Below are 54,356 nucleotides of genomic sequence, written 5' to 3'. Positions count from 1 at the left end.
CCCGGCCGCGGCGGGGCCCGCCCCCGGCGGTGGCCGGCCCCCGCGGCGGCCGCCCCCCTGCGATCACGGCGGCGGCCCGACCACCCACCGGCACGGCGGCGGCCGGTCGCGTGCGGCCGGGGGCCGGTCAGGGCCCGGTCGGCCCCGCCTCGCCCGCGGCGTTCGCGCGGGCGCGGAGCCGGGCCGAGGTCCCCCGGTGCCGCTCCGCCGCCACCGGGTCGCCGCGCCGCTCCCACAGCTCGCCCAGGTCCCGGTGCAGGTGGGCCTCCTCGTGGTCGTCGGGGACCCGCGCCCTCACGGCCAGCGCCGCGTCCAGGTGCTCCCCCGCCGCCGCCAGGTCGCCCGCGAGCAGGTGACCGCGCCCGAGGTGCGCCAGGGCGCAGGACTCGCCGTGGCGGTCGCCGACCTCGCGGCTGATCGCCAGCGCCCGGTCGAAGCACGCCAGGGCCCGGCCGTGGTCGCCCCGGTCGAGGTGGGCGGCGCCGGTGTCCAGCAGGATCTCCCCCTCCAGCCAGCGGTCCCCGATCTCGCGGCTGATGGCCAGCGCCCGGTCGAAGTGCGTCAACGCCCGGTCCGGGTCGCCGAGCAGCAGGCACGCCTCGCCCAGGGTGTCCAGGGTGCCCGCCTCGACCCGGGGGTGGCCCAGCTCGCGGCAGCGGGCCAGCGCCTCCTCCAGCGGCGCGAAGGCCGGTTCCGGTCGGCCCATCCGCACGTGGGCGTTGCCCAGGTTCCGCAGCACCAGGGCCGTGCCCAGGCCGTCCCCGGCGGCCGCGCAGCGCTCCACGGCCAGGTGGTAGGCGGCCACCGCCTCGTCGAAGCGGCGCAGCTTGGTGTGGATGTTGGCCACGTTGTTGTGGATGTGCCCCTGGCCGGGCACGTCGCCGATGGCACGGGCCAGCTCCAGGGCCCGCTCGTTGGTCTCCAGCGCCTCGCGGAGCCTGCGGGTCATGGAGTAGGCCACGCCCAGGGCCCGCAGCATCTCCACCTCGGCGGCCGGGTCGCCCAGGCCGGCGGCCGCGGCGGCGCCCTCCCGGCACAGCTCGACCCGCTCCTGCCAGTGGCCGGTGGAGGCGTAGAAGCTGGTCAGCAGGTAGGTCAGCTGCCAGGCGGCGGTGAGGTGGCCCCAGGCCCTGGCCTGCCGCACCACCGGCACCAGGTTGCCGCGCTCGGCCTCCAGGAACGCCAGCGCGGCCTGCTGGTCGGCGGGGAACGGCAGCTCCGCCGGCGGGTGGGCCACGGACGGGGTCACCAGGCCGCGGGCCGGGTCGAGCAGCCGGTTGGCCGCGTCCACCACGGCCAGGTACCAGTCCACGAGGCGGTCGGCGGTGTCGCCGCCGGGTTCGCGGGCGCGCAACCGCCGCCGGGCGAACTCCCCGATCAGGTCGTGGAAGCGGTAGCGGTCCGCGCCGACCGCGCTCACCAGGTGCGAGGCCGCCAGCTCCGCCACCGCGCGCCGGCCCCCGTCCGGCGGCAACCCGCACAACGCCGCGCCCAGGTGGGGGCCGAACGTGGGGCCCGGGTGCAGGCCGAGCCGGTCGAACACCCGGGCCGTGCCCTCGGCCAGCGGCGCGCACGCACCCGCCAGCACGGTCCGCACGGTGCGGGAGTCGCCCTCCACGGCCAGCCCGTCGATCCGGTCGGCCCCGGTCAGCTCGGCGGCGAACTCGGCCAGGGGCCGCACCGGCTGGCCGACCAGCCGGGCCGCGGCGATGCGCAGGGCCAGCGGCATCCCGCCGCACAGCCGCGCCAGCCCGGCCGCCGCGCCCGCCTCCCGCTCCACCCGGTCGTCGCCCACGACGCTGCCCAGCAGCGCCACGGCCTCCTCGTGGCCCAGCGCGTCGACCACGACGACGCGGGTGGCGTGGCGGGCGGCCAGGGCGGACATCACCCGGCGGCTGGTGACCAGCAGCAGGTTGCCCTCGCCGCCGGGCACCAGCCGCGCCACGTCCTCGGCGCTGCCCGCGTTGTCCAGCAGCACCAGGCACCGCTTGCCGTGCAGCAGCGAGCGGTACAGCGCGGCCCGCTCGTCCGGGCCGCCGGGGATGCGGTCCTCGGGCACGTCCAGCCCGCGCAGCAGGTGCGCGAGGGCGTCGTGGGCGGACACGGCGCGCTCCGGGTCGTGGCCCCGCAGGTCCAGGAACAACTGCCCGTCGGGGAAGCGGCCGATCACCCGGTGGGCCCACTGCACGGCCAGCGACGTCTTGCCCATGCCGGCGGGACCGGTGACCACCAGCACCGGCAGGTCGTCGGTGGCGGGCGCCACCGCCGCGTCCAGGGCGGCCAGCTCCGCGGCGCGACCGGTGAAGTGGCCGACCCGGGCGGGCAGCTGCCGGGGCAGCACGGCGGGCGCGGGCGCCGCGGGCGGCGGGTCGAGGACCGGTTCGCGCCGCAGGATCGCGGTGTGCAGCTCGGCCAGCTCGCGGCCGGGGTCGACGCCGAACTCCTCGGCCAGGTCCTGCCGCAGCCGCCCGTAGACCTCCAGGGCGTCGGTGTGCCGGCCGCAGCGGTAGAGGGCCAGCATGTGCAGGCGTACCAGGCGTTCCCGGGTGGGGTGCTCGGCCAGCAGGCGGGGCAGCTCCAGCGCGGCCGCGCCGTGCCCGCCGGAGCGGATCTCGGCGTCCCACAGGTCCTCCACCGCCGAGAGCCGCAGCTCGTGCAGGCGTTCGACCTCCCGCTCGCCCCAGCCGACCAGCCCGGCCCCGGCCAGCGGCTCACCCCGCCACAGCCCCAGGGCGGAGCGCAGCGTGCGGGCGGCCCGGTCGGGCGCCCCGGTCAGGTCGCGCCGGGCGGCGGCCACGAGGTCGGCGAAGCGGTGTGCGTCGACCCGGTCGGCGAGCAGGTCCAGCACGTAGCCCGGATCGCTGGTGCGCAGCAGCGGTCCCGCGCCGCACGCCGCCAGCGCCTGCCGGATCCGGGCGACGTGGCTGTGCAGGGTCCGCAGCGCGGTGCGCGGCGGGTCCTCGCCCCACAGCACGTCCACCAGGCGGTTGCCGGGCAGCACCGCGCCCGCGTGCAGCGCGAGCACCCCCAGCACCGCCCGCTGCCGGGCGCCGGACAGCGCGGCGGGACCGGCCGGGCCGAGCGCGGTCACCGGGCCCAGCACCCGCACCTCGCACCGCTCGTCAGAGGCCGTCACGCGCTCCCCCTCCCCGGCCACCGGGCATCGAGGCCGGCACCCCGCCCGCGCAGACCCGCGGTCGTCCGGTGGGCGGGACCCGCCGGTCGGTCGGGAGGGGAATCCCCATGAGCACCCGCCTCCGTCCTCGCTCGACCCCGTTGTGGCGCTGCGCGCTGCCCGTGGTGACCGCGGTCGCGGTCGTCGCGTCCACGATGCCGGCCCGCGCGTTCACCGACACCACGATCCCCCGGCACGATCCCGGCTCGATCCCCCGGGACGTGGACCACCCCCGCGGCGGGGGCGCCCGGTCGCCGCAAGACCAGGCGCGGGCCCCGGCGCGGGACGCCGGCCAGGCGCTCGACCAGCCGGCGTCGCCGCCCGTCCGGGAGGTGGCGGCCCGGGAGGTGGCGGCCCGGGAGGTGGCGTCCGGCCGGCGCACCGGGTCGGGGGCGGTGCCGGGGGTGGGGGGATGATGCGGGGATGACCTTGCCCGGAGCGATCGAACTGCCCGACGGCGCCGCGGTGCGCGGTCGGGGCCTGCGCAACCCCGCCCCGGAGGGCACGCCCGACCACGGGCTCTACCTGGGGTCGAACCGGATGCGGCGGGCCCACTCGTTCCCGTGGTCGCACGAGTGGGTGGAGTGGCCGGACTTCCGGCTGCCGCGCGACCACGACCGGGCCGTGGAGCTGATCCGCGACCTGCACGCGCGGGCGCTCGCCGGTGAACGGGTGGAGGTGGCGTGCGGCGGCGGGATCGGGCGCACCGGCACCGCCGTGGCGTGCCTGGCCGTGCTGGCGGGGGTGCCGGCGGCGGAGGCGGTGGCGTGGACGCGGGCCCACTACCACCGGCGGGCGGTGGAGACGCCGTGGCAGAAGCGGTGGGTGGCGCGCTTCCCGGGGTAGCGGACGCCGGTGGGCCCGGGGCCTGGCGGTCCCCGCACCCGCCGGGCGCCGCTCACGTCGTCGACCACTTCAGGAACTCCCGGACGGCCTTGAGGTCGTCTTCCTCGAAACCACGCAGGTCGGCCGGGTCCCGGCCCTTGAGGACCTGGTCGATGTCGGCGGCCTTGACGCCCTTGTCGGTGCCCCCCGAAGGCTTGATCCAGGGCACCGGCGCCTCCTTGCCGGAGCCGGACTTCGCCGTCACCCACTGCCCCTTCAGCGTCGGCATCCTGCCGTTGATCACCAGGGGCAGGTAGCCGAGGTTCTTCCACTGGTCCATGCGCCCGGCCTGGGCGCTGCCCTTCTCCTCGATGTAGCGGACCTCGTGCCCGATCAGCGCGTAGGGCTCCAGGTTCCCGCTGCGGAAGCCGAGGTGCTTGAGGCGCCCGCCGGAGACCGTGTGCAGGAGGTCGAACACCGCGAACTGGGCCGATCGGGACGTGAGCCCCAGGTCGGTCCACCCCGGGTCCAGCCAGAACTCGCGGAGGTCGTGGACCCCGGCCGCCTCGATCTTCGACCTCCACTTGTCGCGCGCCCGCGCCGAGATCGGGAGGTCACCGGCGACGACGACCAGACCGCCCTGGTCGAGGGCGATTCCCAGCAGCTGCTCGAACGCCCGGAAACCCATGTCGTGCTGGGGGTGGGGGCCGCCCTTGCTGCCGCTGAAGCGGCACCAGAGCACGACGTAGTCGCCCCGGGCGACCGGCACCCCGCGGCTCCTGACGAACTCCTCCACCTTCCGCTGATCGCCGTCGAGCCCCCAGGCCGCCCGCACCCCGTCCCTGGTCTCCTCGCCCCGCCAGCCGGCGGCCACCTGCGTCGTCGCCTCGGTCACCGGTAGCTGGAACTGCGTGCCGCGCAGGAATGGGGGCACGGGCGGTTCGGCCTTCTCGTAGGGGATCTCCTCGCGCTTCGCGTCCATCCCCTTGCCCTTCCGGCCGCCGGTGAAGGCGGTGTGCAGCTTGCCCATGTTCCCGCCCGTCGAGTCCAGGACGTGGACGCGGTGCTCCTCGATGCCCGAGTCGCGGTAGAAGGTCGCGATCGCCCGGCTCCGGTCGCGCGCCGTGCCGTCGGAGATCAGCAGGACCTGCGCGAACGGGTTCAGCACCAGGGCCGCGCACACCGCGAACATGTCGCCGGTGAAGTTGCCCGCCTGGACGAGGAGGACCGGGCGCACCCCGGGGCCCTTCTTCAGCGCCTCCACCTTCGGGCCCTTCTCCCGGGGAAGCCCCAGCGCGGTCGCCAGCTGCCCCAACTGGACGCGGAGGTCGTTCCGCACCCGCTTGCCCTCCTTCGGGTTGGCCGAGTGGACGTCGGCGACCACGTGGTTGATCAGCTGGTCGGCGCCGAAGACCGCGAGCAACCCCGCGAACACCACCGCGAACTGGTCGGACAGCCGCTTCGCGGTCGTCGGCGCTCTGGTGGTGGTGGTGTTCGAGCCGGGTTTCTGCGCGTTCCGGTGCGCCTGGTACTGGTCCCCGCGCCGCGCCTCCAGCTCGCCGAAGAACCGGTCGATCGGCATACCCGTCCGCTTGAGCCCCCACAGCAGGTCGAACAGGTCGGATTTCTGCTTGGTGTCGGGAGGGCGCTGCGCGAACGACAGCGCCTTGTCGAAGATGACGTCCTCACCGGAGATCGCCCCACCCGAGGGCTGGTAGGTCGTCATGCCCTTGACGACGCGCCTGATCGTCACCTTGCAGTCCTCGACCACGGCGTCCACGGCCATCGTGTCGCGATCGGCTTTGGTGAAGGGCTCCTGCACGGTGAATTTTCTCAGCGCGTCGTTGAGGAGTCCGAGGTGCTTCTTCCCCTCGGGCGTGTTGAAGTTGTCGGGGATGCTGTACGTGCGGAAATCGAGGTCGTTGAGCCGTCGGGGACTGTCGAAGACGGCATTGGTCGCGGCGCCGCCGAAGAGGAAGATGTCGATGCCGATCGACGCCATGACGTCGACGAGTCGCTTGAAGAGATCGAGTTTGCGCTCGTTGTTCAGGGGAATCGGTTCGGAGGCCGAGGCCGCGGTGGCCGCGGCGCCGAGAACCTCCAGCGACCACGCCACGGTGTACCGGTCCCGGGGGCTCGAACCGGAAACGTTCCAGAGGATCTTGTGACCTCCGGCTTTCACCGACTTGTCGAGCTCCGCGGCGACCTGATCGGAAAACGGCCCGTTCAGCCACGGGTCACCGCTCAAGCAGTGGTGGAGGATCACCCGCAGGGACACGGCGGTGTCACCGGGCGGCAACGCGTAACTCAACTTCCCCGGTTGGCCGGGAAGGCTCGCGGGAACAGCCGAGGGGCCACCGGTGGCGACGGCACCGCCCTTCGGCGCCTTGACCGGCCGCACGACGTCGCCCGGCTTGCCGTCCTCCTGAACCTCGATCTTGAAGGTGGCGCGCTGGACCACCACCGCACCGGCGGCCGCGTTGCCGGCGGCCCGCTGCAACCGCAGCACGGTGTCCGGCGTGAGCGGCCCCGGGCCCCGCCGACCGGTCCCCGCCGATCGCGCGACACCGCCTCGGATCACGGGTCCGCGCGGTCCGGACCCCCGCTGCCCCGCCGCGGCGGAGCGCTCGCCACCGGCGCCGGGGTGCGACCGGCCGGCGAGGTGGTCCTGTGCCATGCGCCCGAGAGGACCACGCCGGCACCCGGCCCGGGAACGGCCGGGCGGGCGGCCTTCGGGGCGGAGTTCCACCGCGCCCCGAAGGGAGGTCAGGCTTCGGCCACCGCCACCCCCTTGGCCACCCTCTCCTCCTCCGGTTCCCCCGCCACTCCCTCGGCCACCCCCTCCGGTTCCGCAGCCACCCCCTCGGCTTCGGCAGCCGGCTCCTCCGCCGCCGCAACCGACTCGTCCGGCTCCTCCGCCACCGGCTCCTCCGCCACCGCGGCCACCACCGCCACCCGGGTCGCCGCCTCCGGCCCCTCCTCCAGCAGCACCCGGAACCCGGCCTCGTCCAGCACCGGCACCTTCAGCTGGACCGCCTTGTCGGCCTTCGACCCCGGCGACTCCCCCACCACCACGAACGCCGTCTTCTTCGACACCGCCCCCACCGCCTTCCCGCCCCGCGCCAGGACCGCCTCCTTGGCCTCGTCCCGCGAGAAGCCCTCCAGCGAACCCGTCACCACGATCGACAGCCCCTCCAGGTTCCGCGGCACGGAGGTGTCGCGCTCCTCCACCAGCCGCACCCCCGCGGCACGCCACTTCTCCACCACCTCCTGCCGCCACGGGGTGTCGACCCACTCGCGCACGGCGGCGGCGATCGTGGGGCCCACGCCCTCGGCCGCGGCCAGCTCCTCCTCCGACGCGGCGACGACGCGGTCCACCGAGCCGAACTCCCGCGCCAGCGCGCGGGCCGCGGTGGGGCCGACGTGGCGGATGGAGAGAGCGACCAGGATCCTCCACAGTGGACGCTCCCTGGCCGTGGCGAGGTTGTCCAGGAGCTTGGTCGCGTTGGCGCTCAGGGCGCCGTCCTTGGTGCGGAACAGGGCGACGGCCGCCAGGGCGTCCGCGTCGAGCGCGAACAGGTCGCCCTCGTCGCCGTACTCGCCCGACTCGACCAGGGCGGCGGCCGCCTCGTAGCCCAGCACCTCGATGTCCAGCGCCGACCGCGACGCCAGGTAGGCGAGGCGTTCCCGCAGCTGGGCGGGGCACCGGGCCGCGTTCGGGCAGCGGATGTCGACGTCGCCCTCCTTCATGGGGCGCAGCGCGTGGCCGCACTCCGGGCACGTCGTGGGCATCTCGAACTCGCGGGCGTCGGCGGGCCGCACGTCGACCACCGGGCCGAGCACCTCGGGGATCACGTCGCCGGCCTTGCGGATCACGATCCGGTCGCCGATCAGCACGCCCTTGCGCTTGACCTCGCTCGCGTTGTGCAGGGTGGCCCGCGCGACCGTGGACCCCGCCACCTTCACCGGTTCCATCACCGCGAACGGCGTCACCCGACCGGTGCGGCCGACCTGCACCTTGATGTCGAGCAGGGTGGTGGTCGCCTCCTCCGGCGGGTACTTGAACGCGATCGCCCAGCGCGGCGCGCGCGAGGTGCTGCCCAGCCGCCGCTGCGCCGCCACCTCGTCGACCTTGACCACCACGCCGTCGATCTCGTGCACGGCGTCGTGCCGGTGCTCGCCCCAGTACGCAACGTGCTCGGCGACCTCCTCGAACGTGCTCAGCACGACCGTGTGCGGTGACGTCGGCAGGCCCCACGCCCGCAGCGCCTCGTACGCCCCGGACTGCCTGGTCAGCTCGAAGCCCTCGCGCTTGCCGAGCCCGTGGCAGATCATGCGCAGCTTGCGCGACGCGGTGATCCTGGGGTCCTTCTGCCGCAGCGACCCGGCGGCGGTGTTGCGCGGGTTCGCGAACGGCGGTCTGCCCGCCTCGACCAGCCGGGCGTTGAGCTCCAGGAAGTCCTCCACGGCGAAGAACACCTCGCCGCGCACCTCGACCAGGTCGGGCACCGGGTGCTCGTCGGTGCCGGTCAGGGTCTCGGGCACGTCGCCCAGCGTGCGGACGTTGAGCGTCACGTCCTCGCCGGTGCGCCCGTCACCGCGGGTGAGCGCCCGGACGAGCCTGCCCTCCCGGTAGAGCAGGTTGATCGCCAGGCCGTCGATCTTCAGCTCGCACAGCAGGTGGGCGCCGGCCCCGACCTCCCGGTGGACCCGCTCGAACCAGGAGCGCAGCTCCTCGTCCGAGAACGCGTTGTCCAGGCTGAGCATCCGCTCCAGGTGGTCGACCGCGGTGAACTCGGTGGAGAAGGTGCCGCCGACGCGCTGGGTGGGCGAATCGGGGGTGGCGAGGCCGGGGTGGGCGGCCTCCAGCGCCTCCAGCTCGCGCAGCAGCGCGTCGAACTCGCCGTCGCCGACCGTCGGCGAGTCCAGGACGTAGTAGCGGAACTGGTGACCGCGCACGACCTCCGCGAGCGCCGCGTGCCGCTCGCGCGCGGCGGCGGGCACGTCCTCGACGCCCTCGGCGGGGGCCTCGGCCGGGTTCGGGAAGTCGTTGCTGGTCACGGGAAAAGACTAGCCAGGGGGTCCGACAATTTCAGGAGGGGCGCTCGACTTGCCCCCGGACGAGGTCGCGGACGAGGTCGCGGAACTCCAGCAGGCCGATCGCGCCCTCCGGTTCGGTCACCGCGGTCTCCACCCGGCCGAGTCGTTCACCGGCCAGGCGCTCACCGAGGGTGACGTCCAGCGGGAGGAACGTCAGCCGTTCGCGGGTCGCGTCGTCGAGATCGGGAAGATCCGGGTGCCAGACCGCGACGTCGACGAGCCCGTCGGACAGCCGCGCCACCACCCGCACGTCCGCCAGCCGCAGCCGCCGCGCGCCGAGGTTGATCGTGACCAGGGTCGGGTCCGGCACGGGCGGCACCGAGTCGTGGTACTCCCAGATCACGTCCTCGGCGGGCGCGGCGGCGACCCAGGCGTCGGTCCACGGCCGCAGCCGCGGGTCCTCCTGGCCGGTGACCACCAGCGCGTAGATGGCCCGGTGCCCGCGTTCGAGGGAGAAGCGCAGGTCGGGGTGCAGGTCGGCGACCAGCTCGGCGAGCCGCTCCTCGACCCGCTCGGGCGCGCGGTCGCCCAGCGCCGCGCTCACCGAGGGCAGCAGGTCGTGCCACGCGGCCCAGAACGCGGCCGCCGCCTCGTCCGGGTTGGGCAGGTGGACGGGGACGGGTCCGGGCTCCCGGCGTCGGCGGAACCAGCTCATGACCCCATTGAACTACGCGCCCCGGCGGGTGGTGTGGGCGCGCAGCAGGTCGGCGTTGAGGCGGGCGATGGTGGTCAGCGGGACGCCCTTGGGGCAGGCGGGCGCGCACTCGCCGGTGTTGGTGCAGCCGCCGAACCCCGCCGCGTCGTGCTCGGCCACCATGTCCCGCGCCCGCGACCACCGCTCCGGCTGCCCCTGCGGCAGCACGCCCAGGTGGGTGACCTTGGCGGCGGTGAACAGCATCGCCGACCCGTTCGGGCAAGCCGCCACGCACGCGCCGCAGCCGATGCAGGCCGCCGCCTCGAACGCGGTGTCGGCGTCGGGCTTGGGCACCGGCACCGCGTGGGCGTCCGGGGCGCTGCCGGCGGGCACGCCGACGTACCCGCCCGCGGCCACGACGCGGTCGAGCGCCGACCGGTCCACCACCAGGTCGCGCACCACCGGGAACGGCCCGGCCCGCCACGGCTCCACGGTGACCACGTCGCCGTCGCGGAAGTGGCGCAGGTGCAGCTGGCAGGCGGTGGTGGCGCGGCGCGGGCCGTGCGCCTCGCCGTTGATCACCACCCCGCACGCGCCGCAGATGGCACATCAGCTCGGCCAGCTCCAGGAAGTCGGCCACCCGGCCCGCCTTCTCCAGCTCCTGGTTGAGGTCGTCGCCCTCGGGCACCCGCACCCGCCGCCAGAACTCCTCGCGCAGCTCCGGGATGCGCTCCAGCGCTTGGCGCAGGCCGGCTGCGTCGCGTTCCATGCCGCACTCGTCCCACATCAGGCGCCCCAGTTCGCGGTGGAACGACTCCACCGTGCGGTCGCCCTTCACGGCCAGCAGCGCCTTGAGCCGGCCGCGCACCTCGGACGCCGTGTCGGCCACGGCCGGGTGGTCGGCCGTCACCGGGTCGAACGGCGCGTCGGCCAGGTAGTCGCCGACGACGCCCGGCAGCACGAAGTAGCCGTCCGCGAGGCCCTGCATCAACGCGCTGGCGCCCAGCCGGTTCGCGCCGTGGTCGGAGAAGTTCGCCTCGCCGACGACGTACAGGCCGGGGATGGTGGAGCGCAGGTCGTAGTCCACCCACAGGCCGCCCATCGTGTAGTGCGCGGCCGGGTAGATGCGCATCGGCGTGCGGTAGGGGTCGTCGCCGGTGATGCGCTCGTACATCTCGAACAGGTTGCCGTAGCGCTGCCGCACCACGTCGCGGCCGAGGCGGTGCAGCGCGTCGGCGAAGTCCAGGTACACGCCGCGCTGCCCGTCGGAGGCGTTCTTCGCGGCGCGGGAGGCGATGTCGCGGGGCACCAGGTTGCCGGAGCTCGGGTACAGGCGCTCCAGGAAGTAGTCGCGCTCGGCTTCGGGGACGTCGCCGGGCGGGCGGCGGTCGTGCCGGTCGCGCGGCACCCACACGCGGCCGTCGTTGCGCGGCGACTCGCTCATCAGGGTGAGCTTGGACTGGTGGTCGCCGCTGACCGGGATGCACGTCGGGTGGATCTGGGTGAAGCACGGGTTGGCGAACAGCGCGCCGCGGCGGTGGGCCCGCCAGATCGCGGTGGCGTTGCAGCCCTTGGCGTTGGTGGACAGGTGGAACACGTTGCCGTAGCCGCCGGTGGCGAGCACGACGGCGTCCGCGAGGTGCGTGGTCACCTCGCCGGTCACCAGGTCGCGCGCCACGATGCCGCGGGCCCGGCCCTCGACCACGACCAGGTCCAGCATCTCGGTGCGCGCGTGCACCGCCACGCGCCCGGCGGCCACCTGGCGCTCCAGGGCCTGGTAGGCGCCCAGCAGGAGCTGCTGCCCGGTCTGGCCGCGGGCGTAGAAGGTGCGGGAGACCTGGGCGCCGCCGAACGAGCGGGTGTCGAGCAGGCCGCCGTACTCGCGGGCGAACGGCACGCCCTGCGCCACGCACTGGTCGATGATCTCCGCGCTGATCTGCGCGAGCCGGTGGACGTTCGACTCGCGGGAGCGGAAGTCGCCGCCCTTGACGGTGTCGTGGAACAGCCGCCAGACGCTGTCGCCGTCGTTGCGGTAGTTCTTGGCGGCGTTGATGCCGCCCTGCGCGGCGATGCTGTGCGCGCGGCGCGGGCTGTCCTGGTGGCAGAACGAGTCGACGCGGTAGCCCAGTTCGGCGAGCGTCGCCGCGGCCGAGCCGCCGGCCAGGCCCGTGCCGACCACGATCACCGTGCGGTCGCGCCGGTTCGCGGGGTTGACCAGGCGCGCGGAGAAGCGGCGGCGGTCCCAGCGGTGCTCGATCGGGCCGGCGGGCACGCGGTGGTCGTGGAGGGGCGCGCCCTCGGTGTACCGGCTCCCGGTGTCGGTGTTCTCGGCGTGGGTGTTCTCGGCGTGGGTGTTCTCGGCGTGGGCTTTCTCGGTGTGGGCTTTCTCGGTGTGGGCTTTCTCGGTGTGGGACATCTCAGCTCACCAACCCGGTGAAGACGGCGAAGGGGACGGACAGGAACCCGGCCGCGACGACCCCGGCCACGGCGAGGCCGATCGCGCGCGAGGTGGTGACGCCCAGGCTGCGGGTCGCGCTCCACACGCCGTGGCGGACGTGGAGGGCGAGGGCGACGACCGCGGCGGTGTAGGCCGGCACCACGTACCAGTGCCGGAAGTCCGCCGTCACGTTCGCGTGGATCTCGCCGGGCACGCCGTGCGGGTTGAGCCACCCGGCGGTCAGGTCGAGCAGGTGGTAGACCACGAACAGGGCGATGACCACGCCGCCCCAGCGCATCGTGCGGGCCGCGTAACCGCCCCGGACGGGTCGCCGGTGGGCGTAGCGGCCGCGGGCCCGGCGGGCCCGCGCGGTGAGTTGGCAGGCGGCGGTGAAGTGCAGCGCGACGGCCGCGAGCAGGGCGATCCTGGTCGGCCACACGGCCCCGACCTCGCGCAGCCACCGGCCGTAGCCGTCGATCGCCGCCGGGCCGGAGAAGAACGTGAGGTTGCCGATCATGTGCGCGAAGACGTAGAGCAGCAGCACCGCGCCGGTGACCGCCATGACGGCTTTCTTGCCGACGGTGGTGCGGTAGAGCCGGATCGTGTCCACGCGTCAGACGCCAGGAACGCCGGCGACGAGTCGTCCAATACATCGTGGGCTGGCCGGCGATAGCCTGCCGCTATGACGCTCCAGCAGCTGGCGTACTTCCTGGCCGTGGCCAGGACGCGGCACTTCACCAGGGCCGCGGCGGAGGAGCGTGTGGCGCAGCCCTCACTGTCCAAGCAGGTCCACGCGCTGGAGAAGGAGCTGGGCGCGGCGCTGTTCACCCGGGCGCGCGGCAACATCTCGCTGACGCCCGCGGGCGAGGCGCTGCTGCCGGTGGCGAGCCGCATCCTGTCCGATGTGGACACCGCGCGGCTGGAGGTGGCCGAGCTGGTGGGGCTGCGGCGCGGGCGCGTGCGGGTGGGCGCCACTCCGAGCCTGTGCGGCAGCCTGTTCGCGGACGTGATCAAGCGCTACCACGACGCCTACCCCGGCGTGCGCGTGTCGGTGACCGAGGGCGGGTCGCGGGACCTGGTGGCCGCGCTGGAGGCCGGTGGGCTGGACCTGGCGCTGGTGATCGTGTCGCCGGCGGACGCGGACCGGGCGCTGACCGTGGTGCCGGTGCTGCGGGAGGAGCTGGTGGTGGCCTCGGCGGCGCCGCTGGGCGTGTCCCGGATGCGGTGGACGGACCTGCGCGAGCAGCCGCTGGTGATGTTCCGGCCCGGGTACGACCTGCGGGAGACCACGCTGGCCGCGTGCCGGCGGGCCGGGTTCGAGCCGGTGTTCGCGGTGGAGGGCGGGGAGATGGACGCGGTGCTGCGGTTCGTGGAGGTCGGGCTGGGCGTGGCGATCGTGCCGTCGACGGTGCTGGCCGCGCGGTCGCTGCACGCCACGCCGCTGACGCCGGGGGCGGGGCGGACCATCGCGCTGGCCCACCGCGCCGACGTGGCGCCGACGTCGGCCGGGCGGGCGTTCCGGGAGGTGCTGCCGGGGTTCCTGCGCGGCGCCGAACTGCCGGCCGGCGTGCGCGCGGTGGTGTCGTGAGCGGCGGTGTCGCGGGCGGCGGTGTCGCGGGCGGCGGTGTCGCGGGCTGCGCTGTCGCGGGCGGCGTCTGGCGAGCTGCGCTGTCGCGGCCCGAGACCTCCCGGTCTACGGGGTCGTAAGCTGCCCGACGTGCTGATCAGACGCGAAACGCCCGCCGACGTCGAGGCGATCCGGGCCGTGACCGGGGCCGCGTTCGCGGCGAACCCCGGCGGGGAGGTGCGGTTGGTCGACGAGCTGCGCGCCGACACCGGCTGGATCCCCGCGCTGTCCCTGGTCGCCGAGGCGGACGGCGAGGTCGTGGGGCACGTGGTGTGCACGCGGGGTTCGGTGGACGGCGCGCCGGCGCTCGGGCTGGGACCGTTGAGCGTGCTGCCCGCGCGGCAGCGCACCGGCGTGGGCAAGGCCCTGGTGCACACGGCGCTGGGCGTGGCGGACGGCCTGGGCGAGCCGCTCGTCGTCCTGCTGGGCGACCCGGCCTACTACTCGCGCTTCGGCTTCCGCCTGGCCTCGACCCTGGGCATCACACCCCCGATCCCGGAGTGGGCCCCGCACTTCCAGGCCCGCCCCCTGTCCTCCCACCACCCGGCCCTGCGCGGCACCTTCCACTACGCCCACCCCTTCACCACACTCTGACCCCGCGCGAGTCGTACGTCCAGACCCGCCGTGTCGTACGTCCAGGACCCCCGAATTCAGCGTTCAGAACGCCTGAACACTGAACTCGGGGGTCGCGAACGTACGACTCGCGAGGTCTGGACGTACGACTCGCGCGGGGGGTTACCAGGTTTCGGGGGGTTCGGCGAAGGCTTTGGCCAGGTCGCGGGTCAAGGTCAGGGCGCGGCGGGGCCACGAGGCGGTGGCGCCGGCCAGGCCGCAGGTCGGGGTGGGGACGGCGTGGGTGGCGAGGACGTCGCGGGGGAAGCCCAGGCGGTCCACCAGGTCCAGGGCCGGTTGGGCGGTGGACCTCAGGGTGGGTGGGGTGCGGGGGTCGGTGGAGGGGGTCAGGCCCAGGAAGAGGTGGGTCTTCTCCTCCCACGCCTCGCCGATCTCGTCCCAGCTCGTCCCGTCCAGCGCGGTCAGGTCGAACGAGACGGCACGCGCGCCCGACCGGCGCATCAGGGTGATGGGCGGGCGCGGCGCGCAGCAGTGCACGACCACGTCCGCCTCGATCGCCTCGACGACGGCCTGGAGGGTGGCCAGGGCGTCGGGCTCGGGCACGGCGGCGACCGTGCCGAGCTTGGACGGCGTGGGCAGCAGGCCGCGCAGCACGGCGGGCAGCGCCGGTTCGTCCAGCTGCACCACGACCCGCGCGCCGGTGCGCTTGGCGACCTCGGCGACGTGCCGGTTCAGGCCCTCGACCAGCGACGCGGTGAACTCGCGCAGCGCGCCCCGGTCGGTGAGCACGCGGTGGCCGCGCAGCAGCTCGACGCTCGCGGTGAGCGTCCACGGCCCGGCGGCCTGGACCTTCACCACCGCCGGCGGCGCGGGATCGGCCGCCTCCTCGAACGCGTCGAGGTCGCGGCGCATCAGGTCCACCGCCCGCCGGTGGTCCCGGCCGGGGTGGGCGGCCGTCCGGTAACCGGACGGGACCACCTCGACCGGCAGGTCCACCAGGAGACCGGCGGTGCGGCCGATCATGTCCGCGCCGACGCCCCGGGCGGGCAGCTCGGGCAGGTGCGGCAGGTCGGGCAGCTCGCCGAGCACCACGCGAGCGGCTTCGAGGGGGTCGGTTCCGGGCAGCGAACCGATGCCGGTCGCGGTGCCGGCGGGCCAGGGCAGTGGATCCACCCGCCCAGTCTTCCACCCGCCGGTTCGGGCGGGTGTGCGACGAAGAGGTCTAGACCCATTGACGCGGTGGTCTAGGCCACCTACCGTCACCTTGTCGGTGCCGACGGTGGCGAGGGCACCGCCGAGACCGTGGTGTGGGGGCGTGCCGCGCCCCACGCTCCCGCACCACTCCCACCCCGTCCCTACACCGCCTCCAGGGGCTTCACCGGCTGACGGCCTCAGCCGAGCAGGATCAGCACGCCGATGGTGATCAGCACGACCGGCAGCACGACGTGGCCCCGGCGGCTCAGGGCTCGGGCCACCGGTGGGCGCGTGGCGAACCACCGGCCGGCCGCGCACCAGACCGCGACCAGCACCAGGAAGACGACCACGTACGGCACGACACCCGTGGTGGCGAAGACCGGCACGTAGACGCCGATGTTGTCGCCGCCGTTGGCGAAGGTCACCGCCGCCACGCCCAAGGCGCCGGTCGCGGTCGGCTCGTCGTCGTCACCGCCGCCGCGCCACGCCCGCCACGCCGCCCGCAGGCCCAGCGCCAGCGGCAGCAGGCCCAGCCACGGCAGCGCCGACGGCGGCAGCAGGGTCGCGCCCAGGGCGGCGGCCACCGCCACCGCCAGGATCGCGGCGAACCCCGCGTACTGGCCGAGCACCACCCGCCACGGCGGCACGCCGCGGGCGAAGAACAGGGCGAGCAGCACGAGGTCGTCGACGTTGGTCACGGCGAACAGGCCGGCGGCGCGGAGGACGTCCAACACCGGGTGAACCCTAGGCTGCCGACCGCGGACCCCCGCGGACCCGCTCGCCAACGACCCCGCCCCACCGCGCTCGGCACCCGCGCCGTGCGCCGGGGCGACGAGGTGGTGGCCGACGCGGTCGGGGGGTGGGGGACCGCACCGGACCCGATCGGGGCGGATTTCGCCCGCCGACACGGCGGTCACCGGAGCGCCCGTGGTTGCCCCGGCTGGGACGATGTCCGTCATGCCTGTCGAGCTGACGCTGCACAAGGCCGCCGAGGAGGTCGAACGCGGCGACCTGGCCAGCGTGCTCCGCGCCCGGCAGCGCCTGGTCGGCCTGGTCACGAGCTTCCCGGACCGGCTGGACCTGCGGGACCGCCTCGCGCAGGTCTACCGGCTGCTCGGGAACGCCGCCCAGGCGGGCCGGTGGAGCTACCTGTCCGAGGACCGCGACGAGACCGAGGTGGCCGCGTTCGAACGCGCCTACCGCACCCCGGTGGCGCGATTAGCGGCCCTGAACTGGACCGGCGGCGAGCGGGCCGCCGCGACGCCGGTCGCGCGCGACCGGCTGGTGGCGCTCCAGAGCGCGGCGAACGTCCAACTGCGCGCGGAGCTGCTGGTCACCGACGACCGCGACTCCTCCTGGGGCACCAACGTGCTGGTGCTGCTCGGGCTGGTGGTCGCGCTGCTGTGCTTCGTGGTCGGCGCGGTGACGCTGGTCATGGGGGCCTACAGGTGGTTGGCCGGGTGAGCGCATCCTGGGGGGCATGAACCCCGACGTAGCCGCCGCCGCGGACCGCATCCGCCCCTACGCCCGCCGCACGCCGCTGTGGCGCGCCGAGGTCGACGGCCGGCCCCTCGTGCTCAAGCTGGAGCACCTCCAGCTCACCGGCTCGTTCAAGCTGCGCGGCGCGCTGAACGCGCTGCTCACCGCGGACTCGCCCGATCGCGTGGTCACGGCGTCCGGGGGCAACCACGGCCTGGGCGTGGCCGAGGCCGCGCGGCAGCTGGGCCTGCCCGCGACGGTGTTCGTGCCGGTCGGCGCGCCGGAGGGCAAGGTGCGGCGGATCGAGGCCGCGGGCGCCAAGCTGATCCGGCACGGCGAGACCTACGCGGAGGCCGTGCTGGCGGCTCGGCAGGCGCCCGGGTACTACGTCGAAGCCTACGACTCCCCCGCCGTCATCGCCGGTCAGGGCACGGTCGCCGCCGAGGTCGTGGCCGACGCGCCGGACGTGGACGTGATCGCGGTGGCCGTCGGCGGCGGCGGGTTGGCGGCGGGCACGGCGCTCGGGGCGGCCGGGCGGCTGACCGTCGCGGTCGAGCCGGAGCGCTGCCGCGCGCTGAACCACGCGTTCGAGGCGGGTCGGCCGGTCGACACCGAGGTGGTCTCGGTGGCGGCGTCGGCGCTGGGCGCCACGCGCGTGGGCGGGGTCCCGTTCGAGGTGCTCCGGGCGCACGACGTGCGGTCGGTGCTCGTGTCCGACGCCGAGCTGCTGGCCGCCCGCGACCGCCTCTGGGAGGAGTTCCGGCTGGCCGTGGAGCCGGCGGCGGCCGTGCCGTTCGCGGCGTGGCTGGCCGGGCGCGTGCCCGGCGGGACGGCCTGCGTCGTGCTCTGCGGCGCGAACACGGACTGGACGCCGTGAGGCCGTACCGGGCCCCACGGCGCCCCGACCCCTAGCGACCCCGGTGCGGGGCCGGGCAGTACCCGACCGACAGGTCCTCGCCCAGGCGGCGGCGCGCCACCCGGTCGTCCGACCCCCGCACCTGCGCCGGCACGTCGACCTCGACCACCGGCACCAGCTGTTCCACCCGCTCCACCAGCGCCTCCACCCGGACCAGCAGGTCGGCCCACTCGGCCCGGTGCCGACGCTCGCGGACGACCCACTGCAACGTCCGCGCCTCGGCCCGTAGCCGCTCGTGCTGCTCGGCCGTCAGGCGTTGCGCCGACGGGTGGTCGACCTTGCTCCCCAGCACACCCACGCGGATTTCGACGTCCGCCAGCGAGCGGCGGCGTCGTTCGTTGTCATGTGGCACACCCGCAGTGTGTCAGGCCGCACCGACAAAATCCGTCAACCGGTCGAGCTGATCGTGGCGCTCGCCAGGACCAGGTCGCCCGCCTCGGCGTCCGGCCGGTACACCGCGACGGCCTGACCGGGTGCGACGCCGCTGAGCGGCTCGCGCAGGCGAACCCGCAGCTCATCGCCCACGAGTTCGGCCACGGCGGGCGCCAGGCCGCCGTGCGCGCGCACCTGCGCCACGCACTCCACCGGGCCCTCGAACTCGACCCGGGTCACCGGCCGGCGCGCCACGATCTCGGTCACCTTCAGCCGTTCGGCCGAACCGACCCGGACCGTTCCGGTGATCGGTTCCAGCGACAGCACGTAGCGGGGCCGCCCGTCGGGTGCGGGCGCGTCGATGCCCAGGCCCTTGCGCTGGCCCACGGTGAACTCGTGCACGCCCGCGTGCCGCCCGAGCACCGCGCCGGTGGTGTCGTCGACCAGCAGGCCCGGCTGCTCGCCCAGCCGCCCGGCCAGGAAGCCCCGGGTGTCGCCGTCGGGGATGAAGCAGATGTCGTGGCTGTCGGGCTTGCGCGCGACCTGGAGCCCGCGCCGCTCGGCCTCGGCCCGCACCTCGGTCTTGGTCGAGCCGCCCAGCGGGAACATCGCGTGGGACAGCTGCTCGCGGGTCAGCGACGCCAGCACGTAGGACTGGTCCTTGCCGTCGTCGGCCGACCGGCGCAGCTCCACCCGGCCCCCGGCGGTGGACAGGCGGGCGTAGTGCCCCGTGCACACCGCGTCGAAGCCCAGCGCGACCGCCTTGTCCAGCAGCGCCTCGAACTTGATCTTCTCATTGCACCGCAGGCACGGGTTGGGCGTGCGGCCCGCCGCGTACTCGGCGACGAAGTCCTCCACCACGTCCTCGGTGAACCGCTCCGCGAAGTCCCACACGTAGAACGGGATGCCGAGCGCGTCCGCGGCGCGCCGCGCGTCCCGGGCGTCCTCCAGCGTGCAGCAGCCCCGCGCGCCGGTGCGCAGCGTGCCGGGCTTGGCCGACAGCGCCAGGTGCACGCCGGTCACGTCGTGCCCGGCCTCCACCGCCCGCGCCGCCGCCACGGCGGAGTCCACCCCGCCGCTCATCGCCGCCAGCACCCGCATGCCGTCACACCTCCGCAGTCGTCCGCCGCCCGGTCCCACCGGTGGCCAGCCGCCGCAGGCCGGCGATGCCCGCCGTGCGGGCGCGCTCGACCACCGGGCCGATCACCCCGACCAGCTCGTCCACCTCGGCGCGCGTCGAGGTGTGCCCGAGGGAGAACCGCAGCGAGCCGCGTGCCCGCACCGGGTCCACGCCCATGGCCAGCAGCACGTGGCTGGCCTGCGCCACGCCCGCCGTGCACGCCGAGCCGGTCGAGCACTCGACGCCCTTGGCGTCCAGCAGCATCAGCAGGCTGTCGCCCTCGCAGCCGGGGAAGGTCAGGTGCGCGTTGCCGGGCAGCCGGTGCACCGGGTCGCCGTTCACCGCCACGTCCGGCACCACCCGCCGCACCCGCTCCACCAGCTCGTCGCGCAGCGCGGCCAGCTCGGCCGCCGCGCGCGGCTGGCCGTCGACCGCGTGGCGCACGGCCGCCGCCAGGCCCGTGATGGCCGGCACGTCCAGCGTGCCCGAGCGCACCTCGCGCTCCTGGCCGCCGCCGTGCAGCAGGGGCGTGGTGGCCACGTCGCGGCCGAGCAGCAGCGCGCCGACGCCGTAGGGCCCGCCGATCTTGTGGCCGGTGAGGGTGAGCGCCGAGGCGCCCGAGGCGGCGAAGTCCACCGGCACCGCGCCCACGGCCTGCACCGCGTCGGTGTGGAACGGCACCGAGCGCGCCGCGGCCAGCTCGGCCAGCTCGCGCACCGGGTTGATCGTGCCGACCTCGTTGTTCGCCCACATCGCGGTGACCAGGGCGACGTCGTCGTCCAGCGCGTCGGCCAGCGCCTCGGGCCGGACGCGGCCGAGCCCGTCCGGCTCCAGCCAGGTGACCTCGGCGCCCTCGTGGTCGGCCAGCCACTGCACCGCGTCCAGCACGGCGTGGTGCTCGACCGACGAGGCCACCACCCGCGTGCGGCCGGTGGCGCGGCGGGACCAGTAGACGCCCTTGACGGCGAGGTTGTCGCTCTCCGTGCCGCCGCTGGTGAAGATGACCTCGGAGGGGCGCGCGCCGAGCGCGTCGGCGATGTCCTCGCGGGCCTCCTCGACCGCCCGCCGCGCCCGCCGCCCCGAGGTGTGCAGCGACGAGGCGTTGCCCGTGGTGGACAACGCCCTCGTCATCGCCTCGATCACCTGCGGCAGCGCGGGGGTCGTGGCGGCGTGGTCGAAGTAGGCCATCAGCGTTCCAGGGTAGCCGGGCGCAGCCGTCCGGCCAGCACCGCACCGAGCACCGCCAGCCCCGCCATCAGCAGGTCGAACGGCAGCACGGCGGCCGTCGGCGCGTCGGCGGAGGCCACCGCGGCGACCAGCACCCCGCCCAGGCCGACCAGCAGCGCCGAGCCGAGCATGTCGCTGATCTGCAGGGCCGAGGAGTTGAAGCCCCGGTCGACGTCGGAGGACGCCGCCAGGGTGAGCACGCTCAGGCTGGACATCGCCATCCCCATCCCGGCGCCCGCGACCGCCCACAGCACCGGCGTCGCCCACGCCGGGCCCCAGGAGGGTGCGATGAGCGTCACGCCCGAGATACCCGCGGCGCTGAGCACGAACCCCCAGCGGACGAGCTCCTCCCGCGGTCGGTCCGGCCGGCGGGACTGCCACCAGGCGGCCGAGGACCAGCCGAGCGCGCTCAGGGTGAGCGGGATGCCGGCGGCGATCGCCGAGTACCCGTGCACGGCGGTCAGGGTCAGCGGGATGAACGCCTCGACGGCGAAGAACGACCCGGCGAGCAGGCCGCGGGCCAGGATCGTCATGGGCAGGCCGGGGCGGGCGGTGAGGGTGCCCCGGGGCAGCAGCACGCGCAGGGCGGGCACCAGCGCGACCAGGCCGGCCAGCCCGACCAGCAGGTTCAGCCCGCGCGGGTGCTGCGCGGCCCAGCTGAGCGCGGCGACCCCGCCGCCCGCGCCCAGGGCCGCCAGCGGCAGGCCGGGGCGGGTGTTCCGGTCGGGGGTGTGCGGCGGCAGGCCCCGCAGCACGGGCACCACCAGGAACACGCCGACCAGCACGAACGGCGCCAGGCCGAGGAACACCCAGCGCCAGCTCAGCACCTCGGTCAGCCACCCGGACAGCGCCGGGCCGACCAGCGAGGGCACCACCCAGGCCGAGGCGAGCAGCCCGAACACGGCGGGCCGGTCGCGTTCCGGGTGGACCAGGGCGATCAGCACGTAGACGGCGACCACCTGCGCCCCGCCGCCCAGGCCCTGGAGCACGCGGCCGATCAGCAGCTGGGTCATGTCCTGGGCGGCGCCGGCGACGAGCAGGCCGACCAGGAACAGGGCGGGGCCGATCAGCAGGGAGGGACGCGGGCCGCGCAGGTCGCTCAGCCGGCCGGACAGCACGGTGGCCACCACGCTGGCGGCGAGGAAGGCCAGGAACGGCCAGGCGTACAGGTCCTTGCCGCCGAGGTCGGCGACCATGCGCGGCATCGCCGTGGAGACGCCCATGTTCTCGAACGCGAGGAGGGTGACGAGCAGCACCATCCCGACCGTCGGACCCCTCCGCTCGGCCCCCCAGAGGTCGCTCTTCCCGGTCGGCGTCCCCGTCGTCGTCACGGGTCAATGGTTCAACCTCCACCTCGGTTGAGGTCAAGGCAATATGACGCAAAGCGCCCCGGCCAGGCCGGCGGTTCCGGGAATTCCCGACAAAACCCCGGCTCGACCGCATCGGGTGACACACGTCGGGGTGGTCCCTCCGCACGCGTGGCGTGTCCCCCCGCTCCAGGGGGCAACTCCTCCGTCACCATCCGCAACACGCCTGGATGATCCGGCGCCTCGCCGTCGTCCCGGTGGATCACCAGAAGTGAAGATCGATCCGCTGCACCGGAGTTCGGAGGACAACTCATGAAGACCCACACCAGGACCACCCGGTTGACGGCCGGGCTCGCCACCGCGGCGGCCCTCGGCCTGGCGCTGGCGGCCGCGCCGACGGCGGTCGCCCAGCCGCTCAGCGCCGAGCCCCTCAGCGCCGAGCCGGCGATCACCGTGAACCCCTCCACCGACCTGCCCTCGGTCGCCCGCGTGACGGTCGACATCTCCGGCTTCGAGCCCGAGGAGGCCGTGTTCGCGCAGCAGTGCGCCCAGGTGGCGCCGGAGTCCTTCGCCTGCGCCCACAAGTCCATGCAGTCGGTGACCCTGGACGAGAACGGCGCCGGCACGGCCACGGTGACCGTGCGCCGCGTGTTCGAGGGGTACGACGACAGCAGCGACCTGGTCGGTGACATCGACTGCGTGACCGTCGAGCTGGGCTGCTTCGTGGCCGTCGCCAACGTCGAGGGCGGCACCGGCGAGATGATCTACTTCGACGACCGCCGCTAGGAGGCGCTCCGGACCGCCGCCGAGCGCCGCGGCCCGGGGAGCGCGGGTCGGCCCGGACCGGTGGCCCGTGCCGGTGGGAGGCGGTGGGACACCGCCTCCCGACCAGCCGGTGGGTCACGCGATCCGGGCCACGACCGGGATCGGCACTTCCAGAAGTCGTACCAGTCCCGGCCGGGCAGGTAGCCGGTGCACCAGACCCCGCTGCCGTTGACCCGCACGTCGACCCGCCGGTACCCGGTGGCCGGGTCGACGTGGACGTTGTAGGTCCGGTCGGCGCGCCCGTTGACCGGCCGGCGCGGGTGCTCCACAGGTTCCGATCATGGTGTTCCCCTCTCGCTCCGGGTGTTGCCGAGCGCAACGGTGCGGGCCCCGTCGTGTGGAGCGCTTGCAGGTTTTCCGCACGGCGCGCCTCAGGCCACCGCGCCCGTTTTCCCGGGAGGCTCCCCGTGGAGGGGGCGGTGGTCGTGGCTGTGGTGGTGCGCCTGCTGGGCGAGGTGGGCGTGGAGGTCGGGGGGCGGCCGGTGGGCCTGGGCACGCCCAGGCAGCGGTGCGTGCTGGTGGCGCTCGCGGTGGACGCCGGGCGGGTGGTGCCGGTGGAACGGCTGGTGGAGCGGGTTTGGGGCGCCGACGCCGCACCCCGGGCGCGGGCGACGCTGCACAGCTACCTCTCGCGGCTGCGCGGCGCGCTGGCCGGCACGGACGTGGCCGTGGTGCGCCGCTCGGGTGGGTACGCCCTGACCGTCGACGCCGGGGCGGTGGTGGACCTGCTCCGGTTCCGCGACCTGCGCGCCGCCGCCGAAGACGAACCCGACGAGCGGGCGGCCCGGCTGCTGACCGAGGCCCTGGAGCTGTGGCGCGGGCAGCCCCTGACCGGCGTGGCCGGCGAGTGGGCCGAGGCCGAGCGCGACCGGCTCGCCCAGGAGCGGCTGTCCACCCAGCACGACCTGGTCGACACCCGGCTGCGCCTGGGGCACGGCGCGCACCTCGTGGTCGAGCTCGCCGAGCGCGCCGCCGCCCACCCCCTGGACGAACGCGTCGCCGGCCAGCACCTGCTGGCCCTGCACCAGGCCGGGCGCACCGCCGACGCGCTGGAGCACTACCGCCGGGTCCACGCGCGACTGGCCGACGAGCTGGGCACCGACCCGGGCGCCGCGCTGCGGGACCTGCACCACCGGCTCCTGACCGGGAACCCCGGCGCGGGAGCACCGCGGCCCGAAGCCCGCCCGGCCACCGCCGGCATCGCCCAGCTGCCGGCCGCGCCGCGGAGCTTCGTGGGCCGGGACGAGGCGCTGCGCGCCCTGGGCGGGGCGCCCGAGGAGGCCGGCGGCGCGGTGGCGCACGTCCTGACCGGCACCGCGGGCGTGGACAAGACCGCGCTGGCCCTGCACTGGGCCCACCTCAACCGGGCCCGCTTCCCCGGCGGGCAGTTGTTCGTGAACCTGCGCGGGCACGGCGCCGGGACGCCGCTGACCGCGCGGCAGGCGCTGGAGGAGCTGTTGCAGGCGCTGGAGGTCGACCCGGCCCGGCGACCCGCCGGCGTGGACGGCGCGGCCGCGGTCTACCGCTCGGCGCTGGCCGACCGGCGGGTGCTGGTGCTGCTCGACGACGCCGTGGACGCCGGTCAGGTCCGCCCCCTGCTGCCCGGCACACCGGACTGCGCGGTGGTGGTGACCAGCCGGAACAGGCTCGACGGCCTGGTGGCCCGCGAGGGCGCCCGGCAGCAGCGGCTCGACGTGCTCGGCGCCGGGGACGCGGCCGGGGTGCTGGACCGGCTGGTCGGCGGGGCGCGCGTCGCCGCCGAGCCGGGGGCGGCCGGCGAGCTGGTGCGGCTGTGCGGCGGCCTGCCGCTCGCCCTGCGCATCGCCGCCGCGCACCTGGCCGCCCAGCCGAACCGCTCGATCGAGGACTACGTCACCGAGCTGCGCGGCGGCGACCGGCTCGCCGCGCTGGAGCTGCCCGACGACCCGACCGCCGCCGTCGGCGCCGCCATCGGGCTGTCCTACGCGGCCAGGGCCCCGTCGACGCGGCGGGTGTTCCGGCTGCTCGGGCTGGTGCCGGGACCGGACACGACCGCGCCGGCGGTCGCCGCGCTCGCGGACGTCGCGCCCGCCGACGCCGAGCGCGAACTGCGGGACCTGGTGGCGGCCAACCTGGTCGAGGAGCCCGTGCCCCACCGCTACGCCCTGCACGAGCTGCTCCGGCTCTACGCCGCCGACCGCGCGGCCCAGGACGGGGACGCGCCCGTGGACCGCCTGCTGACCTGGTACGCGACCGCCGTCGACAGCGCCGCGGGCAGCCTCGACCCCGGTCGGGTCCACCTGCCGGGGAGCACCCGGTGGACCGGTCACGAGCCGCCGTCCTTCGCCGGCGCCACCGCGGCCCTGGGCTGGCTGACCGCGGAGGCGTTCAACACCACGGCGGTCGTGGAGCTCGCCGCCGCCACCGGCCGCCACCGGCTGGCCTGGCAGGTGGCCGACGGGTTGAAGGGCTACTTCCTGCGGGGCAACAGCGCGCACTGGTCGACCGTCGTGGACCGCGCCCTGCGCGCCGCGCACGCCGACGGCCACCCGCACGCGGTGTCCGCCATGCACAACAGCGCCGGCGCGCTCGACCTGATGCGGGGCGAGTACACCGCCGCGGCCGGGCACTTCGGGGCCGCGCTGGCCGGGGCGACCGCCGCGGGGTGGCCGCTGGGCGAGTGCACCGCGCTGTCCAACCTCGGCGTCCTGCACCACTACACCGGCACGCTGGCCACGGCGTTCCGGCACCTGCGCCGGGCCGACGAGATCGCCGTCGCCCACGCCACCTGCCTGGTCCAGGCCGGCACCGTCCTGGTCAACCTGGGGGCCACCGCGCTCAAGCTCGGCCGCCCGGCCGAGGCCGTGGAGCACTTCACCAGGGCGCGGGCCGCGCAGGAGGCGTCCGGCCACGACCGGGGCCGCGGGGCCGCGCTGCTCGGGCTGGCCGAGACCCACCTGCACCTCGGGCGGCTCAAGGACGTGGACGCCCTGCTCGACGTGGTGGCCCCGCTCGTCCGGCGGGTCCAGGTCGGCTACGAGACCGCGTGGTACCTGGAGGTGCGGGCCAGGCTCATCGCCCTGCGGGGCGACCTCGACCACGCCGCGGAGCTGCTCGACCAGGCGGTGGAGGCGGGCAAGGGGCACCACGCCGTCGCGGTCGACACCCGGAACACCCTGGCGGGCGTGCAGTGCCTCAGGTCGCGGTTCGACGAGGCCGAGTCCTGGCACCGGCGCGCGCTCACCGCCGCCGACTCCTCGCACTACCGGCAGGGGCGGATCGACGCGCTGCTGGGCCTGGCCGCGGTGCACCACCACCGCGGCGACCCGACCCGGGCCGTCGAGGACGCCGGCGCGGCGCTCGACCTGGCCGTCCGCACCGGCCACCGGCACCAGCAGGGGCGCGCCCACGCCACCCTCGCGGCGGCCCACCTGCGCCGGGGCGACCACCGGGCCGGCGCCCACCACGCCGAGCGGGCCCGGTCCGCCCACGGCGGGACGGGGCACCTCCTGGGTGAGGCGCAGGCCCTGCTGCTGCTGGCCGAAACGGCCGGGCACGACGGGGAGGCGGGCCGCGCGCGTCGGCACCTGCGGCGGGCCGAGCAGCTCCTGGCCGCGATCGGGCTGCCCCGGGCCGGTCTCGCGGGGGCTTGGGAGGTGCGGCCACGCGCTTGAGCGGCGGGCGGGGGTGCTCACCGGGCCGGGGTCCGAGGCCGGGCAGGCGGTCGTGGCCACCGCGCGGGCCGAAAACCGCACGTGGCCGCCGCCTGCCAGACCGTCGCGTTCGCGGCCCACCCGACCGCGCGGCGGGCGGCCGGTCGGGCTGCGCGACCTGCGCGTGGACGTGGTGGCGACCGTCGGCGAACACGTGGACCCGGCCGAGTTCGGCGACCAGCCCGAGCGGGTGCGGGAGGAGGTGCCGGGCCTGACCGAGCCCGCGCGGGCGGTGCCGGTGCCGGAGCGGTTGACCTCGGCGCCGGGCGCCCGGCGCCGATCCGCGTCGCCACCCCGCCCGGCGGGTCCTGACTGTGGAACTCGGGGGTCGTGAGCGTTCGACACGGTCGACGTGGGTGTACGACTCGCGCGGGGGTCAGGCGGGGGTCGGGTGGGGGGTGGGGAGGGGGGTCGAGGGCAGGGTGATGTGTTCGGAGGCGCGCTGGGTCAGGGCGGCCAGGGCGTGGCGGGTCGCGGCGCGGCCCGGGGCGATCTCGTCCAGGACGTGCACCTCGACGGTCAGGGCGCGGGCGCGCAGGACGCGGCGCAGCGAGTCGACCAGGGTGTCCGTGCCGATGAACGCCGGGCGGGTGGTCGTGGCGCCGTCCTGGAGGTAGCGCAGCACCACCGGTCGGACGGGCACGCCCGCGTCCAGCGCCGCCTGGAACAGCGCCGGCCGGTAGCGGCCCGACGCCACGCCGCACCACGTGGTGCCCTCGGCGTGGATGCCCACGGCCGCGCCCTCGCGCAGCGCGGCGGCCAGTTCGGCGACCGTGCCGGGCAGCAGGGACAGCCGCTCGCGGTCCAGGTAGACGGTGCGGGCGGCGGTGACCAGGGGGCCGAGCACGGGCCAGTCCCGGATGTCGCGCTTGGCCACCAGCCGGATCGGCTGCACCGCGTCGATGGCCAGCTCGTCCAGCCACGACACGTGGTTGGACACCACCAGCACCCCGCGCCCCGGCGTCGCCTGGAACACCGGTCCGACCAGCCGCAGCCGCACCCCGAACGCGCCCAGCAGCACGCGGAACCAGCGGCGCAGCAACGCCTCCCGGGCCCCGCCCCGCGCCACCAGCGCCGCGGGCGCGACCACCGCACCGCACAGCAGCACGGCCAGCGCCGCGACCGCACGCCACACCGCCCGCAGCGGGCCCACCGACGGCGACGACCGGTCCACGCACCCCTCACCGCACGGTGAGACGGGCATCCACGGGTGCGCGCTCACGCCGTCTCCCCCAGGAAGAACCTCAGGTACCGCCGGTCCATCCGGCGCATCTCCATCAGCACCGGCAGGTCGGCCACGCCGAAGTCGCGGTCCAGCGCCGGCCGCCCGCACACCCACGCGCCCAGGCGCAGGTAGCCCTTCAGCAGCGGCGGCAGCACCGTCCGGGCGGGCCGGGCGACGGCGTCCACGTCCCACGGCTCCAGCGGCTCCACCCGGTACTCGTCGGGCGCGTGGTGCCTGGCGCGCACCACGTCCCAGACGCCCGCCGCGAACGAGCCGCCGTCGTGCAGCGGCACCGAGGCGCAGCCGATCAGCCACGAGTGGCCCGTCAGCAGCATGTAGCGGGTGAGCCCGGCCCACACCAGCGAGACGACGGCCCCGTTGCGGTGGTCGGGGTGCACGCACGACCGGCCGGTCTCCACCAGCGAGGGCCGCAGCGCGTCCAGCCGGGACAGGTCGAACTCGGTCTCGGTGTAGAGCTGCCCGGCCTCGGCCGCGCCCTCGGGCGGCAGCATCCGGTAGGTGCCGACGATCTCGCCGGTGCGGTCGTCGCGCACCACGAGGTGGTCGCAGAACTCGTCGAAGCGGTCCACGTCGCGGCCGGGCACGGACGTGCGCAGGGTGGCGCCCATCTCCTCGGCGAACACCCGGTGCCGCAGCCGCTGGGCGGCCACGACCTCGTCGCCCTCGCGCGCGACCAGCAGGGAGTAGCGCGGCGCGTCGGTAGCGGCGTCACCGGTGCTGACAAGCAGTTGCGGCTGCGTCATGAGCCCAGGTTGAACCGCGCCGCGCAACCGGGAGCAGGCCGTTTCGATGACGCCTCGGTGAGTCCTCGGTTACGGCCGGGTGCGGGGCCGGGGTGGGGGCGGGCACGGGGCCGGGCGGGGACAGGGGCCGGGCGGGACGCGCGGAGGGCCGCCCCGCGTGGCGGGACGGCCCTCCGGTGCGGCGGGGTGCTCAGCCCTTGCGCTTGGCCACCTCGTCGGTGAGCTGCGGCGCGACGGAGAACAGGTCGCCCACGACGCCGAAGTCGGCGATCTCGAAGATCGGCGCCTCCGCGTCCTTGTTGACCGCGATGATGGTCTTCGAGGTCTGCATCCCGGCCCGGTGCTGGATCGCACCGGAGATGCCCAGCGCGATGTAGAGCTGCGGGGACACCGTCTTGCCGGTCTGGCCGACCTGGAACTGGTGCGGGTAGTAGCCGGAGTCGACCGCGGCCCGGGAGGCGCCGACTGCGGCGCCGAGGCTGTCGGCCAGCTTCTCGACGACGTCGAACTTCTCCGCGCTGCCCACGCCGCGACCACCGGACACGACGACCGACGCCTCGGTCAGCTCCGGCCGGTCGCCGCCGACCACCGGCTCGCGACCGGTGACGCGGGTGGCCTTGGCCTGGTCGGTGGCGGGCAGCTCGACGACCTGCTCCACCGCCTCGGCCGGCGCCTGCTCGGCCTCCACGCCGCCGGGGCGCACCGCGATGACCGGGACGCCGTTGCTGACCTTGGACTTCACCACGTAGGCGCCGCCGAAGACGGACTGCGTGGCGACGCCCTCACCGTCGAGGTCGACGGCGTCGTAGAGCAGGCCGGAGCCCAGGCGCACGGCCAGCCGGCCCGCGACCTCCTTGCCCTCCAGCGTCGCCGAGACCAGCACGGCGGCCGGGGAGGCGGTGGCCGCGACCGCGGCGAGCGCGTCGACCTTGGGCGTCACCAGGTAGTTCGCGGCGTCCTCGGACTCCACCGCGTACACCTTGGTCGCGCCGTAGTTGCCCAGGGACTCCCTCACCTTTCCCGCCGTGCCGGGCGATCCGACCACCACCGCGGCCGGGTCGCCGAGACGGCGCGCGGCGGATAGGAGCTCATAGGTGACCTTCTTGACCTCGCCGTCGACGTGGTCGACGAGGACCAGGACTTCAGACATGTGATTCCCCGCCTTCAGATGAGCTTCTGGCCGACCAGGTACTCGGCGATCTTCGAACCGCCGTCCCCGGAGTCCTCGACGCGCTGGCCGGCGCTGCGCGGCGGCTTCGGGGCCGCCTCCAGCACCTGCGTCCACGACGCGCCCAGGCCGACCTCGCCGGCGTCCAGGCCCAGGTCGGCGACGGTGAGCGTGCTCACCGGCTTCTTCTTGGCCGCCATGATGCCCTTGAACGACGGGTAGCGCGGCTCGTTGATCTTCTCGTTCACGCTGACCACGGCGGGCAGGCTCGCCTCCAGGTGCGCCAGGCCCTCGTCGGTCTCGCGCTCGGCCCGGACGGTGCCGCCCTCGACGGTCAGCTTGCGGACCTGGGTCACCTGCGGGAGGCCCAGCAGCTCGGCCAGGATGGCGGGCACGGCGCCCGCGCGGCCGTCGGTGGCCTCGTTGCCCGCGATGACGAGGTCGAAGCCCTCGACCGTGGCGATGGCCTTGGCCAGCACCTTGGCGGTGGTGATCGCGTCGGAGCCGTGCAGCGCCCCGTCGGAGACGTGGATCGCCTTGTCGGCGCCCATCGACAGGGCCTTGCGGATGGCGTCGGTCGCGCGGTCGGGACCCATCGAGAGGACGGTCACCTCACCGCCGTGCGCTTCCCGGAGCAGGAGCGCCTCCTCGACGGCGCGCTCGTTGATCTCGTCCAGCACGGCGTCCGCCGAGTCGCGGTCGAGGGTGTGGTCGGTGTCGGTGAGCTTGCGCTCGGACCAGGTGTCGGGCACCTGCTTGACCAGGACGACGATGTTCATGGGTCCTCTTCGACCTCCTGCGGACGGGCGGCGACGTGCCGGGGCGACGGTGGTTGCCTGCTGCGGTCGCCGTCTTCTCGGTGACCCGTGACCCTGCCATGTCATCGCCGCGTTGGCATGGTGGTGTCTGCCACCCGGATGTTACCCGTCAGTAGCAGGGGTGCGCACCACAGTGGGCACCGCGCGCGCGTGATGATGCTCACTGGAGGGTTTCACCACCTCCCGAGGTGCCGCGCGGGCTACCCGGAGGCGCCGACGCGGCTCGGCTCGGCCCTTGGCGCGCACATCTGGCCGGGGCGCGGACGGGGTGACCGTTTCGCCGCTTCAGTCGGGTTCGGAACTCCGCAAAGCGTTTGGGCGTTGAGCTGACAGGGAAGCTTGACCAGGAGAGACAGGGCCGGGCTAGGAGGTGCGAGATGGCTTCGCTGTTCAGCAAGATCGCGGCATTCGCCCGCAGCCCTCAGGGGCGGCGGTTGGTCGACCGTGCCAAGCACACGGCGCAGGACCCCCGCAGTCGCGCGAAGGCGCAGGAGATGATGCGGAAGTTCCGCAAGCGCTGACCGGAGCGGGACCGGGACGGCACGGCTCCGCGAGACCGGGACGACAGGGCTCCCCGCGCCGCACGTGATGGTGCGGCGCGGGACCGGGACGGCAGGACTCCGCGCGCCGCGCCTGGTGGCGCGGCGCGCGCCGTTGGGAATCCGGGCTACGTGCTCGACTTCCGGCGGGCCGCCTCGGCGGTGCGCGGGTGGTGCTGCCGGAACCCGGTCGCGTCAGCCCCGGCGCGCGGGTCGTCCCGGGTGGGCGGTGGTCGCGTCGACGACGATTCGGTGGTGGGTGCCGGCGACCCCGGCCCGGTGACGGGCTCGGGGTGCGCCGGCACCTCCACGACCACCGGGTCCCCCGGCGTGGCCTGGACCGCCTCCGCCCCGGGGAGTTCCGCGCCGACCTGTTCGGTCCGCGCGGCGTCGTGCGACGACGACTCGGGCAGGTCGGGCACCACGCGCATCCGCCGGACCCGGACGGGCTCCACCGGCCCCCCGGGCGCCGGGCGGGGCACCAGCACCAGCGCCGGTCGGGTCGACCCGGACCCCGGCGCCGCTCCCGGTCCGGGAGCGGGCGCGGGCGCGGGCAGCGCCACCGGGAAGCCCATCACCGGGTTGCGGTGGATCGGCTTGCTCACGTAGTCCTCGGCCGGCCACCGGACCTCGGCCGGCACCGGCTCCCCGACCGGCGGCGGCACGGGCTCGTCCTCGGGTCCGGGCAGGGGTTCGTGCCTCAGCACGACCGCCGTCAGCACGCACCCCGCCGCGAACGACAGGGCGCACATCCCGAACACGAACGCGACCGCGCCGGACATCAGCACACCCCCTACCCGATGAACACCTCGACCTGTGACCCCCGCCCGGGGAAGTCCGCACCGGCTCCGCCCGCCGCGGTCTCACCGCGGCCGGCCCGGGTGCTCCCGACAGGGCCGTCACGCTCCCGAACCCACGCTCGCGCGACCGTCGACCGGCTCGCCGTCATGGGCCTCGCCGCCCCTGACCCGACCGTCCCGGACCTCGCCGGCCCGGACCTCGCCGGCCCCGGCCGCCTGACCGTCCCCCGCCTGGCCGTCGAGCGCTCGGGCGGCGTCGGCCCGCTCCACGGTCGCCTGCTGCGGGATCAGGTCCGGCACGCGGCCCACGGCCGCCTCCAGGGCCTCGCGGGAGGCGGCGAACTGGTCGGCCACCACCCGGCGCAGCTCCCGCAACTCGTCGGTCCGTCGCTGGATCTCGTCGATGCGCCGGCACGCCTCCCGGGCGGCCAGCTTGATCAGGAACGCCGCCCGCGCCTTGGCCAGCTCCTCCTGCTCGGCGAAGTGCTGCTCGGCCTCGTGCCGGCGGCGGTTCACGGTCAGCTCGAAGAAGTTCTGCGCCTTGGCGCGCTTGGCGTCCGACTCCGCCTCCAGCCCCTCGCACCGCTCGGCGGTCTCGCGCAGCAGCCGGTCCGCGTCCTCCCCCGCCCGCGCCAAGGCGGCCGCGCACTCGGCGTCGGTCTCCTCGACGCGCGCCCTGAGGTGCGCCTCGACCTCGCCGCGGTGGCGCTCCAGGGAGATCTCGCGCTGGTCCATCTCGGCGGCCCGCCGGTTGGCGATCTCGCGCTGCTCACGGGTGTAGGCGTCGGCCTCGGCGCACCGCGCGGCGATCCGCGCCTCCACCTCGCGCACCCGCTCGGCCAACTCGACCTCGGTGCGCTGCCGCAGCGACTCGACCTCGTGCTCCGCGTTGAGCCGCAGCTCGTTGGCCTCGTCCTCGGCCATCAGCAGCATCCGGTGCATCCGCTCGGTGGCGCCGACCGTGGTGCCCGGGGACCGCTCCAGCCGCTCGACCCGCGTCCGCGCGTCCTCCAGGTCGTGCCTGGTCATCTCCAGCAGCTTGCGCAGGTCCCCCGCCTGGGCCAGCGCCTCGTCGCGGTCGACGCACGCGTACCGGAACTGCTCCTCCAGGTGCTCCAGGTGCTCGATCACCTGCTTGCGGTGGAAACCGCGGTAAACGACGTCGAAACCCGCGTGCAGCGGAACGATCTCCGGTTCTTTCGCACCCATGGCGTCCCCACTCGTTCGCGAAGATTGGCCGAGGGTACCGATCACCCGGCACCCCATCCAGCACATGACCAGCCCGGACTACCCGGGTGCGGGGCCGCCGACGCGTGCCGGATCAGGACAAACACCATCGTGGGAGATCAACACGGAGAGCCCCGGAGTCACTCGATGGTGTCGTTTTCCCGGAAAGCACCCGCCTCGGCGGAAATCCTCCGCCTATCAACTCATCGTAATAACGCAGAAAAAGTTCGCCCGAATTAGTGACAGCCCAGTGGGCGGGCGCTGCCTACCCGCCAGTAACGGACAACTAGTCTGGTCGGGTGACCGTCGAGCCGCTGCCCCTCACCGGTGAGCGCACCGTGCCCGGGATCGTCGAGGAGAACTACTGGTTCAGGCGCCACGAGGCGGCGTACCTGGACCTGGTGCGGCACTGCGTCGGCGCGGTGGTGCTGGAGGCGGGTTGCGGCGAGGGCTACGGCGCCGCGCTGATCGCCGGGCGGGCCGCGCGGGTCGTCGCGCTCGACTACGACGAGACGACCGCCGCGCACGTCGGCCGCGCCTACCCGGGGCTGACCGCGGTGCGCGGCAACCTGGCGGCCCTGCCGGTGCGGGACGCGGGCGTGGACGTGGTGGCGAACCTCCAGGTCATCGAGCACCTGTGGGACCAGGAGGGCTTCCTGGCCGAGTGCGCGCGGGTGCTGCGGCCCGGCGGGCGGCTGCTGGTCACCACGCCGAACCGGATCACCTTCTCCCCCGGTCGCGACACCCCGCTCAACCCGTTCCACACCCGCGAGCTGGCGCCGGCGGAGCTGCGCGACCTGCTGGTCGGCGCGGGCCTGGAGGTCGAGCTGCTGGCCGGGCTGCGGCACGGGCCCGCGCTGCGCGCGCTGGACCGGGCGTTCGGCGGTTCGATCATCGACGCGCAGGTCGCGGTGGTGCTGGGCGGCGGTGAGTGGCCCGCCGACCTGCTGGCGGCCGTGGCCTCGGTGCGCGCCGAGGACTTCGAGCTCACCACCGACGACCTGGACGCCTCGCTCGACCTGGTGGCCGTGGCGGTGCGGCCGTGACCGCGGTGGACCGGGGCACCGGCGCCGAGGGCACGTTCTGCCTGGTCCTGCACAGCCACCTGCCGTGGCTCGCGCACCACGGCGCCTGGCCGGTCGGCGAGGAGTGGCTGTACCAGGCGTGGGCGCACTCGTACCTGCCGGTGGTGGACCTGCTGGAGCGGTTCGCCGCCGAGGGCCGCGAGGACGTGCTGACGCTGGGCGTCACGCCGGTCCTGGCCGCGCAGCTGGACGACCCGTACTGCCTGCGCGGCCTGCACGACTGGCTGGGCGACTGGCAGCTGCGCGCGCACGGCGCCGCCGACCGGCTGCCCGACCTGGCCGCCCGCGAGCACCGCGGCTCGGCGTGGGCGCTGGAGCGGTTCGAAACGCGGTGGCGGCACGGGTTCTCGCCCGTGCTGCGGTCCCTGGTGGACTCGCGGGCGGTCGAGCTGCTCGGCGGTCCGGCCGCGCACCCGTTCCAGCCGCTGCTGGACCCGGGGCTGCGGGCGTTCTCGCTGCGCACCGGGCTGGCCGACACCGCGTGGCGGATCGGCTCGGCGCCCCGGGGCATCTGGGCCCCGGAGTGCGCGTACGCGCCGGGCCTGGAGCGCGACTACGCGCGGGCGGGCGTGCGGCGGTTCCTGGTGGACGGGCCGGCGCTGCACGGCGACACGGCCGCGGGCCGGCCGGTGGGTGACACGGACGTGGTGTGCTTCGGGCGCGACCTGGAGGTGTCCTACCGGGTGTGGTCGCCGAAGGTCGGCTACCCGGGCGACCCGGCGTACCGGGACTTCCACACCTACGACCACGCGAGCGGGCTCAAGCCGTCCCGGGTGACCGGCAAGAACGTGGCCCCGGCGGACAAGCGGCCGTACGACCCGGACCAGGCGGCCGAGGCGGTGCGGCGGCACGCGGCCGACTTCGTGGACACGGTCGTGGCGCGGCTCCGGTCGCTGAGGGAGCGGCACGGCAGGCCGTCGCTGGTCGTCGCCGCGTACGACACCGAGCTGTACGGGCACTGGTGGCACGAGGGGCCGGCGTGGCTGGAGGCCGTGCTGCGGGCGCTGCCGGGCGCCGGGGTGCGGGTGACGACGCTGCGCGGCGCGGTCGAGGCGGGTCACGTGGGCGCGCCGGTGGAGCTGCCGGAGTCGTCGTGGGGCTCGGGCAAGGACTGGCGCGTGTGGAACGGGCCGCAGGTGGGCGACGTCGTGCGGGGCAACGAGCAGGTCCAGCGGGAGCTGCTGGCGCTGGACCTGTCCGGGCCGGTGCGCTCGCCGGTGGCCGACCAGGCGGTGCGGGAGGCGTTGCTGGCGCTGTCCAGCGACTGGGCGTTCATGGTCACCAAGGACTCGGCCGCGGACTACGCCCGGTACCGGGCCAAGGCGCACGCGGACCGGTTCGCCGAGCTGGCCGCGCTGCTGCGGTCCGGACGGGGCGCGAGGGCCGCGGAGCGGGCCGCCGAGCTGCGGCGGGTGGACGGGCCGTTCGGGCACCTGGACGCCAGGGGGCTGGCCGGTGGTTGGGAGGATGGGCCATGCGCGTGCTGATGGTGTCGTGGGAGTACCCACCGGTCGTCGTGGGCGGGTTGGGCAGGCACGTGCACGCGCTGGCCACGTCCCTGGCCGGGCAGGGGCACGAGGTGGTCGTGCTGTGCCGGCAGCCCACCGGCACCGACGCGGTGACGCACCCGACGTCCGACGAGCCGGTGGAGGGCGTGCGGCTGGTGCGCGTGGCCGAGGACCCGGCGCACCTGGTGTTCGAGCGGGACCTGGTGGCGTGGACGCTGGCCATGGGGCACGCGATGACGCGCGCGGGCCTGGCCCTGCTGCGCGACTGGCGGCCGGACGTGGTGCACGCGCACGACTGGCTGGTGACGCACCCGGCGATCGCCCTGGCCGAGGCGGCGGGCGTGCCGCTGGTGGCGACCGTCCACGCGACCGAGGCCGGGCGGCACGGCGGGTGGCTGTCGCAGTCGCTGAACCAGCAGGTGCACTCGGTGGAGTGGTGGCTGGCGAACCGGGCCGACGCGCTGATCACGTGCTCGGCCGCGATGCGCGCGGAGGTGGCGCACCTGTTCGAGGTGGACCCGGGCACGATCACCGTGCTGCACAACGGGATCGAGCCGAGGCGGTGGCGGGTGCGGGCGGGCGACGTGGCGGCGGCGCGGGCCCGGCACAGCCCCTCGGGCGCGCCGCTGCTGCTGTTCTTCGGGCGGCTGGAGTGGGAGAAGGGCGTGCAGGACCTGATCGCCGCGCTGCCGCGGGTCCGGCGGTCGCGGCCGGGGACGCGGCTGGTGGTGGCGGGGACCGGGACGCACCGGGACTGGCTGGTGGAGCAGGCGCGCAAGCACCGGGTGCGGCGGGCGGTGTCGTTCGCGGGGCACCTGTCGGACCGGTCGCTGGCGGCGCTGCTGGCGGCGGCGGACGCGGTGGTGCTGCCGTCGCGGTACGAGCCGTTCGGGATCGTGGCGCTGGAGGCGGCGGCGGCCGGCGCGCCCCTGGTCGCCTCGACCGCGGGCGGGCTGGGCGAGGTCGTGCGGGACGGGGTGACGGGGCTGTCCTTCGCGCCGGGCGACGTGGACGGGTTGGCGCGGGCGGTCCGCTCGGTGCTCGACGACGGGCCGGCGGCGGCGCGGCGGGCGCGGGCGGCGAAGGCTCGCCTGGGGACGGACTTCGACTGGGGGACGATCGCCCAGGGCACGGCGGGGGTCTACCGGGCGGCGCGGGTGCGGGCGCGCGAGCCGCTGGGGCGGCCGAAGATCGCCACGGGCAACGCTTTCCTGTAGGCGCGGGGCGCCGGTCCACCCTCCCCACCCCCTGAGCGCCGGTTCCGTTGGACGGGAATCCTCCGATCAGCGGCCGATCGGTCACCTCGCGGGCGCTGGACCTGCTCGGCGCGTTCGACGTGGGGCACCCGACGCTGACGCTGAGCGAGCTGGCCGCCCGGCGCGACATGCCGATGGCCACGGCGCACCGGCTGGTCGGCGAGCTGGAGGCGTGGCGGGCGCTGGAGCGCAACGCGGACAACCGCTACCAGGCGGCGCGGCTGGAGTTCCGCGCGCAGCCGCCGCGCATCGAGGTCGCCGAACCCGGCATCAACGTCGTGGTGTCCGACGACCACCGGCTGCCCGGCGTCGTGGCCCGGTCGGTGTACGCGTCGGACGGCTTCAGCGGGCTGCGCGCCCACGAGGGCGTGGTGGGCCGGGTGCACGCCGTGGACAACGAGGGGGACGACCCGTCGGGCGCCAGGCTGGACGAGGCGCTGACCGGGTTCGTCGAGGAGGTCGTGCGGCCCTACCGGGCGTTGAGCGGGTGAGCGGGCGGCTCGTCGCGTCACCCCCGCGAGCCGCCGCGGGCGCGCTCCAGCGCCTCCCGGGCCTTGCGGTCCATGTCGGCGACGGCGGCGCGGCGCGCGGCGTCGGCCTCGTAGTCCTCGCGGCGGTCCCTGACCACGCGGGCCGGGATGCCGACGGCGATCGCGAAGTCCGGCACGTCGCCGCGGACCACGGCGTGCGCGCCGACCACGCAGCCGCGCCCGATGCGCGTGCCGCGGGTGACGGTGACCTTCGTGCCCAGCCAGCAGTCCGGGCCGATGCGCACCGGGGACTTCACGATGCCCTGGTCCTTGATCGGCATCGTGATGTCGGCGGTGACGTGGTCGAAGTCGCAGACGTAGACCCAGTCGGCGACCAGGGTGGCCGCGCCGATCTCCACGTCGAGGTAGCAGTTGACCGTGTTGTCCTTGCCGAACACGGCCTTGTCGCCGATGCGCAGCGACCCCTCGTGGCAGCGGATGGCGTTGCCGTCGCCGATGTGCACCCAGCGGCCGATCTCCAGCCGCCCGTAGCCGGGGCGGCAGTGCAGCTCGACCTTCCGGCCCAGGAACACCATCCCGCGCAGCACCACGTGCGGGTTGGCGAGGCGGAACCGCAGCAGCCGCCAGTACCGCACCAGGTACCAGGGGGTGTAGGCGCGGTGCCGGACGACCCAGCGCAGCGACGCCAGCGTGAGGAAGCGGGCCTGCGCCGGGTCGCGGCGCGAGCCGCGCCACCTGCGCCACACCGGTGCTCCCCACATGCTCGTCACGCGGGCACTCTAACTTCCCGCCCGCCCGACCAGGCGGCCGGCGCCCGCCCCGGCGGACCCGCGCCGCAGGTGGGGCGCCGGTGGCCCGCGACCCGACCACCGGGCCAGGATGGCGGGCGTGACGACCCCTCTCATCATCGACACCGACCCGGGCGTGGACGACGCGTTCGCCCTCGCGCTCGCCGCCGCCAGCCCGGAGGTCGAGCTGCTCGGCGTGACCACGGTCTTCGGCAACGTCCCGCTCGCCGACACCACGGCCAACGCCCTGCGGCTGCGCGCCCTGCTGGGCCGCGAGGACGTGCCGGTCGCGGCCGGCGCGGACCGGCCGCTGGTCCACCCCCAGCCGCACCTGTCCAGCGCCCACGGCTCCGACGGGCTGTCCGGGGCGCGCGGCACCCTGCCGGAGCCGACCCGGGCCGCCGACCCGCGCGACGCCGTCACGCTGATGCGCGAGCTGCTGGAGGCGGCCGACCGGCCCGTCACGATCGTCCCGATCGGACCGCTGACCAACATCGCGCTGCTGCTGGCCGCGCACCCGCGGCTCAAGGCGAAGATCGGCAGGCTCGTCGTCATGGGCGGCGGGGTCGACGTCGGCAACACCACCCCCAGCGCCGAGTTCAACCTGTGGAGCGACCCGGAGGCCGCGCGCCGGGTGCTGGTCGAGGAGGACGTGCCCACCACGCTCGTCCCGGTCGACCTGACCCACCGGTGCGCGGTGGGCGCCGGGTGGCTGGCCGACCTGGCGCGGACCTCCGCGACCGGCGCGGCGCTGGTCGGGCTCACCGGGGAGTACCTGGCCACCTACCGGCGAATCCTGGGCCTGGACGGCATCGTCGTGCACGACGCCGTCGCGGTGGCCGAGGCGATCCGGCCGGGCATCCTCGCCACCACCGCGTTCGCGGCGGACCTGGACTGCTCGTTCGGCCCGAACCGGGGCGCGCTGGTGGTGGACCGGCGGCGGGAGGTCGAGCGGCCCCCCGACCTGGACGTCGCCCTGGACACCGACCTGGACGGGCTGCGGTCGTTCCTGTTCGAGCGGCTGTCCTCGCTCGGCGGCGCGTAACACCGGTTCCCCCCTCGACCACACCCCACGGCCCGGGAGACGCGCTCGGCTCGGCGCCCGTCGGCGATCACCGGCATGGTGATCGGCTTCGCCATCGCACTGGTGGGGAACACGGCCACCAACACCGCCTCCGTCGACGAGCCCTGGTGGCCGTTCGCGGTGTGGGGCGCGGTCGCCGCCCTGATCGCGGTGGCGCGCAGGCAGTGGCAGGACGAGGTGGCCCGGCGCTCGCTCAACGACCCGTACCCGCTGCCGGTGCGCCGGCGCGCCGCGCCGGCCGACCTGGCGGGTGACGACCTGCTCGCGACGTGGCGCCGGGTGCCCACCGGACGGCTGGTGGTGCTCGGCGCGCCGGACGCGGGCAAGACTGTGCCGCCGGTCCGGTTCGTGGTCGGCCTGGACGTGCGGCGCCGCCTCGCGGCTACGTCCGCTCCGCCCGGCACAGCAGGTGCACCGGCCGCGACCCCACCCGGGTCAGCACGACCGTCGCCTCACCCGACCCGCTGAGCCTCAACCGCCGCCGCAGGGTGTTCGGGTCCACGTCCAGGCCCCGCACCAGGATCTCCAGCCGCCCCACGTCGTGCGCGCGCAGCACCGACCGCAGCGCCTTCTCCGTGTGGTGGCCGTGCTCGACGACCCGGAACGCGCGGACGCCCGGCGGCGGCACCGGGCCGGTCAGGTAGGCGATCCGCTCGTCCATCTGCGCCAACCCGTGCCGGGCCGCGTAGTGCCGGACCAGGCCGGCCCGCACCACCGCGCCGTCCGGGTCCACCAGCCACTCCCCCGGCGGCGTGACCGGGCAGTCGTCCGGCTCGGCGGAGGTGAGGGTCCACGCCGGGGCGCCCGTCCGGAGCACGGTGGCGCGCCGCGCGACGCCCGGCGTGGCCAGGCCCCTCGTCCACAGGCACGCCTCGCGCACCTGGCCGTCCAGGGACACCAGCTCGACCTCGTCCGCCCACGGCGCCACCGCGAAGTCCACGCCCGGCGCGCACTTCACCGCCAGGTCGCGGGAGGCGTGCGCGGCGGCCAGCTCGTCCAGCGGTGGAGCGAAGTCCGCCGGCCGCCACGTCCGCCGGCCGGCCGAGTCACGCCGCGCCGGGTCGGCCAGCACCGCCACGCCGCGGGACACGGGCCGCAGCGCGTCGGCGCGCACCAGGGGCACGTCGTCGCCCAGGTTGTGCCGCGCCATGGCCAGCCGCACCGGGTCCAGGTCGGAGCCGAGGGAACCGGGCGGCAGCGCGGCGAGGTCGGCCCCGATCGAGCAGGTCACGTCGTGCACGGGCCCGGTGAACCGGGTCGCCCGGTGCGCCGCCACCGGGTGCGCGGTGGCCTGCTGGAGGGCGTCGGAGGTGAACAGGCCGTCCGCGAACGGCACCTTCCCGGCGGCCCGGCGGCGCAGCAGCAGGGTCTCCAGCACGGCCGCGAAGTGGTCCGGCGAGACCTCCTTGGCCACCGTCACGTCCCGCAGCCGCGAGGCGTCGGTCAGCGGCAGCCCGGCCAACGCCGACAACGCGGCGCGCCCGGCGGCCGACCGCAGGTGCGCCACGTCGTCGAGGCTGAACGCGTACCCCACTAGACCGGCTTGCGCCCCGTCACCGAGACGTTGTAGAAGACCTCTCGCGGCAGGACCCTGGCCAGCACGTTCTGGTCCACCCAGGACAGCCGCTGCCAGGCGCGGTAGGCGAACATCGCCCACCCGAACCCGAGCTTCTCCCGCGGCACGGCCGCCTCGAACGTGCGCACCGGCCAGCCGAACAGGGCCGCCGACAGCTCGTCGGTCACCGCCCGCACGTCCACCGCTCCCGCGCCGCGCGCCACCCGCTCCAGCTCGCCCGGGTCGAAGGTGTGCAGGTCGACCACGGCCTCCAGCGCCGCCGCGCGCGAGGACTCGTCCAGCTCCTCCTGCGGCCGCCGCCAGTCGGTGAGCGGGCCCAACCTGGTCACGTTCGTGGTCAGCCACCAGGTGAGCTGCCCGAGCTTGCGCGCGTAGGCGTTGCCGATGTTCGTCGGGTCGCCCGCGAAGACGAACTTCCCGCCCGGCTTGAGCACCCGCAGCACCTCGCGCATCGCGGCGGGCACGTCCGGGATGTGGTGCAGCACCGCGTGCCCGACGACCAGGTCGAACGTGTCGTCGTCGTACGGGATGCGCTCGGCGTCGGCGACCCGGCCGTCCACCGGCAGCCCCAGGTGCTCCGCGTTGCGCAGCGCCACCTCGACCATGCCGGGCGACAGGTCGGTCACCGAGCCCTTCTCGACGACGTCGCCCTGCATGAGGTTGAGCAGGAAGAAGCCGGTGCCGCTGCCCAGCTCCAGGGCGTGCCCGTACGGGCCGACGTCGCCCGCGGCCGCGCGGAACCGCTCGGTGGCGTAGGTGGTGCAGCGGTCGTCGTAGGAGATCGACCACTTCTCGTCGTAGGTGCCCGCCTCCCAGTCGTGGTAGAGCACGTTGGCGAGCTTCGGGTCGCCGTAGGCCGCCTGGACCTCCTCGGCGGTGGCGTGCGGGTGCGGTCGGGGGTCGACCCGGTCGACTGGATCAACGGCCACTGAACTCCGCCTTCCCCGGCCCGTTCTCGATGAACGACGCCATGCCCGTCTTCTGGTCCTCGGTGGCGAACATCGCCGCGAACAGGTGGCTCTCCAGCTTCAGGCCGCTGCCGAGGTCGGTGTCCAGGCCGCCGTCGATCGCGGCCTTGGCGGCGGCGTAGGCCCGCGCCGGGCCGGTGACGAACTGCCCCGCCCACCGCTTGGCCGCCTCGTACACGTCGTCCGGCGCGACGACCTCGTCCACCATGCCGATGCGCAGGGCCTCCTCCGCGCCCACGAACCGGCCGGTGTAGATGAGGTCCTTGGCGCGCGACGGGCCGATCAGGCGGGGCAGGCGCTGCGTGCCGCCCATGCCGGGGATGACGCCGAGCAGGATCTCCGGCTGGCCGACCTTGGCGTTGTCGCCCGCGATGCGCCGGTCCGCGCACAGCGCCAGCTCGAAGCCGCCGCCCAGGGCGTAGCCGGTGACGGCGGCCACGGTCGGCTTGGGGATCTCCTCCACCGCGCGCAGCGCCGAGCTCAGCGCGCCCGCGCGCACCGCCATCTCGGCGTAGGTCAGCTCGGCCATCTCCTTGATGTCCGCGCCCGCGGCGAACACCTTCGGACCGCCGTAGACGATCACCGAGCGCACGTCGGCGCGCTCGCCGGCCTCCAGCGCGGCGGCCCGGATCTCCTCCTGGACCTGCCTGTTGAGCGCGTTCATCGGCGGGCGGTCCAGCCGGATGGTGCCGATCCCGCCCTCGACTTCGAGCCCCACGAACTCAGCCACGCAGTCCTCCTCGACCCGTGTCGGTAGGCCCCGCAGGTTACTCCTGGGTAGCCAGAGCGCCCGTCGAACCCGCTACGCCTGCTTGCGGCGGGCGAAGTACCGGTCGCCCGCCCGCTGGAGCTCCAGCGGCTGGTCGAACGTCTTCGACAGGTTCTCCTCGGTCAGCACGTCGTCCAGCAGGCCCTGCGCCACGACACCGCCCCCACGCAGCAGCAGCGCGTGCGTGAACCCCGGCGGGATCTCCTCCACGTGGTGCGTGACCAGCACGATCGCCGGCGCGTCCGGGTCCAGGGCCAGCTCCGACAGCCGGGCCACCAGGTCCTCCCGGCCGCCCAGGTCCAGACCCGCGGCCGGCTCGTCGAGCAGCAGCAGCTCCGGGTCGGTCATCAGGGCCCTGGCGATGAGCGTGCGCTTGCGCTCGCCCTCGGACAGCGTGCCGAACGCGCGCTCGGCCAGGTGCTCGATGCCCAGCGCGCCCAGCAGCTCCCCGGCGCGCCCGGTGTCGAGCTTGTCGTAGTCCTCGCGCCACCGGCCCAGCACCGCGTACCCGGCGCTGACCACCAGGTCGACGACCTTCTCCTCGTTCGGCACGCGGTTGGCCAGCGCCGCCGAGCACAGGCCGATGCGCGGCCGCAGCTCGAAGACGTCCGTGCGCCCGATGCGCTCGCCGAGCAGGCTCAGCCGACCCTTGGTCGGGTGCAGCTCGGCGCCCGCCAGGCGCAGCAGCGTGGTCTTGCCCGCGCCGTTGGGCCCGAGCACCACCCACCGCTCGTCCAGCTCCACGCCCCAGTCGACGTCCCCGACCAGCGTGGTCCTGCCCCGTCGAACCGAAACACCCTGCATGTGGATGACCAGATCTTCGTTTTCCACGCTCGTCCTCGCCCCGGTCGACACCTTCCCCGGGCCATTGTTCTGCAAGCCCCGTGACGGCGGGTGCGGCGGGGGCGGTTGGTGTGACGTTGTCGTGGCGCGGCGTGCTCGTTCCCGAACCGTCGGTGCGTACTGGGAGGATCAGGACATGCCCGCCGACTCCATCCTGCTCGCCGGCCGTCCGTTCCCCCTCGGGGCGCACCCCGAGGCCGGAGGCGTGCGCTTCGCCGTCTCCGCACCGCCCGCCGACGCGGTCGAGGTGTGCCTGATCAGCGAAGACGGCACCGAGGAGAGGGTGGAGCTGACCGAGCGGACCTTCGGCGTGTGGCACGGGCTCATCTCCGGCGTGACCCCCGGTCAGCGCTACGGCTACCGGGTGCACGGCCCGTACGACCCGTCGCGGGGGTTGCGCGCCAACCCGGCGAAGATCCTCGTGGACCCGTATGCGACGAGGATCACGGGCGGGTTGACCGACCTGGAGGCCGCCCTGGGCTACGTGGGCGACCCGATGCACGGCGGCCCGTCGCCGGTCGACTCGCTGGGCAGCGTGCCGCTGTCGGTGGTGACCTCGCCGGGCGGGCCGGACACCGGCGTGAAGCCGCAGGTGCCGTTCGAGGAGGCGGTGGTCTACGAGCTGCACGTGCGGGGGTTCACCCGGCGGCACCCCGGCGTGCCCGAGCACCTGCGCGGCACCTACCTGGGGCTGGCGCACCCGACCGTGGTGGAGCACCTGGTGCGGCTGGGCGTGACCACGGTCGAGCTGCTGCCCGTGCAGGCGTTCGTGGACGAGCCGTCGCTGGTCAAGGCCGGTCGGCGCAACTACTGGGGCTACTCGCCGCTGAGCTGGTTCGCGCCGCACCCCGGGTACGCCAGCGAGCCGGGGCGCGAGGTCGAGGAGTTCCGCACCATGGTGTCCGCGCTGCACGCGGTGGGCATCGAGGTGCTGATCGACGTGGTCTACAACCACACCTGCGAGGGCGGGCCGGACGGGCCGACGCTGTGCTACCGGGGATTCGACGCGCCCGGCTACTACCTGCACATCGAGGGCGGCGGCACGCTGGACATCACCGGGTGCGGCAACACCACCGAGGCCGGGTCGCCGCAGTTCGTGCGGCTGGTGACGGACTCGCTGCGGTACTGGGCGACCGAGATGGGCGTGGACGGGTTCCGGTTCGACCTGGCGTCCACGCTGGGGCGGCCGGGCGGCCGGGGGTTCGACCGGGCGTCGGCGATGCTCACCGCGATCACCTCGGACCCGGTGCTGTCGCGGTGCAAGCTGATCGCGGAGCCGTGGGACGCGACCGGCGACGGGTACCGGGTGGGCGACTTCGGCGTGCAGTGGGCCGAGTGGAACGGCCGGTACCGCGACACCCTGCGCGACTTCTGGCGGGGCATGACGAACGTGCGCGACCTGGCCTACCGGCTGTCCGGGTCGTCCGACCTGTACGCCGACGACCTGCGCCGGCCGTGGCAGTCGATCAACTTCATCACCGCGCACGACGGGTTCACGCTGCGCGACCTGGTGTCGTACAACGAGAAGCACAACCTGGCCAACGGCGAGGACAACCGCGACGGCACCAACGACAACCGGTCGTGGAACTGCGGGGTCGAGGGCGACACGGACGACGCCGCGGTGGTGGCGCTGCGGGCGCGGCAGGCGCGGAACCTGTTCGCCACCCTGATGCTGTCCACGGGCACCCCGATGATCACCGCCGGCGACGAGCAGTGGCGCACGCAGGGCGGCAACAACAACGCGTACTGCCTGGACGACGAGACCTCGTGGGTGGACTGGGAGCCGTCGCCGGAGGGCGAGTCGATGCTGGCCTTCGCGCGGCGGGTGATCAACCTGCGGGCGGACAGCCCGGCGCTGCGGCAGCCGCAGTTCTTCGACGGCCGCACCACGCCGTCGGGCGCGCCGGACCTGGTGTGGTTCCGGCCGGACGGCGAGGAGATGGCCGAGACGGACTGGTTCGACGACGGCCGGCGGTTCCTGGGGATGTGGATCGACGGCTCCACGTCGCTGTCCCGCTCCCGCGCCGGCGAACGGGTGTCGGACCACTCGTGGCTGCTGCTCGTGCAGGCCGGGGCGGACGCGGTCGAGGTCACCCTGCCGGGCCCGGAGTACGGGAGCCGCTACGAACCGGTGCTGGACACCACGACCGCGGACGGCTCCCCCGCCACGCCGGGGTCGCCGGCGGCCGGCACGAAGGTCACGCTGAGTGGCCGTTCCCTGCTCCTGTTCCGCGTCCCGGAGTAATCGCCGGCGCATTCCCGCATTACCCGCCCCATTACCTCCCCGGCACAATCCCATCGGTTCCCGAGGTGTTCCCGAGCCCTGGGACGCGCTGCGCGGCGGCGCGTCCCGTGGCACCATTCCCGAATGGCCCGACAGCTGCTGACCTGGTGCGACCGCCCGATCGACCTCCTCCTGGTGGCGTCGTGCGGCTGTAGCGGGACGCGGCGCGGCCGGTGAAGAACCGTTCTTCCGCAGGGAATACGCCGCGTCGCGTCCTGATAGCTACTCGCCCTTTCCGTAGCCATCGAGGAGCGACTCCCCGTGACCACCACGATCCCGGGCGCCTACCTGCACCCGAAGCTGGACGTGCGGCTGCTGCACGACCTGATCCACCCGACCCGCGACCTGTGGACGCCGCGCGAGCTGCGCGACCTGACCTCCACCGTCGCCGCCGAGCTGACCACCCCGCTGCTGGACGTGCTGGCGTACGACCCGGGGCGCCGCTGGTGGGCCCGGCTGGGGCTGACGGAGGGGGTGGAGCTGTGGCTGCTGAGCTGGCTGCCCGGTCAGGGCACGGAGGCGCACGACCACGGCGGGGCGTCCGGGTCGTTCACCGTGCTGACCGGTGAGCTGCACGAGGACTACCGCTACCCCGGCGGGCCGATCCGCAGCGCGGCGCGGCCGGTGGGCAGCGCGCTCGGGTTCGGCGCCGGGCGGGCGCACCGGGTGGTGAACCGGGGCGAGGTGGGTGCCGCGAGCGTGCACGCGTACTCGCCGCCGCTGGTGCCGACCCGCGAGTACGCGAGCCTGGCGGACATCCCCGACCTGATCCCGCCGCTGCCGGCGCGGCGGCTGTCGTTGGAGCGGTTGAGCGTGCTGACCGAGCAGGAGGGCCCGTGAGCGCGGAGCAGTTGCTGGAGGAAGCCCGACACGCCCTGGACCGCGTGGAGCCGCACGAGCTGGCCGACCTGCCGAACTCCCTGGTGGTCGACATCCGGCCGCACCACGACCGGGCCGCCGAGGGCGAGATCCCCGGCGCGCTGCCGATCGAGCGGATCGTGCTGGAGTGGCGGCTCGACCCGGCGGGCGAGCACCGCATCCCCGGCTTCACCGCCGACACGACCGTCGTCGTGGTGTGCAACGAGGGCTACGCCTCCAGCCTCGCCGCCCGCGACCTCCAGCGCGTGGGCCTGCCCAACGCCACCGACCTGGTCGGCGGCTTCCGCGCCTACGCCGCCGCCGGCCTCCCCGTCCACCCCACCCCGACCACACCCATAACCTGACCGCGAGTCGTACGTCCAGACCCGTCGTGTCGTACGTCCAGGACCCCCGAGTTGCATGTTCAGGACCCCCTGAACGGGTAACCGGGCGGGCCCGAGCGCAGGGCACGCGGGTCCCGAACGCTCAACTCGGGGGTCCCGAACGCTCAACTCGGGGGTCCTGAACGCTGAACTCGGGGGGTCTGGACGTACGACTCGCGGGGTCTGGACGTACGACTCGCGGAACTTCGGGGTGGGTGGGTGCGTCTGGGTGGCGTGTGGAAGGTGCTGACCGGGGTTGTCCTGGTGGTGGTGGCGGTCTGGCGGCCCGGGGTGGCCTCGGTGGGTGGGGCGGTGGTCGGGGGCTGGGCGGTGTTGGCCGCGGTGCAGGTCGGGCTGCTGGTCGGGGCGCTGGTGGCCGGGGTGCGGGTGTCGCTGGTGGTGATCGGCGTCGGGGGTGAGGTGCGCACCTGGACGCGGCCGGGGCGGCGGGTGGTGTGGCGGAACGTGCCGCTGCTGATGTCGGTCGGGTTGACGTCCGTGCGGGAGTCGGTCCGGGTGCGGTTGTGGTCTGCCGCGTTCGTGGCCGCGGTGGTCGTGGCGGGGGTCGTCGGGGCGGCGTGGGCGGCGGCCGGGCACGACTTCTGGCGCGGGTTCGCGGTGGCGGGCACGGCGGTGGCGGTCAACGCGCTGTGGCCGAGGCGCAAGCCCGGGACGACGTCGGTCGGCTGGTTCCTGTTCGCGCTGCCGCGGCTGACGGGTCGGCCCCTGGAGGAGTACGAGGCGACCCCGCTGCTGAACCGGGTGACCGACGCGATCGCGGTCGGCGACCTGGACCGGGCCGAGGCGCTGTCCGACGAGCTGGTGGCGCGCCACCCGGAGCTGCTGGTGGCCTCCGGCGCGCGGGTCGCGGTGCTGGGGTTGCGCGCCCGGTACCTGGAGGCGTTGCAGGTGATGGGCGCCGTGGCCCGGCGCGAGGACCTCGGGCCGAGGGACATGGCGTTCGTGATGGCGCAGATGGCCGGTTCCACGGTCAACGCCGTGGAGGGCGGGATGCTGCCCGCGGAGTTCGGCGTGCCGGCGGCGCGGAGCGCGCTGGACGGTGCGGTGCGGCTGGGCTACCCGCGTTACCGCTGCGCCGGGGCGCTGGCCCGGCTGGCGCTGCTGGAGGACGACCACGCGACCGCGCTCACCCTCGCGAACCAGGCCAGGCAGACCAGCGAGGACGGTCTGGACCGGGCCGACGCGCTGGCCACGATGGCCCGTGCCCAGATGGCCGCCGGTGACAACGCGGCGGCCCGCGCCACGCTGGTCGAGGCCGAGCAGCTGGCCGGGTGGATGCCGCGCGTGGCCGAGACCAGTGCCCGTCTCAACATCAGGTAGGGAGAAGGGGAGGGGGGAGGGGAAGGGGGAGGGGTGCCCGGCCTGCGGGAGGTCGGCCGGGCACCCGGTGGCTCAGCCCGCCAGGACCACCCGGCCCAGTTCGGCGGGTGAGGCCAGGAGGTCGTGGCGGGGCAGGACGCGGACCGTGTAGCCGACGGCGCCCGCGTGCGGCAGCGGCACCTCCGCCTCGTAGTTGCCGTTGCCCGTGTAGGTCATGGGGTGCGTGACCACGTCGTACAGCTCGTCGGAGTCGGCCACGCGGCCCAGCGCCACCTGCACGTCCACCTCGGACGGCTCCAGGCCGGCCAGCTCCACCCGCGCCCGCACGCCCACCGGCGAGCCGAGCAGCGGCGCGGCCGAGCCGTTCGGCGACATCTCCGAGTCGAGCACCCGCACCCGCGTCCACGACGCCCTCAGCCGCTGCCGGTACGCCGCCAGCTCCTTGGCGCCCCGGTAGCCCTCGCCGACCACGGAGGCGGCCGACGACGCGGCGGGCGCGTACAGCTCCTCCACGTACTCGCGCACCATCCGCGACGCCTGCACGGCCGGGCCGAGCGAGGCCAGGGTGTGCCGGACCATCGCGAGCCAGCGCGTGGGCACGCCGTCCTCGCCGCGGTCGTAGAACAGCGGCGCGACCTGGTTGCCCAGCAGGTCGTAGAGCGCGGCGGCCTCCAGGTCGTCGCGCCGGTTCGGGTCGGCGACGCCGTCGGCGGTGGGGATGGCCCAGCCGTTGCTGCCGTCGTAGAGCTCGTCCCACCAGCCGTCGCGGATGGAGAGGTTGAGGCCGCCGTTGAGCGCCGACTTCATGCCGGACGTGCCGCACGCCTCCAGCGGGCGCATCGGGTTGTTCAGCCACACGTCGCAGCCCCAGTACAGGTACCGGGCCATGGACATGTCGTAGTCGGGCAGGAACACGATGCGGTGGCGCACGCCCGCCTCGTCGGCGAACCGCACGATCTGCTGGATCAGCGCCTTGCCGCCGTCGTCGGCCGGGTGCGACTTGCCCGCCACGACCAGCTGCACGGGCCGCTCGGGGTGCAGCAGCAGGTGGCGCAGCCGCTCGGCGTCGCGCAGCATCAGGGTGAGCCGCTTGTAGGTCGGCACGCGGCGGGCGAAGCCGACGGTCAGCACGTCCGGGTCGAACACCGAGTCGGTCCAGCCCAGCTCCAGCGCGCTGGCGCCGCGCTGCAACCACGAGGCGCGGGTGCGGCGGCGGACCTCGCCGACCAGCTCGGCGCGCAGGTCGTTGCGCAGCTCCCACAGCCGCTGGTCGGTGACCGGCTCGGCATCGGGCCGGTCCGCGCCCGGGTCGTCGGTCTCGCCGAGGAGCTCGCGCATCGCGGTGGCCGTCCAGGTGGGACCGTGCACGCCGTTGGTGATGGACCCGATCGGCACCTCGGTGGCGTCGAAGCCCGGCCACAGGCCCCGGAACATGTCGCGGCTGACCGAGCCGTGCAGCCTGGACACGCCGTTGGCGCGCTGCGCCAGCCGCAGGCCCATGTGGGCCATGTTGAACAGGCCGGGGTTGTCCTCCGCGCCCAGGGCGAGCACCCGCTGGGTGTTCACGCCGGGCAGCAGCTGCTCGGAGCCGAAGTAGTGCTGGACCAGGTCGACCGGGAAGCGGTCGATGCCGGCGGGCACGGGGGTGTGCGTGGTGAACACGGTGCCCGCGCGCACGGCGGCCAGCGCCTGGTCGAAGTCCAGGCCCTCGACGGTGGTCAGCTCGCGGATGCGCTCCAGGCCGAGGAAGCCCGCGTGCCCCTCGTTGGTGTGGAACACCTCGGGCGCGGGGTGCCCGGTCAGCTCGCAGTACGTGCGCACGGCCCGCACGCCGCCGACGCCCGCCAGGATCTCCTGCTTGATGCGGTGGTCCTGGTCGCCGCCGTAGAGGCGGTCGGTGACGCCGCGCAGGTCCTCGTCGTTCTCCTCGACGTCGGAGTCCAGCAGCAGCAGCGGCACGCGGCCGACCCGCGCCTTCCAGATCTTGGCCCGCAGCACGCGGTCGCCGGGCATGGCGACGTGCACCAGGACCGGCGCGCCGGACGGCTCGGTGAGCAGCTCCAGCGGCAGGCCGCGCGGGTCGAGGACGGGGTAGTGCTCGATCTGCCAGCCGTCCAGCGACAGGGCCTGGCGGAAGTAGCCGGACCGGTAGAGCAGGCCGACCGCGATCAGCGGGACGCCCAGGTCGGAGGCCGCCTTGAGGTGGTCGCCCGCCAGCACGCCGAGGCCGCCGGAGTAGTTGGGCAGGGCCTCGGTGACGCCGAACTCCATGGAGAAGTAGGCGATGGCCTCGGGCAGCGGCGACGCGTGGTGGTCGCCGTGCTCGCGGTCCCGGCGCAGCTCGTCCTGGCGGCGCTGGAACCAGCGCGCGCCCGTGGTGTAGTGGTGCAGGTCGTCGGCCAGCGCGTGGAGGTGGGTGAGGAACCGCTCGTCGCGGGACAGCTCCTCCAGCCGTTCCGGCGCCACCTCGGACAGCAGGCGGAGGGGGTCCTCGCCGGCCTCCCACAACCCGGGGTCCACCGAGGCGAACAGGTCCTGGGTGGGCTGGTGCCACGTCCAGCGCAGGTTCGTGGCGAGGGTGCCCAGGGCCGCCAGCGGCTCGGGCAGGCTGGCTCGGACGGTGAACCGGCGAAGTGCTCGCATGGCGTCGGACCTTATCCCCCATCCAGCGGTGCGGGGCAACGGTCACCCGAACCGATGCAGGGATCGATGCAGCCCGACCTGGGCGAACGTTCTTCCTGCAAGTTATTTCGCGCGGGGGTCGCGATCGTTAACGCGCGGGGACGAACAGGTCACACCTTCGCCCGAACGGTACCGGCGCGGCACCACGACAACGGCCCGGAACCTGAGAACTTGACTCAGCCATGTCGAGATGGACGGCGGCGCCAAGTGTGCGATCCAATCAGACGGGGTAGGAAGACCAAGTAGGACTCCCCGGTGACGGCATATCCGATCGCTGCGGGCAGACTTGACCGTGCAAGCGTCGCACCAGGGAGAGGGGCGCTGCCGAATGAGCGGCCGACTCGGAATCGACGATGTCTCCCCGACCGTGAGCTGTGGCCGCTACCCGGCTAAGGCCGTGGTGGGGGAGCACATCCCGGTGGAGGCGACGGTGTGGCGCGAGGGCCACGACGCCGTCGCCGCCACCGTCGTCTGGCGCGGGCCGAACGACCGGGTGGCCCGGCAGACCCGCATGGGCGCGCGGGGCGCGGGCCTGGACCGCTGGGCCGCCACGATCGCCCCCGACGCCGAGGGCTCGTGGACGTTCCGGGTGGACGCCTGGAGCGACCCGTGGGCGACCTGGGTGCACGCGGTGGAGGCGAAGGTCGCCGCCGGGCAGGGCCCGGAGGAGCTGGCCAACGACCTGGAGACCGGCGCGCGGCTCCTCGACCGGGTGAGCCGCCGACCCGACCGGCGGCGCGAGAAGCCCCTGCTGGCCAACGCGGCCGCGGCGCTGCGCGACGAGCACCGCCCGCTCGCGGAGCGCATCGCCCCCGCACTGGCGGGTGACGTCCGTCGGGTGATGCACGACCACCCGGTGCGCGAGATGATCACCAAGGGCAAGCCCCAGAAGGTCTGGGTGGACCGCAAGCGGGCGGCGTACGGCTCCTGGTACGAGTTCTTCCCGCGCAGCACGGGCGGGGTGGACGAGTCCGGCGTGCCGGTGCACGGCACGTTCGTCACCGCCGCCAAGGAGCTGGACCGGGTCGCCGCGATGGGCTTCGACGTGGTGTACCTGCCGCCGATCCACCCCATCGGCAGGGTGAACCGCAAGGGCCCGAACAACACCCTCACCGCCACCGAGGACGACCCGGGCTCGCCGTGGGCGATCGGCGCGGACGAGGGCGGGCACGACGCGGTCCACCCCGAGCTGGGCACCGTCGAGGACTTCGACGCCTTCGTGTCCCGCGCGCACGAGCTGGAGCTGGAGGTCGCGATCGACCTGGCCATCCAGTGCGCGCCGGACCACCCGTGGGTGCTGAAGAACCCCGAGTGGTTCACCACGCGCCCGGACGGCACGATCGCCTACGCGGAGAACCCGCCGAAGAAGTACCAGGACATCTACCCGGTCAACTTCGACAACGACCCGCAGGGCGTCTACAACGAGATCCTGCGCGTGGTGCTGCACTGGGTGGACCACGGGGTGCGGATCTTCCGGGTCGACAACCCGCACACCAAGCCGCCGGACTTCTGGGCGTGGCTGATCTGGGCGGTCAAGGACCGTCACCCGGACGTGCTGTTCCTGTCCGAGGCGTTCACCCGACCGGCGCGGCTGTACGGGCTGGCCAAGCTCGGCTTCACGCAGAGCTACACCTACTTCACCTGGCGCACGTCCAAGGAGGAGCTGACCGAGTTCGGCACCGAACTCGTCGCCCACTGGGACGAGGCCAGGCCCAACCTGTTCGTGAACACCCCGGACATCCTGCCCGAGTCCCTCCAGGTGGGTGGTCCGGGCATGTTCGCGCTGCGCGCGGCCCTGGCGGCGACGATGGCGCCGACCTGGGGCGTCTACTCGGGCTACGAGCTGTTCGAGCACCAGGCCGTCAAGCCCGGCGGCGAGGAGTACCTCAACTCGGAGAAGTACCAGCTCCGCCCCCGCGACTACGCGGCGGCGGTGGCCGAGGGCCGGTCGTTGGAACCGTGGTTGCGCAAGCTGAACGCGATCCGCCGGGCCCACCCGGCGCTCCAGCAGATGCGAACACTCCGGTTCCACCACGTGGAGAACCCGGCCCTGATCGCCTACTCGAAGCAGGATCCCGGCACCGGCGACACGGTGGTCGTGGTGGTCAACCTGGATCCGCACAACACGCAGGACGGCACGCTCTGGCTGGACCTGCCCGAGCTCGGCTTCGACTGGCACGAGCGGCTGATCGCGCACGACGAGGTGTCCGGGGAGACCTGGGACTGGGGACAGGCCAACTACGTGCGGCTTGAACCCCGGCGCGCCCCGGCGCACGTCGTCGGCGTGCTGCGCCGCTCCGGTCAGGGCTGACCCCGGTCGGGGTCGGCCCCGGTCGAGGCCGGCCCGGTCAGCCGGCTCCCCGGAGCCGGCAGCACCAACCCGGTCCCCTTTTTCACCCACGGTCCCCGCGCCCGCAGAAGGGCGCGCGGGGCTGTCGAACGTACCCCCGACGAGGTGGGGCGAGGTGGAGCACAGATGCAGCAAGAGGCCCGACCCGACGCCGCGCTGGTAGGTCTTGAGGACGTGCCGCACACCGGCGAGGCCATCCGCCCGGACGGCCTGCTGGTGGAGCCGCAGGCCGAGGAGTTCCGGTCGGCCCGGCTCGTGCCGCGCGAGACCGGCTGGTTCAAGGGCGCGGTGTTCTACGAGGTGCTGGTCCGCGCCTTCAGCGACTCGAACGGCGACGGCACGGGCGACCTGCGCGGCCTGGCGTCCAGGTTGGACTACCTGGAGTGGCTCGGCGTGGACTGCCTGTGGCTGCCGCCGTTCTACGCCTCGCCGCTGCGCGACGGCGGCTACGACATCAGCGACTTCCGGTCCGTGCTGCCGGAGTTCGGCACCGTCGAGGACTTCGTCTACCTGCTGGACGAGGCGCACAGCCGGGGCATCCGGGTGATCACGGACCTGGTGCTCAACCACACCAGCGACGCGCACCCGTGGTTCCAGCAGTCCAGAACCGACCCCGACGGCCCCTACGGCGACTACTACGTCTGGAACGACGACGACCAGAAGTACGCCGAGGCCCGCATCATCTTCGTCGACACCGAGACCTCCAACTGGACCTACGACCCGGTGCGCGGCCAGTTCTACTGGCACCGGTTCTTCAGCCACCAGCCGGACCTCAACTACGAGAACCCGGCCGTCCAGGATGCCATGCTCGACGTCCTGCGCTTCTGGCTGGACCTGGGCATCGACGGCTTCCGCCTCGACGCCGTGCCCTACCTGTTCGAGCAGGAGGGCACCAACTGCGAGAACCTCCCGCGCACGCACGACTTCCTCAAGCGCTGCCGCAAGGTCGTCGACGACGAGTACCCCGGTCGGGTGCTGCTGGCCGAGGCCAACCAGTGGCCGTCGGACGTGGTCGAGTACTTCGGCAACCCCGAGGTGGGCGGCGA

General features: G+C 74.7%; 45 protein-coding genes and 3 pseudogenes. 22 read left to right on the top strand and 26 right to left on the bottom strand.

Annotation, left to right across the window (positions count from 1 at the left end):
- Positions 1 to 127: 127 nt before the first annotated feature.
- Positions 128 to 3,136: an AfsR/SARP family transcriptional regulator gene (locus ACFP3R_RS33350; protein WP_380642182.1), complete on the bottom strand. Its 3,009-nt coding sequence runs from the start codon at positions 3,134 to 3,136 to the stop codon at positions 128 to 130.
- 107 nt (positions 3,137 to 3,243) lie between these two features.
- On the opposite strand from ACFP3R_RS33350, the gene ACFP3R_RS33345 reads away from it, so the two are divergent.
- Positions 3,244 to 3,591 carry a hypothetical protein gene (locus ACFP3R_RS33345; protein WP_380642180.1) on the top strand — a complete coding sequence of 116 codons (348 nt, stop codon included), beginning with the start codon at positions 3,244 to 3,246 and terminating at the stop codon, positions 3,589 to 3,591.
- A gap of 7 nt (positions 3,592 to 3,598) precedes the next feature.
- On the top strand, positions 3,599 to 4,021 hold the full coding sequence (locus ACFP3R_RS33340; protein ID WP_380642178.1) for a protein-tyrosine phosphatase family protein: 423 nt from the start codon (positions 3,599 to 3,601) through the stop codon (positions 4,019 to 4,021).
- Between the two features lie 52 nt (positions 4,022 to 4,073).
- Here ACFP3R_RS33340 and ACFP3R_RS33335 read toward each other — a convergent pair whose 3' ends face one another.
- The 6 genes and pseudogenes from ACFP3R_RS33335 to ACFP3R_RS33310 all read right to left on the bottom strand — a co-directional run bounded on the left by ACFP3R_RS33335 (position 4,074) and on the right by ACFP3R_RS33310 (position 12,781).
- Positions 4,074 to 6,509 (bottom strand): hypothetical protein, encoded by a 2,436-nt coding sequence (locus tag ACFP3R_RS33335; protein WP_380642176.1) that lies wholly within the window; start codon positions 6,507 to 6,509, stop codon positions 4,074 to 4,076.
- Between the two features lie 431 nt (positions 6,510 to 6,940).
- Positions 6,941 to 9,061, bottom strand: a pseudogene (gene ligA / locus ACFP3R_RS33330) (NAD-dependent DNA ligase LigA); the annotation flags it as partial.
- A gap of 31 nt (positions 9,062 to 9,092) precedes the next feature.
- Positions 9,093 to 9,755, bottom strand: coding sequence for a hypothetical protein (locus tag ACFP3R_RS33325; RefSeq protein ID WP_380642174.1), 663 nt, complete (start codon positions 9,753 to 9,755; stop codon positions 9,093 to 9,095).
- Positions 9,756 to 9,767: 12 nt separating this feature from the next.
- Positions 9,768 to 10,337 (bottom strand): annotated as a pseudogene (locus ACFP3R_RS33320) (succinate dehydrogenase/fumarate reductase iron-sulfur subunit); the annotation flags it as partial.
- A gap of 1 nt (position 10,338) precedes the next feature.
- Positions 10,339 to 12,006, bottom strand: a pseudogene (locus ACFP3R_RS33315) (fumarate reductase/succinate dehydrogenase flavoprotein subunit); the annotation flags it as partial.
- A gap of 145 nt (positions 12,007 to 12,151) precedes the next feature.
- Positions 12,152 to 12,781 (bottom strand): succinate dehydrogenase cytochrome b subunit, encoded by a 630-nt coding sequence (locus ACFP3R_RS33310; RefSeq protein ID WP_380642172.1) that lies wholly within the window; start codon positions 12,779 to 12,781, stop codon positions 12,152 to 12,154.
- Positions 12,782 to 12,853: 72 nt separating this feature from the next.
- Here ACFP3R_RS33310 and ACFP3R_RS33305 point away from each other — a divergent pair, with 72 nt between their 5' ends.
- Both ACFP3R_RS33305 and ACFP3R_RS33300 read left to right on the top strand, forming a co-directional pair.
- Positions 12,854 to 13,759, top strand: a complete 906-nt coding sequence (locus ACFP3R_RS33305) for a LysR family transcriptional regulator (protein ID WP_380642170.1) — start codon at positions 12,854 to 12,856, stop codon at positions 13,757 to 13,759.
- Between the two features lie 129 nt (positions 13,760 to 13,888).
- The gene (locus tag ACFP3R_RS33300) at positions 13,889 to 14,392 is read left to right on the top strand and encodes a GNAT family N-acetyltransferase (protein WP_380642168.1); all 504 of its coding nucleotides are present in this window, start codon (positions 13,889 to 13,891) and stop codon (positions 14,390 to 14,392) included.
- Positions 14,393 to 14,533: 141 nt separating this feature from the next.
- Here ACFP3R_RS33300 and ACFP3R_RS33295 read toward each other — a convergent pair whose 3' ends face one another.
- Together ACFP3R_RS33295 and ACFP3R_RS33290 are read right to left on the bottom strand one after the other, a co-directional pair.
- Positions 14,534 to 15,544, bottom strand: a complete 1,011-nt coding sequence (locus ACFP3R_RS33295; RefSeq protein ID WP_380642166.1) for a methionine synthase — start codon at positions 15,542 to 15,544, stop codon at positions 14,534 to 14,536.
- Positions 15,545 to 15,762: 218 nt separating this feature from the next.
- Positions 15,763 to 16,299: a cadmium resistance transporter gene (locus tag ACFP3R_RS33290; RefSeq protein WP_380642164.1), complete on the bottom strand. Its 537-nt coding sequence runs from the start codon at positions 16,297 to 16,299 to the stop codon at positions 15,763 to 15,765.
- Between the two features lie 223 nt (positions 16,300 to 16,522).
- Between ACFP3R_RS33290 and ACFP3R_RS33285 the strand changes: the two genes are divergently transcribed.
- Positions 16,523 to 17,029, top strand: a complete 507-nt coding sequence (locus ACFP3R_RS33285) for a DUF6584 family protein (protein ID WP_380642162.1) — start codon at positions 16,523 to 16,525, stop codon at positions 17,027 to 17,029.
- Positions 17,030 to 17,045: 16 nt separating this feature from the next.
- On the top strand, positions 17,046 to 17,921 hold the full coding sequence (locus ACFP3R_RS33280) for a serine/threonine dehydratase (RefSeq protein WP_380642160.1): 876 nt from the start codon (positions 17,046 to 17,048) through the stop codon (positions 17,919 to 17,921).
- Positions 17,922 to 17,952: 31 nt separating this feature from the next.
- Here the strand turns inward: ACFP3R_RS33280 and ACFP3R_RS33275 are convergent, their stop codons facing one another.
- Genes ACFP3R_RS33275 through ACFP3R_RS33260 form a run of 4 tightly spaced genes read right to left on the bottom strand, consistent with a single transcriptional unit; the run spans position 17,953 to position 22,010 of the window.
- Complete coding sequence (locus ACFP3R_RS33275) at positions 17,953 to 18,312, bottom strand: hypothetical protein (RefSeq protein WP_380642158.1); 360 nt, start codon at positions 18,310 to 18,312, stop codon at positions 17,953 to 17,955.
- Between the two features lie 35 nt (positions 18,313 to 18,347).
- Positions 18,348 to 19,433 (bottom strand): tRNA 2-thiouridine(34) synthase MnmA, encoded by a 1,086-nt coding sequence (mnmA, locus tag ACFP3R_RS33270; protein ID WP_380642156.1) that lies wholly within the window; start codon positions 19,431 to 19,433, stop codon positions 18,348 to 18,350.
- A gap of 4 nt (positions 19,434 to 19,437) precedes the next feature.
- Positions 19,438 to 20,640 carry a cysteine desulfurase family protein gene (locus ACFP3R_RS33265; protein WP_380642154.1) on the bottom strand — a complete coding sequence of 401 codons (1,203 nt, stop codon included), beginning with the start codon at positions 20,638 to 20,640 and terminating at the stop codon, positions 19,438 to 19,440.
- A complete protein-coding gene (locus tag ACFP3R_RS33260) occupies positions 20,640 to 22,010 on the bottom strand; it encodes an MFS transporter (protein WP_380642152.1) in 1,371 nt (456 codons plus the stop codon). The genes ACFP3R_RS33265 and ACFP3R_RS33260 overlap by 1 nt, the downstream gene beginning before the upstream one ends.
- Positions 22,011 to 22,298: 288 nt before the next feature.
- Here ACFP3R_RS33260 and ACFP3R_RS33255 point away from each other — a divergent pair, with 288 nt between their 5' ends.
- Positions 22,299 to 22,772: an enediyne antibiotic chromoprotein gene (locus ACFP3R_RS33255; protein WP_380642150.1), complete on the top strand. Its 474-nt coding sequence runs from the start codon at positions 22,299 to 22,301 to the stop codon at positions 22,770 to 22,772.
- Here the strand turns inward: ACFP3R_RS33255 and ACFP3R_RS33250 are convergent.
- Positions 22,769 to 23,080: a hypothetical protein gene (locus ACFP3R_RS33250; RefSeq protein ID WP_380642148.1), complete on the bottom strand. Its 312-nt coding sequence runs from the start codon at positions 23,078 to 23,080 to the stop codon at positions 22,769 to 22,771. The genes ACFP3R_RS33255 and ACFP3R_RS33250 overlap by 4 nt on opposite strands.
- A 150-nt stretch (positions 23,081 to 23,230) precedes the next feature.
- Here ACFP3R_RS33250 and ACFP3R_RS33245 point away from each other — a divergent pair, with 150 nt between their 5' ends.
- Positions 23,231 to 26,464 carry an AfsR/SARP family transcriptional regulator gene (locus ACFP3R_RS33245; protein ID WP_380642146.1) on the top strand — a complete coding sequence of 1,078 codons (3,234 nt, stop codon included), beginning with the start codon at positions 23,231 to 23,233 and terminating at the stop codon, positions 26,462 to 26,464.
- Positions 26,465 to 26,477: 13 nt separating this feature from the next.
- A complete protein-coding gene (locus ACFP3R_RS33240) occupies positions 26,478 to 26,837 on the top strand; it encodes a hypothetical protein (protein WP_380642144.1) in 360 nt (119 codons plus the stop codon).
- A gap of 42 nt (positions 26,838 to 26,879) precedes the next feature.
- Here ACFP3R_RS33240 and ACFP3R_RS33235 read toward each other — a convergent pair whose 3' ends face one another.
- The 4 genes from ACFP3R_RS33235 to ACFP3R_RS33220 form a co-directional block, all read right to left on the bottom strand.
- Entirely contained in the window at positions 26,880 to 27,725 is an 846-nt protein-coding gene (locus tag ACFP3R_RS33235; protein WP_380642142.1) for a lysophospholipid acyltransferase family protein, read from the bottom strand.
- Positions 27,722 to 28,492, bottom strand: coding sequence for a GNAT family N-acetyltransferase (locus tag ACFP3R_RS33230; RefSeq protein WP_380642140.1), 771 nt, complete (start codon positions 28,490 to 28,492; stop codon positions 27,722 to 27,724). The genes ACFP3R_RS33235 and ACFP3R_RS33230 overlap by 4 nt, the downstream gene beginning before the upstream one ends.
- Before the next feature lie 190 nt (positions 28,493 to 28,682).
- A complete protein-coding gene (locus ACFP3R_RS33225; RefSeq protein ID WP_380642138.1) occupies positions 28,683 to 29,642 on the bottom strand; it encodes an electron transfer flavoprotein subunit alpha/FixB family protein in 960 nt (319 codons plus the stop codon).
- A 14-nt stretch (positions 29,643 to 29,656) separates the two neighbouring features.
- On the bottom strand, positions 29,657 to 30,439 hold the full coding sequence (locus tag ACFP3R_RS33220) for an electron transfer flavoprotein subunit beta/FixA family protein (RefSeq protein ID WP_380642136.1): 783 nt from the start codon (positions 30,437 to 30,439) through the stop codon (positions 29,657 to 29,659).
- Positions 30,440 to 30,855: 416 nt separating this feature from the next.
- Here ACFP3R_RS33220 and ACFP3R_RS33215 point away from each other — a divergent pair, with 416 nt between their 5' ends.
- Positions 30,856 to 30,999, top strand: a complete 144-nt coding sequence (locus ACFP3R_RS33215) for a hypothetical protein (protein WP_380642135.1) — start codon at positions 30,856 to 30,858, stop codon at positions 30,997 to 30,999.
- Between the two features lie 146 nt (positions 31,000 to 31,145).
- Here the strand turns inward: ACFP3R_RS33215 and ACFP3R_RS33210 are convergent, their stop codons facing one another.
- The gene (locus ACFP3R_RS33210) at positions 31,146 to 31,799 is read right to left on the bottom strand and encodes a hypothetical protein (protein WP_380642133.1); all 654 of its coding nucleotides are present in this window, start codon (positions 31,797 to 31,799) and stop codon (positions 31,146 to 31,148) included.
- 117 nt (positions 31,800 to 31,916) lie between these two features.
- Complete coding sequence (locus ACFP3R_RS33205; RefSeq protein ID WP_380642131.1) at positions 31,917 to 33,026, bottom strand: coiled-coil domain-containing protein; 1,110 nt, start codon at positions 33,024 to 33,026, stop codon at positions 31,917 to 31,919.
- Positions 33,027 to 33,343: 317 nt separating this feature from the next.
- Between ACFP3R_RS33205 and ACFP3R_RS33200 the strand changes: the two genes are divergently transcribed.
- Genes ACFP3R_RS33200 through ACFP3R_RS33185 form a run of 4 tightly spaced genes read left to right on the top strand, consistent with a single transcriptional unit; the run spans position 33,344 to position 37,384 of the window.
- Positions 33,344 to 34,090 carry a class I SAM-dependent methyltransferase gene (locus ACFP3R_RS33200; RefSeq protein ID WP_380642129.1) on the top strand — a complete coding sequence of 249 codons (747 nt, stop codon included), beginning with the start codon at positions 33,344 to 33,346 and terminating at the stop codon, positions 34,088 to 34,090.
- Complete coding sequence (locus ACFP3R_RS33195) at positions 34,087 to 35,616, top strand: 1,4-alpha-glucan branching protein domain-containing protein (RefSeq protein WP_380642127.1); 1,530 nt, start codon at positions 34,087 to 34,089, stop codon at positions 35,614 to 35,616. The genes ACFP3R_RS33200 and ACFP3R_RS33195 overlap by 4 nt, the downstream gene beginning before the upstream one ends.
- On the top strand, positions 35,604 to 36,854 hold the full coding sequence (locus tag ACFP3R_RS33190) for a glycosyltransferase family 4 protein (protein WP_380642124.1): 1,251 nt from the start codon (positions 35,604 to 35,606) through the stop codon (positions 36,852 to 36,854). Before ACFP3R_RS33195 ends, ACFP3R_RS33190 begins: the two co-directional genes overlap by 13 nt.
- Positions 36,855 to 36,901: 47 nt before the next feature.
- Positions 36,902 to 37,384, top strand: a complete 483-nt coding sequence (locus tag ACFP3R_RS33185) for a helix-turn-helix domain-containing protein (protein WP_380642120.1) — start codon at positions 36,902 to 36,904, stop codon at positions 37,382 to 37,384.
- Between the two features lie 17 nt (positions 37,385 to 37,401).
- Here ACFP3R_RS33185 and ACFP3R_RS33180 read toward each other — a convergent pair whose 3' ends face one another.
- Complete coding sequence (locus ACFP3R_RS33180; RefSeq protein ID WP_380642119.1) at positions 37,402 to 38,154, bottom strand: acyltransferase; 753 nt, start codon at positions 38,152 to 38,154, stop codon at positions 37,402 to 37,404.
- Between the two features lie 118 nt (positions 38,155 to 38,272).
- Between ACFP3R_RS33180 and ACFP3R_RS33175 the strand changes: the two genes are divergently transcribed.
- Both ACFP3R_RS33175 and ACFP3R_RS33170 read left to right on the top strand, forming a co-directional pair.
- Positions 38,273 to 39,217, top strand: coding sequence for a nucleoside hydrolase (locus ACFP3R_RS33175; protein WP_380642117.1), 945 nt, complete (start codon positions 38,273 to 38,275; stop codon positions 39,215 to 39,217).
- 75 nt (positions 39,218 to 39,292) lie between these two features.
- Positions 39,293 to 39,724: a hypothetical protein gene (locus tag ACFP3R_RS33170; protein WP_380642114.1), complete on the top strand. Its 432-nt coding sequence runs from the start codon at positions 39,293 to 39,295 to the stop codon at positions 39,722 to 39,724.
- Here the strand turns inward: ACFP3R_RS33170 and ACFP3R_RS33165 are convergent.
- The 4 genes from ACFP3R_RS33165 to ACFP3R_RS33150 form a co-directional block, all read right to left on the bottom strand.
- Positions 39,639 to 40,790, bottom strand: a complete 1,152-nt coding sequence (locus tag ACFP3R_RS33165) for a THUMP-like domain-containing protein (protein ID WP_380642112.1) — start codon at positions 40,788 to 40,790, stop codon at positions 39,639 to 39,641. The two genes, ACFP3R_RS33170 and ACFP3R_RS33165, sit on opposite strands and share 86 nt — an antisense overlap.
- Positions 40,790 to 41,761 (bottom strand): class I SAM-dependent methyltransferase, encoded by a 972-nt coding sequence (locus tag ACFP3R_RS33160; RefSeq protein WP_380642110.1) that lies wholly within the window; start codon positions 41,759 to 41,761, stop codon positions 40,790 to 40,792. Before ACFP3R_RS33160 ends, ACFP3R_RS33165 begins: the two co-directional genes overlap by 1 nt.
- Positions 41,751 to 42,530, bottom strand: a complete 780-nt coding sequence (locus ACFP3R_RS33155; protein WP_380642108.1) for an enoyl-CoA hydratase/isomerase family protein — start codon at positions 42,528 to 42,530, stop codon at positions 41,751 to 41,753. The genes ACFP3R_RS33160 and ACFP3R_RS33155 overlap by 11 nt, the downstream gene beginning before the upstream one ends.
- Before the next feature lie 72 nt (positions 42,531 to 42,602).
- The gene (locus tag ACFP3R_RS33150) at positions 42,603 to 43,373 is read right to left on the bottom strand and encodes an ABC transporter ATP-binding protein (protein ID WP_380642184.1); all 771 of its coding nucleotides are present in this window, start codon (positions 43,371 to 43,373) and stop codon (positions 42,603 to 42,605) included.
- Positions 43,374 to 43,548: 175 nt separating this feature from the next.
- Here ACFP3R_RS33150 and glgX point away from each other — a divergent pair, with 175 nt between their 5' ends.
- The 4 genes from glgX to ACFP3R_RS33130 all read left to right on the top strand — a co-directional run bounded on the left by glgX (position 43,549) and on the right by ACFP3R_RS33130 (position 48,278).
- Complete coding sequence (glgX, locus tag ACFP3R_RS33145) at positions 43,549 to 45,657, top strand: glycogen debranching protein GlgX (protein ID WP_380642106.1); 2,109 nt, start codon at positions 43,549 to 43,551, stop codon at positions 45,655 to 45,657.
- Between the two features lie 300 nt (positions 45,658 to 45,957).
- Positions 45,958 to 46,536 (top strand): cysteine dioxygenase, encoded by a 579-nt coding sequence (locus tag ACFP3R_RS33140; protein WP_380642104.1) that lies wholly within the window; start codon positions 45,958 to 45,960, stop codon positions 46,534 to 46,536.
- Positions 46,533 to 46,919, top strand: a complete 387-nt coding sequence (locus ACFP3R_RS33135; protein WP_380642101.1) for a rhodanese-like domain-containing protein — start codon at positions 46,533 to 46,535, stop codon at positions 46,917 to 46,919. Before ACFP3R_RS33140 ends, ACFP3R_RS33135 begins: the two co-directional genes overlap by 4 nt.
- A 237-nt stretch (positions 46,920 to 47,156) precedes the next feature.
- Positions 47,157 to 48,278 carry a hypothetical protein gene (locus ACFP3R_RS33130; protein WP_380642100.1) on the top strand — a complete coding sequence of 374 codons (1,122 nt, stop codon included), beginning with the start codon at positions 47,157 to 47,159 and terminating at the stop codon, positions 48,276 to 48,278.
- Between the two features lie 72 nt (positions 48,279 to 48,350).
- On the opposite strand, the gene glgP is transcribed toward ACFP3R_RS33130, so the two are convergent.
- Positions 48,351 to 50,921, bottom strand: coding sequence for an alpha-glucan family phosphorylase (gene glgP, locus ACFP3R_RS33125; protein WP_380642097.1), 2,571 nt, complete (start codon positions 50,919 to 50,921; stop codon positions 48,351 to 48,353).
- A gap of 367 nt (positions 50,922 to 51,288) precedes the next feature.
- Between glgP and ACFP3R_RS33120 the strand changes: the two genes are divergently transcribed.
- Both ACFP3R_RS33120 and ACFP3R_RS33115 read left to right on the top strand, forming a co-directional pair.
- Complete coding sequence (locus ACFP3R_RS33120) at positions 51,289 to 53,271, top strand: alpha-1,4-glucan--maltose-1-phosphate maltosyltransferase (protein ID WP_380642095.1); 1,983 nt, start codon at positions 51,289 to 51,291, stop codon at positions 53,269 to 53,271.
- 165 nt (positions 53,272 to 53,436) lie between these two features.
- Positions 53,437 to 54,356 (top strand): alpha-amylase family glycosyl hydrolase (locus ACFP3R_RS33115; RefSeq protein ID WP_380642093.1); only part of this gene is annotated, 920 nt, incomplete at its 3' end.

Origin of the sequence: Saccharothrix lopnurensis (assembly GCF_042658445.1) — a bacterium.
GTDB classification, from domain to species: domain Bacteria; phylum Actinomycetota; class Actinomycetes; order Mycobacteriales; family Pseudonocardiaceae; genus Actinosynnema; species Actinosynnema lopnurensis.
The sequence above is the reverse complement of the archived record's forward strand: the minus strand, read 5'-3'. Positions and strand labels throughout refer to the sequence as shown.

Bases quoted from the DNA above. Each gene is read 5' to 3' on its own strand.
- ACFP3R_RS33305 (WP_380642170.1), top strand. From the start codon at position 12,854: ATGACGCTCCAGCAGCTGGCGTACTTCCTGGCCGTGGCCAGGACGCGG.
- ACFP3R_RS33325 (WP_380642174.1), bottom strand. From the start codon at position 9,755: ATGAGCTGGTTCCGCCGACGCCGGGAGCCCGGACCCGTCCCCGTCCAC.
- ACFP3R_RS33215 (WP_380642135.1), top strand. From the start codon at position 30,856: ATGGCTTCGCTGTTCAGCAAGATCGCGGCATTCGCCCGCAGCCCTCAG.
- glgX (WP_380642106.1), top strand. From the start codon at position 43,549: ATGCCCGCCGACTCCATCCTGCTCGCCGGCCGTCCGTTCCCCCTCGGG.
- ACFP3R_RS33345 (WP_380642180.1), top strand. From the start codon at position 3,244: ATGAGCACCCGCCTCCGTCCTCGCTCGACCCCGTTGTGGCGCTGCGCG.
- ACFP3R_RS33150 (WP_380642184.1), bottom strand. From the start codon at position 43,373: ATGCAGGGTGTTTCGGTTCGACGGGGCAGGACCACGCTGGTCGGGGAC.
- ACFP3R_RS33280 (WP_380642160.1), top strand. From the start codon at position 17,046: ATGAACCCCGACGTAGCCGCCGCCGCGGACCGCATCCGCCCCTACGCC.
- ACFP3R_RS33170 (WP_380642114.1), top strand. From the start codon at position 39,293: ATGGTGATCGGCTTCGCCATCGCACTGGTGGGGAACACGGCCACCAAC.
- ACFP3R_RS33190 (WP_380642124.1), top strand. From the start codon at position 35,604: ATGCGCGTGCTGATGGTGTCGTGGGAGTACCCACCGGTCGTCGTGGGC.
- ACFP3R_RS33285 (WP_380642162.1), top strand. From the start codon at position 16,523: ATGCCTGTCGAGCTGACGCTGCACAAGGCCGCCGAGGAGGTCGAACGC.
- ACFP3R_RS33225 (WP_380642138.1), bottom strand. From the start codon at position 29,642: ATGTCTGAAGTCCTGGTCCTCGTCGACCACGTCGACGGCGAGGTCAAG.
- ACFP3R_RS33220 (WP_380642136.1), bottom strand. From the start codon at position 30,439: ATGAACATCGTCGTCCTGGTCAAGCAGGTGCCCGACACCTGGTCCGAG.
- ACFP3R_RS33205 (WP_380642131.1), bottom strand. From the start codon at position 33,026: ATGGGTGCGAAAGAACCGGAGATCGTTCCGCTGCACGCGGGTTTCGAC.
- ACFP3R_RS33340 (WP_380642178.1), top strand. From the start codon at position 3,599: ATGACCTTGCCCGGAGCGATCGAACTGCCCGACGGCGCCGCGGTGCGC.
- ACFP3R_RS33230 (WP_380642140.1), bottom strand. From the start codon at position 28,492: ATGACGCAGCCGCAACTGCTTGTCAGCACCGGTGACGCCGCTACCGAC.
- ACFP3R_RS33210 (WP_380642133.1), bottom strand. From the start codon at position 31,799: ATGTCCGGCGCGGTCGCGTTCGTGTTCGGGATGTGCGCCCTGTCGTTC.
- glgP (WP_380642097.1), bottom strand. From the start codon at position 50,921: ATGCGAGCACTTCGCCGGTTCACCGTCCGAGCCAGCCTGCCCGAGCCG.
- ACFP3R_RS33265 (WP_380642154.1), bottom strand. From the start codon at position 20,640: ATGGCCTACTTCGACCACGCCGCCACGACCCCCGCGCTGCCGCAGGTG.
- ACFP3R_RS33255 (WP_380642150.1), top strand. From the start codon at position 22,299: ATGAAGACCCACACCAGGACCACCCGGTTGACGGCCGGGCTCGCCACC.
- ACFP3R_RS33120 (WP_380642095.1), top strand. From the start codon at position 51,289: ATGAGCGGCCGACTCGGAATCGACGATGTCTCCCCGACCGTGAGCTGT.
- mnmA (WP_380642156.1), bottom strand. From the start codon at position 19,433: ATGCGGGTGCTGGCGGCGATGAGCGGCGGGGTGGACTCCGCCGTGGCG.